This is a genomic window from Pectobacterium zantedeschiae (assembly GCF_004137795.1).
Classification (GTDB): Bacteria; Pseudomonadota; Gammaproteobacteria; order Enterobacterales; family Enterobacteriaceae; genus Pectobacterium; species Pectobacterium zantedeschiae.
The window spans coordinates 114,475-172,145 of record NZ_NWTM01000005.1 but is presented as its reverse complement, the minus strand read 5'-3'; the positions used below and the strand labels follow the sequence as shown (position 1 = coordinate 172,145).

The 57,671-nt window shown below is 51.4% G+C and carries 48 protein-coding genes (2 of these 48 only partly in view); 26 read left to right on the top strand and 22 right to left on the bottom strand.

What is annotated here, in order from left to right:
* The 4 genes from CLR69_RS20645 to CLR69_RS20630 all read left to right on the top strand — a co-directional run.
* Positions 1–724, top strand: the 3' end of a protein-coding gene (locus CLR69_RS20645) for a TonB-dependent receptor (protein ID WP_129713067.1). Its footprint begins 1,826 nt before the window's first position; only the last 724 of its 2,550 coding nucleotides appear in the window; its start codon lies off the left edge, out of view; it ends in the stop codon at positions 722–724.
* Positions 725–904: 180 nt separating this feature from the next.
* Positions 905–1,417: a sigma-70 family RNA polymerase sigma factor gene (locus CLR69_RS20640; RefSeq protein ID WP_129713068.1), complete on the top strand. Its 513-nt coding sequence runs from the start codon at positions 905–907 to the stop codon at positions 1,415–1,417.
* Positions 1,414–2,403: a FecR domain-containing protein gene (locus tag CLR69_RS20635; RefSeq protein WP_129713069.1), complete on the top strand. Its 990-nt coding sequence runs from the start codon at positions 1,414–1,416 to the stop codon at positions 2,401–2,403. Before CLR69_RS20640 ends, CLR69_RS20635 begins: the two co-directional genes overlap by 4 nt.
* Before the next feature lie 201 nt (positions 2,404–2,604).
* Positions 2,605–3,426, top strand: a complete 822-nt coding sequence (locus CLR69_RS20630; protein WP_129713070.1) for a TonB family protein — start codon at positions 2,605–2,607, stop codon at positions 3,424–3,426.
* Positions 3,427–3,436: 10 nt separating this feature from the next.
* Here CLR69_RS20630 and CLR69_RS20625 read toward each other — a convergent pair whose 3' ends face one another.
* On the bottom strand, positions 3,437–3,730 hold the full coding sequence (locus CLR69_RS20625; RefSeq protein ID WP_129709404.1) for a DUF2623 domain-containing protein: 294 nt from the start codon (positions 3,728–3,730) through the stop codon (positions 3,437–3,439).
* A gap of 206 nt (positions 3,731–3,936) precedes the next feature.
* Here CLR69_RS20625 and CLR69_RS20620 point away from each other — a divergent pair, with 206 nt between their 5' ends.
* Complete coding sequence (locus CLR69_RS20620) at positions 3,937–5,628, top strand: molecular chaperone HscC (protein WP_129713071.1); 1,692 nt, start codon at positions 3,937–3,939, stop codon at positions 5,626–5,628.
* A gap of 40 nt (positions 5,629–5,668) precedes the next feature.
* On the opposite strand, the gene CLR69_RS20615 is transcribed toward CLR69_RS20620, so the two are convergent.
* On the bottom strand, positions 5,669–8,398 hold the full coding sequence (locus tag CLR69_RS20615) for a J domain-containing protein (RefSeq protein ID WP_129713072.1): 2,730 nt from the start codon (positions 8,396–8,398) through the stop codon (positions 5,669–5,671).
* Positions 8,398–9,126, bottom strand: coding sequence for a DUF1266 domain-containing protein (locus CLR69_RS20610; protein ID WP_129709395.1), 729 nt, complete (start codon positions 9,124–9,126; stop codon positions 8,398–8,400). The genes CLR69_RS20615 and CLR69_RS20610 overlap by 1 nt, the downstream gene beginning before the upstream one ends.
* Before the next feature lie 218 nt (positions 9,127–9,344).
* Here CLR69_RS20610 and CLR69_RS20605 point away from each other — a divergent pair, with 218 nt between their 5' ends.
* From CLR69_RS20605 to CLR69_RS20595, 3 genes are all read left to right on the top strand, one after another.
* Entirely contained in the window at positions 9,345–10,187 is an 843-nt protein-coding gene (locus tag CLR69_RS20605; protein WP_129713073.1) for a 23S rRNA (adenine(2030)-N(6))-methyltransferase RlmJ, read from the top strand.
* Between the two features lie 128 nt (positions 10,188–10,315).
* Complete coding sequence (gene gorA / locus CLR69_RS20600) at positions 10,316–11,668, top strand: glutathione-disulfide reductase (RefSeq protein ID WP_039490257.1); 1,353 nt, start codon at positions 10,316–10,318, stop codon at positions 11,666–11,668.
* Positions 11,669–11,927: 259 nt separating this feature from the next.
* Positions 11,928–12,833 (top strand): siderophore-interacting protein, encoded by a 906-nt coding sequence (locus tag CLR69_RS20595; protein ID WP_129713074.1) that lies wholly within the window; start codon positions 11,928–11,930, stop codon positions 12,831–12,833.
* A 34-nt stretch (positions 12,834–12,867) separates the two neighbouring features.
* On the opposite strand, the gene dsbG is transcribed toward CLR69_RS20595, so the two are convergent.
* Positions 12,868–13,623 carry a thiol:disulfide interchange protein DsbG gene (dsbG, locus tag CLR69_RS20590; RefSeq protein WP_129709330.1) on the bottom strand — a complete coding sequence of 252 codons (756 nt, stop codon included), beginning with the start codon at positions 13,621–13,623 and terminating at the stop codon, positions 12,868–12,870.
* Positions 13,624–13,888: 265 nt separating this feature from the next.
* Between dsbG and CLR69_RS20585 the strand changes: the two genes are divergently transcribed.
* Positions 13,889–14,512, top strand: coding sequence for a LysE family translocator (locus tag CLR69_RS20585; RefSeq protein WP_129709327.1), 624 nt, complete (start codon positions 13,889–13,891; stop codon positions 14,510–14,512).
* 41 nt (positions 14,513–14,553) lie between these two features.
* Here the strand turns inward: CLR69_RS20585 and CLR69_RS20580 are convergent, their stop codons facing one another.
* The gene (locus tag CLR69_RS20580) at positions 14,554–15,426 is read right to left on the bottom strand and encodes a LysR family transcriptional regulator (RefSeq protein ID WP_129713075.1); all 873 of its coding nucleotides are present in this window, start codon (positions 15,424–15,426) and stop codon (positions 14,554–14,556) included.
* 102 nt (positions 15,427–15,528) lie between these two features.
* Here CLR69_RS20580 and CLR69_RS20575 point away from each other — a divergent pair, with 102 nt between their 5' ends.
* Positions 15,529–16,038, top strand: a complete 510-nt coding sequence (locus tag CLR69_RS20575) for a phenolic acid decarboxylase (protein WP_129713076.1) — start codon at positions 15,529–15,531, stop codon at positions 16,036–16,038.
* A gap of 56 nt (positions 16,039–16,094) precedes the next feature.
* Here the strand turns inward: CLR69_RS20575 and CLR69_RS20570 are convergent, their stop codons facing one another.
* From CLR69_RS20570 to CLR69_RS20545, 6 genes are read right to left on the bottom strand one after another with little or no spacing between them, the layout of a single operon-like run.
* A complete protein-coding gene (locus CLR69_RS20570) occupies positions 16,095–17,228 on the bottom strand; it encodes an alkylhydroperoxidase domain protein (RefSeq protein ID WP_129713077.1) in 1,134 nt (377 codons plus the stop codon).
* On the bottom strand, positions 17,225–18,259 hold the full coding sequence (locus CLR69_RS20565) for a putative FMN-dependent luciferase-like monooxygenase (RefSeq protein ID WP_129713078.1): 1,035 nt from the start codon (positions 18,257–18,259) through the stop codon (positions 17,225–17,227). Before CLR69_RS20565 ends, CLR69_RS20570 begins: the two co-directional genes overlap by 4 nt.
* 1 nt (position 18,260) lies before the next feature.
* Positions 18,261–19,958: a dipeptide ABC transporter ATP-binding protein gene (locus tag CLR69_RS20560; protein WP_129713079.1), complete on the bottom strand. Its 1,698-nt coding sequence runs from the start codon at positions 19,956–19,958 to the stop codon at positions 18,261–18,263.
* The gene (locus CLR69_RS20555; protein ID WP_129713080.1) at positions 19,955–20,815 is read right to left on the bottom strand and encodes an ABC transporter permease; all 861 of its coding nucleotides are present in this window, start codon (positions 20,813–20,815) and stop codon (positions 19,955–19,957) included. The genes CLR69_RS20560 and CLR69_RS20555 overlap by 4 nt, the downstream gene beginning before the upstream one ends.
* Positions 20,812–21,756, bottom strand: coding sequence for an ABC transporter permease (locus CLR69_RS20550; RefSeq protein WP_129713081.1), 945 nt, complete (start codon positions 21,754–21,756; stop codon positions 20,812–20,814). The genes CLR69_RS20555 and CLR69_RS20550 overlap by 4 nt, the downstream gene beginning before the upstream one ends.
* A gap of 26 nt (positions 21,757–21,782) precedes the next feature.
* Positions 21,783–23,420: a TIGR04028 family ABC transporter substrate-binding protein gene (locus CLR69_RS20545; protein ID WP_129713082.1), complete on the bottom strand. Its 1,638-nt coding sequence runs from the start codon at positions 23,418–23,420 to the stop codon at positions 21,783–21,785.
* A 322-nt stretch (positions 23,421–23,742) separates the two neighbouring features.
* Here CLR69_RS20545 and CLR69_RS20540 point away from each other — a divergent pair, with 322 nt between their 5' ends.
* Complete coding sequence (locus tag CLR69_RS20540) at positions 23,743–24,945, top strand: serine hydrolase domain-containing protein (protein ID WP_129713083.1); 1,203 nt, start codon at positions 23,743–23,745, stop codon at positions 24,943–24,945.
* A 105-nt stretch (positions 24,946–25,050) separates the two neighbouring features.
* Here the strand turns inward: CLR69_RS20540 and ghrB are convergent, their stop codons facing one another.
* Positions 25,051–26,013, bottom strand: coding sequence for a glyoxylate/hydroxypyruvate reductase GhrB (gene ghrB / locus CLR69_RS20535; protein ID WP_129713155.1), 963 nt, complete (start codon positions 26,011–26,013; stop codon positions 25,051–25,053).
* Positions 26,014–26,376: 363 nt separating this feature from the next.
* On the opposite strand from ghrB, the gene CLR69_RS20530 reads away from it, so the two are divergent.
* Positions 26,377–28,338, top strand: coding sequence for a methyl-accepting chemotaxis protein (locus CLR69_RS20530; protein ID WP_129713084.1), 1,962 nt, complete (start codon positions 26,377–26,379; stop codon positions 28,336–28,338).
* 66 nt (positions 28,339–28,404) lie between these two features.
* Here CLR69_RS20530 and CLR69_RS20525 read toward each other — a convergent pair whose 3' ends face one another.
* Positions 28,405–28,836: an N-acetyltransferase gene (locus CLR69_RS20525; protein ID WP_129713085.1), complete on the bottom strand. Its 432-nt coding sequence runs from the start codon at positions 28,834–28,836 to the stop codon at positions 28,405–28,407.
* On the bottom strand, positions 28,833–29,396 hold the full coding sequence (locus CLR69_RS20520) for a DNA-3-methyladenine glycosylase I (protein ID WP_129709506.1): 564 nt from the start codon (positions 29,394–29,396) through the stop codon (positions 28,833–28,835). The genes CLR69_RS20525 and CLR69_RS20520 overlap by 4 nt, the downstream gene beginning before the upstream one ends.
* A gap of 268 nt (positions 29,397–29,664) precedes the next feature.
* Between CLR69_RS20520 and CLR69_RS20515 the strand changes: the two genes are divergently transcribed.
* From CLR69_RS20515 to glyS, 3 genes are all read left to right on the top strand, one after another.
* A complete protein-coding gene (locus CLR69_RS20515; RefSeq protein ID WP_129713086.1) occupies positions 29,665–30,471 on the top strand; it encodes a sulfite exporter TauE/SafE family protein in 807 nt (268 codons plus the stop codon).
* Positions 30,472–30,597: 126 nt separating this feature from the next.
* The gene (gene glyQ / locus CLR69_RS20510) at positions 30,598–31,512 is read left to right on the top strand and encodes a glycine--tRNA ligase subunit alpha (protein ID WP_010296573.1); all 915 of its coding nucleotides are present in this window, start codon (positions 30,598–30,600) and stop codon (positions 31,510–31,512) included.
* 9 nt (positions 31,513–31,521) lie between these two features.
* Positions 31,522–33,591 carry a glycine--tRNA ligase subunit beta gene (glyS, locus tag CLR69_RS20505; protein ID WP_129713087.1) on the top strand — a complete coding sequence of 690 codons (2,070 nt, stop codon included), beginning with the start codon at positions 31,522–31,524 and terminating at the stop codon, positions 33,589–33,591.
* 58 nt (positions 33,592–33,649) lie between these two features.
* Here glyS and CLR69_RS20500 read toward each other — a convergent pair whose 3' ends face one another.
* Genes CLR69_RS20500 through CLR69_RS20490 form a run of 3 tightly spaced genes read right to left on the bottom strand, consistent with a single transcriptional unit; the run spans position 33,650 to position 36,639 of the window.
* On the bottom strand, positions 33,650–34,525 hold the full coding sequence (locus CLR69_RS20500) for an HNH endonuclease (protein ID WP_129713088.1): 876 nt from the start codon (positions 34,523–34,525) through the stop codon (positions 33,650–33,652).
* Positions 34,525–35,259, bottom strand: a complete 735-nt coding sequence (locus tag CLR69_RS20495) for an OmpA/MotB family protein (RefSeq protein ID WP_129713089.1) — start codon at positions 35,257–35,259, stop codon at positions 34,525–34,527. The genes CLR69_RS20500 and CLR69_RS20495 overlap by 1 nt, the downstream gene beginning before the upstream one ends.
* 3 nt (positions 35,260–35,262) lie before the next feature.
* Positions 35,263–36,639: a hypothetical protein gene (locus CLR69_RS20490; protein ID WP_129713090.1), complete on the bottom strand. Its 1,377-nt coding sequence runs from the start codon at positions 36,637–36,639 to the stop codon at positions 35,263–35,265.
* Positions 36,640–37,042: 403 nt separating this feature from the next.
* On the opposite strand from CLR69_RS20490, the gene CLR69_RS20485 reads away from it, so the two are divergent.
* The 5 genes from CLR69_RS20485 (at position 37,043) to CLR69_RS20465 (ending at position 42,435) form a co-directional block, all read left to right on the top strand.
* Complete coding sequence (locus tag CLR69_RS20485) at positions 37,043–37,759, top strand: DUF3053 domain-containing protein (RefSeq protein WP_129713091.1); 717 nt, start codon at positions 37,043–37,045, stop codon at positions 37,757–37,759.
* Positions 37,760–38,184: 425 nt separating this feature from the next.
* Positions 38,185–40,092, top strand: a complete 1,908-nt coding sequence (locus CLR69_RS20480) for a PTS mannitol transporter subunit IICBA (protein ID WP_129709292.1) — start codon at positions 38,185–38,187, stop codon at positions 40,090–40,092.
* Between the two features lie 61 nt (positions 40,093–40,153).
* Complete coding sequence (locus CLR69_RS20475; protein WP_129713092.1) at positions 40,154–41,302, top strand: mannitol-1-phosphate 5-dehydrogenase; 1,149 nt, start codon at positions 40,154–40,156, stop codon at positions 41,300–41,302.
* 99 nt (positions 41,303–41,401) lie between these two features.
* Positions 41,402–41,980 (top strand): MltR family transcriptional regulator, encoded by a 579-nt coding sequence (locus CLR69_RS20470; RefSeq protein WP_165325095.1) that lies wholly within the window; start codon positions 41,402–41,404, stop codon positions 41,978–41,980.
* A 92-nt stretch (positions 41,981–42,072) separates the two neighbouring features.
* A complete protein-coding gene (locus CLR69_RS20465; RefSeq protein WP_129709283.1) occupies positions 42,073–42,435 on the top strand; it encodes a YibL family ribosome-associated protein in 363 nt (120 codons plus the stop codon).
* A 108-nt stretch (positions 42,436–42,543) separates the two neighbouring features.
* Here the strand turns inward: CLR69_RS20465 and CLR69_RS20460 are convergent, their stop codons facing one another.
* From CLR69_RS20460 to fdhD, 3 genes are all read right to left on the bottom strand, one after another.
* Positions 42,544–44,436: a methyl-accepting chemotaxis protein gene (locus tag CLR69_RS20460; protein WP_129709280.1), complete on the bottom strand. Its 1,893-nt coding sequence runs from the start codon at positions 44,434–44,436 to the stop codon at positions 42,544–42,546.
* Positions 44,437–44,816: 380 nt separating this feature from the next.
* On the bottom strand, positions 44,817–45,443 hold the full coding sequence (gene sodA / locus CLR69_RS20455) for a superoxide dismutase [Mn] (RefSeq protein WP_129709277.1): 627 nt from the start codon (positions 45,441–45,443) through the stop codon (positions 44,817–44,819).
* 259 nt (positions 45,444–45,702) lie between these two features.
* Complete coding sequence (gene fdhD, locus CLR69_RS20450) at positions 45,703–46,536, bottom strand: formate dehydrogenase accessory sulfurtransferase FdhD (RefSeq protein ID WP_129713093.1); 834 nt, start codon at positions 46,534–46,536, stop codon at positions 45,703–45,705.
* A gap of 445 nt (positions 46,537–46,981) precedes the next feature.
* Here fdhD and exaC point away from each other — a divergent pair, with 445 nt between their 5' ends.
* Positions 46,982–48,517, top strand: coding sequence for an acetaldehyde dehydrogenase ExaC (exaC, locus tag CLR69_RS20445; protein ID WP_129709271.1), 1,536 nt, complete (start codon positions 46,982–46,984; stop codon positions 48,515–48,517).
* A 207-nt stretch (positions 48,518–48,724) separates the two neighbouring features.
* Positions 48,725–49,717 (top strand): acyltransferase, encoded by a 993-nt coding sequence (locus CLR69_RS20440; protein ID WP_129713094.1) that lies wholly within the window; start codon positions 48,725–48,727, stop codon positions 49,715–49,717.
* 30 nt (positions 49,718–49,747) lie between these two features.
* Here the strand turns inward: CLR69_RS20440 and xylB are convergent, their stop codons facing one another.
* Together xylB and xylA are read right to left on the bottom strand one after the other, a co-directional pair.
* Positions 49,748–51,205, bottom strand: coding sequence for a xylulokinase (xylB, locus tag CLR69_RS20435; RefSeq protein WP_129713095.1), 1,458 nt, complete (start codon positions 51,203–51,205; stop codon positions 49,748–49,750).
* Between the two features lie 66 nt (positions 51,206–51,271).
* Complete coding sequence (gene xylA / locus CLR69_RS20430; protein ID WP_129709262.1) at positions 51,272–52,591, bottom strand: xylose isomerase; 1,320 nt, start codon at positions 52,589–52,591, stop codon at positions 51,272–51,274.
* A gap of 358 nt (positions 52,592–52,949) precedes the next feature.
* Here xylA and xylF point away from each other — a divergent pair, with 358 nt between their 5' ends.
* The 4 genes from xylF to xylR form a co-directional block, all read left to right on the top strand.
* The gene (gene xylF / locus CLR69_RS20425; RefSeq protein WP_129713156.1) at positions 52,950–53,945 is read left to right on the top strand and encodes a D-xylose ABC transporter substrate-binding protein; all 996 of its coding nucleotides are present in this window, start codon (positions 52,950–52,952) and stop codon (positions 53,943–53,945) included.
* Positions 53,946–54,065: 120 nt separating this feature from the next.
* Positions 54,066–55,607 (top strand): xylose ABC transporter ATP-binding protein, encoded by a 1,542-nt coding sequence (locus tag CLR69_RS20420; RefSeq protein WP_129713096.1) that lies wholly within the window; start codon positions 54,066–54,068, stop codon positions 55,605–55,607.
* A complete protein-coding gene (gene xylH / locus CLR69_RS20415; RefSeq protein ID WP_129709256.1) occupies positions 55,585–56,766 on the top strand; it encodes a xylose ABC transporter permease XylH in 1,182 nt (393 codons plus the stop codon). The genes CLR69_RS20420 and xylH overlap by 23 nt, the downstream gene beginning before the upstream one ends.
* 136 nt (positions 56,767–56,902) lie before the next feature.
* A protein-coding gene (gene xylR / locus CLR69_RS20410; protein WP_129709253.1) for a D-xylose utilization transcriptional activator XylR crosses the window boundary here: on the top strand, positions 56,903–57,671 show its 5' portion. The gene runs 410 nt beyond the window's last position; 769 of the gene's 1,179 nt are visible here — the first part of the coding sequence; its start codon is at positions 56,903–56,905; its stop codon lies beyond the right edge, outside the window.

Below are 57,671 nucleotides of genomic sequence, written 5' to 3'. Positions count from 1 at the left end.
GCAGTCTGCTGCGTCCAGCGTGCCGGGAACCAGTCGTAATCTGCAAGTTGAGAGTATTAAAGCATTTCGTCTGGGGGCGATTCTGGACTTCAATGATCTGATGCTGGAAGAAGACAGTCTGCAAATTCGCACCACGCTATTCCGTAATCGCGGTAAAAACGAAATTTTCTACCGTCGCGGTATTTTGTGTGAAGCACAGACGCAGAGTGGCACTTCATCATCTTGCGGGCAGCCGCTCTCTAACTACCGTAATTTGCCAGGCTATACCATTGAAGGGGTTGAGATTGAGTCGTTCTACGACAGCCGCTGGTTGTTTGGTAGCCTGTCCTTCTCTTCCATTCGCGGCGAGCGCGATGCGTCACCGCGTAATCCGTGGGGCAACAAAACCTGGATTGCTGAAATCCCACCGACAACCGCACATGCGACGCTGGGCACCAAAATCCCGCGTCTGGATATGGCCGTAGGCTGGACGGGTGACTTCGTGCGTAAGCAGGATCGATCGCCAGAGGATGGCGATCCACTGGCCGATATCTGGGCACTACCGAAAAGCAAAGGCTACGTGCTACATGGTCTGTTTGCCAGCTGGCAGCCGCAGTCGATAAAAGGATTTGAAGCACGAGTGACGGTCGATAACCTGCTGAATACGGATTACTACCCGTATCTGGGCGAATCCGTGTCCGGCGTGGGACGTAACGTGAAAATCAGCGTGTTACAACGCTTCTGATAGTGACGCACGGGGCGGATAGGGTTTCCGCCCCGTGAGTAGGGGCATGTTGCATAGGCGTAATGCAAATTCAGCAAATTTGAATAATTTTCGTTTCGGAACTTGACAGTCAGAGGGAAAAAACATAAATAAGAACGATTATCATTCTTATATTTAAATAGCGCTCTGGGGTAAAGTTCGATGGTGAGGAAAGCGACGGCCAGCGTTAATGACTTTGCCCAACAGCTCTATTTCGATCACCACCGCTGGTTGTATAACTGGCTGCGCCATAAACTGGATTGTTCCCAGCATGCGGAAGACTTGGCACAGGATACGTTCCTTAGCGTTCTGATGAACCCGGAACTGCTCACGATTCGCCAGCCGCGACCGTTTCTGGCCACCGTGGCTCGCCGTTTAGTTGCCAATCATTATCGTCGTAAAAAAATTGAAGATGCCTATCTGGATGTGTTGAGCACGCAGCCGGATGCCTGTATACCCTCCCCTGAAACGCGTCTTCTTACTCTCGAAATTCTTGAACAGCTTGATGCCGCGCTGGATGGCCTTCCAGCCCCGGTCAGAGAGGCGTTTCTACTGGCGCACCTCCACGGTATGCGCTACAGCGATATCGCCGAGCGCTTGCGCGTTTCCAGCAGTTCAGTGAAACAATATCTGCAACGCGCCAACCTCCAGTGTTTCTTTGCCCTGCCGCTATGAACGATCGCTCTTTTTATCGTGACGGGCAAGGCCAGCCGATTCAGCCTGATAGCGCACGTGAAGCGGTGGCGTGGCTGACGCAACTGATGTCCGACAGCGTCACGGAACAGGATCGCCGCGAGTGGCAGCGTTGGCGGGACGCTTCGCCGGATAACGAGCAGGCGTGGCAGCATATTGAGTCCGTGTGTGCCAACCTGGGTCAGCTTAACGCGCGGGCCGCCCACCAGAGTCTCTCGACGCTTGGCGGTATGCAGCGCCGCAGCGTACTTAAAGCGCTCGCTATTCTCTGCCTGACCGGAGGTGCTGGTGTAGCCGGATCGCGTACGGATTTGTGGCAGTCGTTTACGGCAGATTATCAGACGCAGGTGGGCGAACAGCGCCATGTAATATTGGAAGATGGCACGACACTGCTGCTGAATACACAGACAGCGCTGAATGTGGCCTACGGTGACGATCTACGTCAGCTCATGCTGATTCGCGGTGAAGTCATGATCGAAACCGGCCAGGCGGAGAAGGCCGCACTGTATCCACGTCCTTTCGTTGTGACGACGGCACAGGGGAAAGTGCAGGCGCTGGGGACGCGTTTCAGTCTGCGGGTGCAGGACGAACATACGCAGGTAACGGTGTATGATGGCGCGGTAAGGCTTCATCCGCAGCAGAACGCTCAGGATGTACGCGTGGTAAAGAGTGGACAGGCAGCGACGTTCACCACGCAGCGCTGTGGCCAGATAGAGACAGCGAAGTCAGAACCCGCGTGGGTGAAGGGGCAACTGCTAGCGGATAATCAGCGTCTGGTGGATTTTGTTGATGAACTGAGCCGTTATCGCAGCGGCGTGATTCGTTGCCAGCCGGAGGTTGAGAGCCTACGGTTCTCCGGCGTTTTCCCGCTGTCTGATACCGATAATATTTTGGCGGCGCTGGTTGAGGCGCTTCCTGTGCAGGTGCGTTATTTCTCTCGCTACTGGATTCAGATTGCTGCGCGATAAAATATCCTGCCAAAATGGAATAACATTACATTTTATGCTGTTTTAACTTTTTTTCTGCCCGATCCCCGTAGTTGAACGACCCACTATTATCGGTTGCCTATTTTATACCTAACGATGTGATGAAGAACGTATGATGATTTCCTCGGAACCTCATTCATTGAGAATACTGCCTCTGTCTTTGCGGCGAGAGGCGGTGTGTTAATGGCTGCACAGACGCTGAAATACAATACGATTCAGCCCGCCACGACGGTTCGTTGGGGAAGTGGCTCACTGCTGGCGTTGGCGCTACACGCAGGGGTGATTGTCTGGATGAGCTACCATGTGCTCGATTCCTCAATTGAAGCACCGCCGCCCGCCATGATGTTAATGGTTGCGGATAGCGTGCAGTCCACGTCCAGTCCTCAGGATGCGCCTGTCGGCCCGCAGCAGACGCTGTCCACACCACAACAGGCTTCGACTCAACCGGAAAAAATGATGCAAGACGTGCCGCTGCTCGCACCTGCACCAAAACCGGTGATTGCGACGGCGCAAAAGGAGAAACCGCAGCCGCAGAAAAAAGTGCAGAAAAAAATGGAAAAACCGGTGCAGGAGACAACGCCACAGGAAGAGGTCGCGCCATCGGAAAAACCGCCTGCACCCGTTACCAGCGCACCGCTGCCGGGCAGCAGCCAGCAAGTCGCTGCGCCGTATAACAGCGATGCTGCGCAGATGCGTAAAGGCGTAGCGGATTGGAGTAGCAAACTGTTGGCACATCTGAGCCGCCATAAACGCTATCCCGCTCAGGCCGCACGGCAGCGGTTGCAGGGTGTCGCTCAGATTCGTGTGACGTTAGATCGAACAGGAAAGGTGCTGGCCGTTTCGTTGGCCAGCAGCAGCGGTGTGGCGCCATTGGATGTGGAGTCTGTCGCTTTGCCGCAGCGTGCTCAGCCGCTTCCGGCTCCGCCAGCAGAAGTGATTGGCGATAACGCGCAGCTCACCATCACGATCCCCATTAGCTTCGATTTACGAGAAGCACACCGCTAACTGATATCAACTAGCGCGGCGTATGCGCATCATACCCAGCATAAAAAAAGCGAATCGCGTAAGGGTTGCCTTGTTCAGTAAAGAACTCTGCGACTCTCTCCCGTTCCAGCCCGTAGCGGCGTGATAACAACCCTGCCTCGAAGGCGGCCTGCTGACGGTCGCCTTTAGTTTCCGCCAGATTATGAGCATAGCCGCAAATATAGCCGCGTCGATAGTCGTAGCAGTAAGGGCTAATATCGTTGGTGGATTTTGGATTGGCAGATCTTAGCCCCGCGAGGACGCCCCGCTCAAAATGGTTTCCCATGATAATGCTCCGTGAATGATCGTTATATAGTTAATAATATAACGCTTATTTATCGCTCACCAGATCTGTTGAAAAATATTCCTGTGTTAGCCGTGTGCGGTCTTTTCCTGACCAAGATGTATATACTATTGCCCTGCTTGCTGAACGGGCTCGTTGTCTGCGCCTGATGGCACTCTGAGAATGGAATGGTTAATAAGGAAAACCGCATGATGCACCCGCAAGACGCTTCTCTGGCGATTGGTATCGATCTGGGCACAACGAACAGCCTGATTAGCGTTTGGCAAAATGGCGAGGCACGCCTGATACCGAATGCCCTGAATGATAACTTCACGCCTTCGGCCGTCAGTATTGATGAAGATGGCAGTATCTTGGTGGGGAAACCTGCGATCTCCCGTTTGACGACGCACCCGCAGGTGTCGGCGTCACTGTTTAAGCGCTACATGGGGAGCAAGAAAACCTTCAGGCTCGGGGATAAAACGTTCTCTCCCGCTGAGCTGTCGGCCATGGTGCTGAAATCGCTTAAAGCCGATGCGGAAAGCTACCTCGGGCACCCCATCAAGGACGTGGTGATCTCTGTGCCAGCCTATTTCAGCGATGAACAGCGTAAGCAGACGCGTTTTGCGGCGGAACTGGCAGAGTTGAATGCGGTCCGTTTAATTAATGAACCCACCGCTGCCTCTATGGCCTACGGCTTACACACGCAGGAACTGGGGCGTACGCTGGTCTTTGATTTAGGCGGCGGCACCTTCGACGTCAGCGTGTTGGAATATGCCTTTCCGCTGATCGAAGTGCATAGCTCGGCGGGCGACAACTATCTGGGTGGCGAAGATTTCACACAGGCGGTGGTGAAAACCTGCCTGAAAGCGTGGAAACTGGACGATTCAACGATTCCCACGACGGATCTGGCACGTCTTTACAGTCACGCTGAAGCGCTGAAATGCCAGCCCGGTTTCCCCTCTCCATCAAATGAACTGCTATGGCACTGGCGCGAGGAAGACTGGCGCGTCGTGTTGGATAGCGAAGAGATTGAAGCGGCATGGCTACCGCTGATGAATCGCATTCGTGCGCCGATAGAGCAGGCGTTACACGATGCCCGCCTGAGGCCGGAACAGCTAGATCATGTGGTGCTGGTCGGTGGGGCATCAAAGATGTCGATTATCCAGAAGTTGGTGGTCAGGCTGTTTGGCAAATTACCTTATCAGCATCTGGATGCGGATACCGTGGTCGCCAAAGGCGCGGCGGTACAGGCCGCTTGTCGACTACGCGAGCAGGACATCGAAGAAGTGATCCTGACAGACGTTTGTCCGTACACCCTTGGAATTAAAACCGCCAACGACAAACAAAACGGCCTGTTTTCCCCGATATTGGAGCGCAATACGGTGGTGCCGACTTCGCGAGTAGAGACATTTTCCACTGGCTCACCCGGTCAGGACAACATCTGCATCGCCATCTATCAGGGTGAAAGCCCTTACGTCGATAACAACGTATTTATCGATGAGTTCACCATGCCGATAAAGGCGAAATCTTATAAGCAGTCCATTGAGGTACGTTTCAGCTATGACATCAACGGGCTGCTGGAGGTGGATGTTAACCTGCCGGATAGCGGCGATAACTTCACGAAAGTGATCGATCGCAGCCCGACGGGGTTGAGCGCCGAACAGCAGCAGAAAAGTCACCAGAAACTGCAAGCGCTGAAGATTCACCCCAGAGACAATCTCATGAACCGTAACCTGCTAGCGCGGCTGGAAAAAGCCTGGGCGCAAACGCGTCTGGAAGAACGAGAACAGATTGGCTTCTGGCTACGTGACTTTGAACAGGCGCTGGCGGGACAATACGCACCGGCGATCGACGAAACGCGGGAGCGGATTGAGCAGTATCTGGATGAAGTCTCTTACTGATATTCGGGTGGCACGTGCTGTACCACCCAAATCATTTTCGTCAGGCTGGTGTGGTATCCGTTTCGGTTTTCTTGCCGTGTGGCGGCGGCCCGAATTTATTCCAGCGGTTAAGGCTTGGTGTCAGCAAAGGGAGCAGCAGAAATAGCGGTATGAGTAGGGTGAAGAAACTCATCACCCACGGCGTATTGGATCCGATATCGTTATAACGTCGACGTGCGGCACTTAACAAATTGAGCACGATGAGCACGAGCAGCAGCCCTTCGACATACGGCGGTGGTGAGCCGATCCAGTCACTTGCGCGATAGAGAAAATAGCTTCCCAACCCAGACTGCATCAAGAAACCGAGGCGGCTAATGCGTGTGTTGGTGCGCCAAAATTGCCACCAGTAGCTTTTTCTGACCTGCGGCATACTGAACTGACGCTCGCGCCGATCGGTACATTGCAGCAGCACCTTTGCGATCAATCTCAGCGTGATGTCTTCATGCGGATAGGACAGATGTTCGGTCAAAAAGCGCTGATCGCTATTATCAAACAGGTATTCGGGATTCTTCGCACAGTTTTGAATCAATTGGCCGATGAGCGTGACGCGTTTGTCGTCGGAAAGCTGTTTTAATGACTTTTCCAGCTCATCCGACTCTTCGATAAAGGCGACACGGATGTCTTCTTCCTGCTGTGTTTCAACGGGGAGAGACGCCAGCCATTCACGATGTTGCTCGGCCTGTTCTTCTTCTCCCACAAGGATATAAAACGCGTGGAAAAAGATCTGATAGATGATGGGCGATTTCGCCAGCTCTGCCTGCCAGTGCTCATCGGTAAGATAAAAATGGCTGGCGGCGAACTCGCTGTAAACCTCTCCGCTGTTGAGATATTCCTCGATAGCGACGGGGAAGTGCATCCAACAGTGATAGTGCAGCGGGTCAGTTAGGTCGAGCTGTTTTTTCAGCGGTCTAACTGCATCGCCATCACGGCATTCTGCCTTGCGAAAGAGCTGAGAGAGTGAATGTGCCGGGTGGGTTAAGGCCAGTTCGGGCAGTACAGACTGGCGCGGTAAACCCAGACAAGATATTGGATCGGTCATCATTAATGCGATCAGTATCGCCTGCCTCAGTTCCGCTTTGGCGCTGAGTTCTTGCGGCTTATCGACCCCTTGCGGCACCAGAGATGCATCGCGCTGATAGCGCGCAGAAAGTTCGACCAGACAATCATTGATCGGGTCGATTTCTTCCGTATGGATGCCGCTGCTATACAACTTGTTAAGCTGATTCAGCGACAGTGGACGCCATTGTCGCAGCCAGGTTTGTGCTTGCAGCCAGGCGAACGATTTTTGGTTGGTGAACGCGCTGGGCAACGCATCTTCTGACGGCGAATACAGCCACTCCGTGAAGGCGTGAATCGCGCCGGAGGTATCCAGCCAGGATAAGCGTTGTGTCGCCTGAAATTGCAACCCCTGTAAGATCAACGCATACAGCGGTTCGTCGGGTAACGGCTGCGCCAGAATGTCCTGTAACAGGCGCTCATTACCCACGGTTAACATGCTGGCATGCCAGTACAGGCGATCCTGAATCGCGTCCCCGCTGTGTAGCAGCAGGTGCTGATAGATATCCTGTAAATCCTGTTTTCCCAGTTTCCAGCGGGCGTAGCTTTCCGCCATGGGCGACAGCGGCAGCTTCAGTGCTTCTCCCCAGCGAATCAGCATTTGGGTGTTGTGCTGAGAAATGAAGAACCGCTGGCGCGGATCGTCCAGCGCTAACCCTGTCAGGTCTGGCGCAGGTGTATAGTTAAATGACTGAATCAATAAGGGAAGTGCATTCGGCTGGTGTTGTTTGCACCAATCGATCAGCCATTGCTCCGCCTGTGCATGGTGAGTTTGCTGATAAAGCATCAGCCACAGCGAGAAGGCCTTCTCATCCTCTCCGGTAAGGGAACAGAGGCTAGCGCTGAGCGTGAGCCATTCTGTGTTGTCTGGTGTTGTGTCTATCTGTCGCAGACAGTAATCACGCAGTATGGCATTGGGAACGCTAGCATGGCTGTGCCAACGCGCGAGCTTTTGCATCAGTGCCGGACTGTCAGGCCAATAAATGGCCGTCGGGTTGTGCAGCAGCGTAGCTAACATAAACGCCGGACGATTCCAGTACGTGCCGTTGGCCTGCTGAAAATAGAAGATGGTTTCCAACTGTGCGGGCAGGCTTAGGTGCGATAGCAGAGAAAAATCGAACAGATCCTCATAGCCGAGAGAATCGAGAAAGTTGCGGACATCCTCGACTCCGTCACCAGACAGTTCCCCTTGACGCTGTTGCCAACGCAGGCGATCGGCCAGTGCACGAACACAGTGGATTGAGATACAGGACTCGCGCATCAGGCGCTGAAGCAGCGGCCAGCGAAGGCGATCAATCACATCGAAAGCCTGCTGATTCAGCAACTGAATGTAGCGTTCCCAATACAGTGGAACGAAGCGTTCGTTTGGGTTGCTTAACAGTTGCTCAAACGCGGCGACCAGCTCTTCTGCCTGAGGGTCGGCGTTGTCGGAGGCGGCATTCTCGGTTGTTGAGGGGGAAGCGCGCGATTCGGTATGAGCGTCTTCTTCATCACCCGATGACACAGGATTTTTCGCCAGCTTACAGGCGGTATCGTACGCCTCACGCAGCTGTTTGAAGCCATCGGGATCGGTTTCTGGGTGAAACTGCGGTACTTTCTGACGGTAAGCCTGACGAATAACATCCAGATCCTGAGTCGGCTCAATGCCTAATCGCTGCCAGCACAGTGTGTCCATTATATTTCCGCTTCTGGTAAGGACTCGGGCTTATCCATTTCTATCGGATCAACATCCCAGTCGAGGTCATGAATCGGGCAGTCCGGGTGGGTATAGAGCGTGCCGATCTGGTCAATGTAATCAGGATTTTGGCTAGCGTTGCTGAAAATGTAGCGCTGGCATTCAGGATCTTCCTCATCCAGGGAGAGCCAATAGGTGCGGCCAATCAAGAATGCGGCGTAATAATTTTCCCAACTGCGGTAATAGTAACGTGCTCTGTCGGCCAGCCGAGTGTGAATCCACAGGTTCTCGTTTTTGCTAATCCAGCCGTTGAGTAACCCGATGCGGCTCAAGAAACTCATGCGCCCCAAATCCCAGGCGCGAATCCCGCCTTCACCGCATAACGCGGCCGTTTCGGTCACCAGCGCGAGCGCTCCCTGCACGTCTTCAGATTGATTGGCGCAATGCTGTTGCCACTCGGATGCCGTCAGGTGATGCCAAAGGTGATAGTAATACGCCAAACGCTCAGCATGGCCGCCGTCTGTCATATCGTTAATCATTGAGATCAGCCCTTCACGGGACGTAATGCCCCAACTGTTGCTCAGACTGATGGTTTCGCCGGGCTCGTAGAAGGTAGGCTCGCAGAAGCGGGCATCGTACTTGATATTGAGTGCGACCATCGGGGCGGAAAGCGCCATCAGCCAGCGCTGATATTCAGGTTCCATCAGAATAACGTCCAATTCCATCATGGTTAGCGTGCGATCGTACTTTATGTACCTGAATATCGGTAGCTTTCAATCGGATGAAAAACGGCCATGTTTCACAATTTACTGATTTAAGACGATAAAAATTGTCGGTTTGCGCGGCGGTTCGCAGGCGGGACGTATTGAAGGGATATTTTCCGCCGTGGGCGGTTATACTGTCAGCTAATCGACGTTATTTATAAAAACTTCACCGGAAAGCAAGCATGCTAAGTTACCGCCACAGTTTCCATGCCGGCAATCACGCCGACGTGCTGAAACACACTGTTCAGAGCCTGATCATTACTGCCCTGAAAGAGAAAGAAAAACCTTTCCTGTATCTGGATACCCACGCGGGTGCAGGTCGCTATCAGCTCAGCGGCGAACACGCCGAGCGCACAGGCGAGTATCTGGATGGCATCGCGAAAATCTGGCAGCGTGACGATATTCCGGCTGAGCTTGAACCTTACATGCAGGCGGTGCACACCTATAACCACAATGGGCAGTTGCGCTATTACCCCGGTTCTCCGCTGATTGCGCGTCAGCTGCTGCGTGAGCAGGACAAACTCCACCTGACCGAGCTGCATCCCAGCGACTTCCCGCTGCTGCGTAATGAGTTTCAGAAAGATTCACGTACCAAAGTGTTGCGTGACGATGGCTATCAGCAACTGAAATCACAGTTGCCACCGCTTTCCCGTCGCGGTTTCATATTGATCGACCCACCTTATGAGCTGAAGACGGACTATCAGGACGTAGTTAAAGGCATCAAGGAAGGGCATAAACGCTTTGGTACTGGTGTATTTGCTCTGTGGTATCCGGTGGTGCTGCGTCAGAATATCAAGCGCATGCTGAAAGAGCTGGAAGCCACGGGTATTCGCAACATTCTGCAAATTGAACTGGCGGTGCTGCCCGACAGCGACCGCTATGGCATGACGGCGTCTGGCATGATTGTGATTAATCCGCCGTGGAAGCTGGCGGCGCAGATGAAAAGCGTGCTGCCGTGGCTGCATAACGTGCTGGTACCGGAAGGTACCGGGCATACGCTGGTGGAGCAAATCGTACCGGAGTAATGCGCATGGTTGTGGTGGGATTCGCGGTCGGTTTTTCCTATCGCAACCATAGGCATAACCTTTATTGGACGTGGGGCTCTGGCGTTACACTCTAGGCAAATTTTATTCACTTAAGCATGGATACACTGATGACCAAACACTATGACTACCTTGCTATTGGCGGCGGCAGCGGCGGTATCGCGTCTATCAACCGCGCGGCGATGTATGGACAAAAATGTGCGTTGATCGAAGCGAAATATCTGGGCGGCACCTGCGTCAACGTCGGCTGTGTGCCGAAGAAAGTGATGTGGCATGCGGCGCAGATTGCCGAAGCGATCCATCAGTACGGCCCTGATTACGGGTTCGATACCACGGTGAACCAGTTTAACTGGGGCACGCTGGTCAAGAACCGCAGTGCCTACATCGATCGTATCCACCAGTCCTACGATAACGTGCTGGGTAAGAATAAGGTTGATGTGATCCACGGTTTTGCTCGTTTTGTCGATGCGCACACGGTGGAAGTGAACGGCGAGAAAATTACGGCTGACCATATCCTGATTGCGACGGGCGGTCGTCCGGTTCACCCTAACATTCCCGGTGCGGAATACGGCATTGATTCCGACGGCTTCTTTGAGCTGGATGCGCTGCCGAAGCGTACCGCTATCGTCGGTGCAGGCTATATTGCAGTGGAGATTGCTGGCGTATTGAACGGATTGGGGTCTGAAACCCATCTTTTTGTACGCAAACACGCGCCGTTGCGCAGCTTTGATCCGCTGATTGTCGACACGCTGGTGGAAGTGATGAACACCGAAGGGCCGACGCTGCATACCGAGTCGATCCCGAAAGCGATTGTGAAAAATGCTGATGGCAGCCTGACGCTGGAGCTGGAAAACGGTCAGTCACAAACCGTCGATTGCCTGATTTGGGCGATTGGTCGTGAACCGGCGACGGATAATCTGAACCTGAGCGTCACTGGCGTGGAGCTGAACGACAAAGGCTACATCAACGTCGATAAATTCCAGAACACCAACGTTTCTGGTATTTACGCTGTCGGCGATAACACGGGAGCTGTCGAGCTCACGCCGGTTGCTGTTGCGGCAGGTCGTCGTTTATCCGAGCGTTTGTTTAACAACAAACCCGACGAGCATCTGGACTACAGCAACATCCCAACCGTCGTCTTCAGCCACCCGCCGATTGGCACCGTCGGGCTAACCGAACCACAGGCGCGTGAGCAGTACGGCGACGATCAGGTGAAAGTGTATAAATCTGCCTTCACCGCGATGTACACCGCTGTGACGCAGCACCGCCAGCCGTGCCGCATGAAGCTGGTCTGCGTGGGCAAAGAAGAAAAAATCGTCGGTATCCACGGCATCGGTTTTGGTATGGATGAAATGCTGCAAGGCTTCGCGGTCGCCGTCAAAATGGGCGCGACCAAGAAAGACTTCGACAACACTGTCGCTATCCATCCGACTGCCTCGGAAGAGTTTGTGACGATGCGGTGATGAGATAGGGAAACGGGTCCTACTGCTTTTCTGAAAGATGGAAACGTGCTGGTTGAATAGTGAACTATTTAGCCAGCATTTTTTATGCCTGCTCACAATGGTCTCTGGCCTGCGAGATAAAGAAAATGTCGCTTTTATCACGACATTTATCTGAGTGGTGATAATGATTATCGTTAGTGTTTTGTTTATGGTAAGTTGCGGTGAATGGGTTTGATCCCGCTAACTGATTTTTCCTTACAAAACATACGGCTTTATCACTATGTCTTTAGCTAACCGCACAACGTCTTCAGCCTATCGGCTGTTCAACTTACGTTTAGAGAGTAAGACGCTGCTCTCGCCTTCATTAGCGCGCTGTGTGTTCATCGGCCCGGAAGTGCGCCAGATGAAACTGGACGCGCCGGATCAGCGCATCAAGCTGCTGTTCGCCAGCGAAAGCGGGGAACTGACGCCCATGGCCGTCAGCGACACCTGGTATCAAGACTATCTGGCGCTGCCGCGTGAACGTCGTCCGATTCTGCGCACCTACACACTGCGTTCCGTCTCCCGTGAGTTACAGCAGGCAACGATCGACTTTGTGCTGCACGGTGATACTGGGCCTGCCTCAAGCTGGGCTAACCATGCTAAGCCGGGCGATGCGCTACAGATTGTTGCACCTAATGCGGAGGCTGATGGTGACAGCGGCGGCTATGAATGGGCACCGCACGATGGCGTTGAGCAGGTGTTGCTGATTGCGGATGAAACGGCGCTGCCAGCAGCAATGGGGATTCTTGAACAACTGGCGAATCAGCCTTCTCCGCCGTTGGTACAGGCCTTTTTTGAAGTGCCAAAAGCCGCGGACTGCGTGACGCCGGGCGATTTCTCTTTTGCGCAGATTCACTGGCTGCCGCGTGAGGAAACCCACAGCACAATATGGGGTGGCCGCCTGTTGGCTGCGGTACAGCAAGACGTGAAAATCCCCACTAGCGCCTGTACCAATCGTGATGAAATTGTACAGGAGACGCCGGAAGACGAGCTACTCTGGGAGCGTGCAACGGCGCACCGTCCGTTCTATGCCTGGGTCGCGGGAGAATCCTCTGCCATCAAACGACTACGACGCTATCTGCTCGACGAGCGTCACCTCGATAAAGAGACGATCAACTTTATGGCTTACTGGTCGCATCGCTAAGAGAAAACGTCAGGAGGGATATTCCCTCCTGCGTCTATTTCCCCATCATCTCCGCTAACTGCTGTTCATCCGGCAGCCCGACCACCTGCTGTAGCTCATCTTTATCGTTCAGGTAATAGATGGCTGGCGTGACATTTGCACCCAGTTCATCCATTAGCCGCTGATTAAGCTGGATTTTATTCCAGATGTCGCGTGATGAGGTTTCGGGGAACGGCGGCACCGTTTTGCCGTTCGATAGCTCATACTCATGCCAGGCTTTGGCCGGATCGCTGGCGGCAAGAATCGCCGCGGCATAACGCCCGCTTTCTGGTTTGATGACGCCGACCAGCAGCGTTTGCAGTTGTACTTTTCCTGCTTTCACCCATGGCTGTGCCTGCTGCCAGAACTGTTTGCAGTACGGGCAGAACGGATCGGCGAAGACGATGATTTTACGCGGTGCATCCTTCGAACCTTCGGTAATAAATGACGCTTGCTGTAATTTCTGCCACATCTCCCGACCCGCAGGAACATACACTTCCTGCTGAATCAGCGCTTCACTCAGATTTTTGCCATTTTCGTCATACATATAGCCCGAAATAGCATGCTTACCGTCAGGTGTTAAGTAGATGGTCACCCCCACGCCCTGATAGCTTCCCAGCCAGCCTTGCACTCCGCCGGGCGCAGTGAACGGCTTAATGATCGTAATACCCTGTTTTTCGATGCTTTTTACTGCTTCTGGCAGGACATCTTGCGCCAGTGAGGATGCAGAAAGCGTTAATAAAGTGAGTGTGAGGAAGACGCGTTTTATCATAGTGCTACACCTGTATCGTGGATCATTGCCTGCCGGATAGGGTAGCGGAAGGTAATCGGCTGAGGGAGCTTATTTACGCTTTCTGAATCAGTGCCAGATTGTGAGCTGTCGTTATGCGATCTGGCTGAAGAGAGTGGTTGGGTAGGGTCAGGCTCTGCCGTATATTATACCGAGCGTAATGAGGACTGATTGCCTGCTATCTTGCATCATTCTCGTAGAGAATGATGCTTTTTGTGTTTTTTCCCTGCTGGAGTGATGAATTACCGTGACGTTGACCGAATCGCTGATTGCTTTTACGTTTGCCGCGACGATATTAACCCTGACGCCGGGTTTGGACACGGCCTTGATTTTACGCACCGCGACCGTTGAAGGTAGTAAGAAAGCTTTCCATGCCGCGTTTGGTATTCAAGTCGGCTGCCTGATTTGGGGCGCGATGGTGGCGTTTGGTCTGGGAACGCTGATTGCGGCGTCGGAGCTGGCTTATAACATCCTGAAATGGTGCGGTGCAGCGTATCTCTGCTGGCTGGGTTTGCAAATGCTCCTGAAGCCCAGAACCGAGCTGGTGATGGCGGCGTCACAAGATGTACCGAAGCATCAGAACTGGTTTCTCCGTGGCATGTTGGGTAACGTACTCAATCCGAAAATCGGCGTGTTCTATGTTTCATTCCTGCCGCAGTTTATCCCTGCCGGCCATTCGGTCGTGCTGTGGACTTACCTGCTCGTTCTTATTCATGTCGTTATCGGCACGCTGTGGTCGTCTACGCTGATTGCTGCTACGCGCCCACTCTCGCGTTTTCTACGGCGCGGCTCGGTCGTGAAATGGATGGACCGAACGACGGGCGTTCTCTTTCTGGCATTCGCCGCGCGTCTGGCTTTGTCCCGGCGGTAGGACGGCCTTAGCATCGATATTATCGATAAACGCCCCGTACCTCAGAGCCTGCCGAACAGTAGCGAGATGAGCGTGAGGATCTCTTTACTGAGCAGTTGCCCTTTCTCTTCGGCCAACAGATAGAGCGGTGTGGTACGCCTTTCCCCTTGCTGTAACGGCAGTATTTGTAGTTCGCCCCGCGTAATGTGTTCTGCAATTCGTGCTTCCGGCAGCCAGCCGTAGCCCACTTGATGCAAAACGGCCTGTGTAGCGGCTTCAAACGTGGTGAATGTCCAACTCTCGGCAGAGGAAGGCTGCGTATGCGGCGTCGTGCGCGTCACAATCTCTACACAAGGATAGCGAGACAGAGCCTCATGGCTTAACGGTGTAGGGAGTGTGAAAAGTGGGTGGTGGCAGTGGGCAACAGCGATGAAATCAACGTTCATCAGCCATTGTCCGGCGATGTCGTCGAGTTCACGCTGTGTGATGACGTAAATATCCGCATCGCGTGCCTTCAACTGTTTCGGTGTTTCATTACGCAGCACCTCGGTCAAGTGGATACGTGTGGCAGGATGCTGTTTTTGAAAGGCGCTGAGCAGGTGAAATAGGCGATCTTTGGGGAAGGTGCTGTCAACCACCAGGTTGATGCTGGACTGTTCACCCATTTTCAGAGAATGGGCGCGGGCTTCCAGCCCATGAAAAGAACGTATTACGGGTCGCACCTGTGCTAGCAGGCTTTCACCCTCTGATGTGAGCTCGGCTTTGCGTCCGTGGATCGTGAGTAGCGTGATGCCCAATCGCTCTTGCAGCAGAGAGAGCTGGTAGCTGACCGAAGACTGGCTGCGATGAAGCGCATTTGCCGCCTGTGTATAGCCGCCCAAATCAATAACCGCCTGAAGGATTTCCCACTGTTCCAGTGTCGTCTTTGCCAGCATCTTAGATATATCTAAATATTGAATGATTTTCCCTGAAAAATAGCGTTATTCATCGAATTAATAAAGCTCTAGAGTGAATTTACACATTTCAGGAGAAATATCATGCCTTCATTCAATCAACACGATCTGAGCCATTTTGTAGGGAAACATTTGATATATACCTACGATAATGGCTGGAATTACGAACTGTATGTCAAAAATGCCAACACGATAGACTACCGTATTCATAGCGGTATCGTGGGTAACCGTTGGGTTAAGGATCAGCTGGTTTATATCGTGCAGGTTGCCCGTGAGGTGTATAAGATTTCATGGACAGAACCGACGGGAACAGACGTCAGCCTGATTGCGAATATTGCCGATAAGCTCTTCCATGGCACTATCTTCTTCCCGCGTTGGATCATCAATAATCCAGAGAAAACGGTGTGCTTCCAGAACGAACATATTGCTGAAATGGAAGCGTATCGTGAAGCAGGCCCCGCGTACCCCACCGAAGTCATCGATGAATTCGCCACTATTACGTTCATCCGCGACTGTGGCGAGAACAACAACGAGGTCATCAACTGCCCTGCCAGCGAATTGCCTGCGGATTTCCCTGCTTACCTGAAAAAATAAATACCGAAAGGCGGCACGGCACCCGTGACGCCTGATTCGCTATTGCACAACGCTGATTAATGCTCCGGCCAGAACGGTTCGCCTAGCGTAAGCATCAGTCGGTTGGCCCAGGAGAAGAAGGCGGCTGACTGCACAACATCGACAATTTCCAGCGTATCCAATCCCTGTTCTTGCAGCTGTTTCACGTCGTTCGCGTTGACCTGCGCGGGCGTGGCGGAAAGGCGTGCCGAAAAGTCGATAATCGCCTGCCAGCGTGGGCTTTGGCCTATGCTCAAATCGCCGCCAGGAACGACATCCAGAAGCCGCTGCACGTCGCGGTCCTGCTTGGAAAGTTGGCTGGCTTTACGCGCATGCACAGAAGCGCAATAGATGCAGCCGTTGACCTTGCTGGTGACGGCGGCAATCAGTTCGCGCTCTTTGCGCGGTAGACCGCCAGAGGTATAAAAAATCCCTTTATCTGTCAGTGTGCGCTGTTCCAGCACCGGCAAGTTGCGCCCTAATAGACGAAAATAGTCGGAATCGGTGTGGCCGAAGCGCGCCAGAATCGCCTGCTCGTCGGCATTGAATTCTGCCAGCGGCTTGGGGGCAACCCACGGTTCCCAGCCTAGCTCCGCCTGAGTAAACGCCTGCGGTGCGGACTTGCCGCTGTGTGTTTGCGGCTGGGTATGCCATTGACCAGCGACGGCAGCCTGTGAATGAGGCTGGCTAACGCGATGACCCGCAATAAGGCGATAGCCGCGCAGCAAACGGCTTTGAAAATTCACGAATGCGATGAGCTGTGAAAGCGTCACGATATCGCCTACCGACCAGCCTGCCTGCTCCAGCGCTTTGACGTGTGTGGGGGCCGCTTGCACGGGCGTTTTCGTCAGGCGTTCAGCGTGATCCAGCGCGAGCTGTAGCGCGGGTGTTAGCGTAGGCTCTGGGAAGTCCGCCAGTCGCTCGGTATAAAAATGCTGTAGCTGTTCATCCTGCTGCCAGCCACTGATTTTTGTCGCAAACCAGAAACGCAGTGATAACGGTAATGTCGCGTCGTCATGTACTGCGGCATTAAACAGCGCGTCATAGCTGCCCTGAGTGTGGCGGGTTGCCGCCTCACGGGTTTTTCTGGCTGCGGCCAGGGTAGAATCCGGGCTGATTTCGGCCAGTGCATCCAATACGTCATGGGTGTGTAAGGTGTTAGCGTGCGTCATGCAATCTCCTGCCCAAGTGGGCTTTTCTGTTTGACGGTGGGCTTCCAGCCCAAAGCGGGTGCAACCTGAGTGGCAATCAGCTCAAGTGAACGGAGGATCAGCACATGTGGCGGATCGATAGAATGCACCTGGAATGTCACATCGGTTGCCCGCTCCAGTGAGCTGTCTGCCCGAAGCGACGCCGTGACGTCCTGTGCGGTGCCGACATGGCTGTCGAAGGAGGCGATCAGTGCTTCTATCGAGTCGTGAGGGATCGCGCGGAATGTACCGGAACGGGCGGCTGAACGATTAAGCCCTTTTTCTGCCAGGCTCAGCGCCAGTTGACGATCGTCGGCAACGAAAACGCTACGTGAGCTCAGGATACGCGGTGCGACGCCAGCAGGCAGTGCAGCCAGATAGGCGTCGATCATCGGATTTTGCAAGTCCGCCAGCGTGGCGTCTGGGAAATGTTCCGGGCGTGGCTGGGTACGAGAGAGCATCAGGCCATCGCCCGCTTTGCCTGCTCGTTCTGCACCCTCGATGGAAAATGTGGCCTGCCAGACGCGCTTATCTAAATGCGGAGCAGCAGGATAGAGCTGATTACCGTCTTCGCTCAGTGCCTCTCCTCGCCACGCGGCGCGCAGTTTCTCCAGATAGCGCCCGAGGATTTGTCCGCGTTGCGCGCTGTCATGGCCAAACGCAGCAAATGAGGACGGCGTACCGCCGGAACCTACGCCGACTTCCAGCCTGCCGTTGCTGAGTAAATCGAGCACGGCGGTATCTTCCGCCACGCGCAGTGGCTCTTCCATCGGCAGCGTAATGACGCCAGTACCGAGTTGGATGCGCTGGGTGCGGGCGGCGACCAGCGCCAGAAACACCAGCGGTGAAGGCAGCCCGCCTTCATCAGCGTGAAAGTGGTGCTGCGCGACCCAGGCGCTGTCGAACCCTAACTGTTCTGCTTTGACGATCTGTTCCGTTGCCAGTCGGTAACGCTGCTGGGCGGAAACGTCATCCAGCAACCGTGTGAAAAATCCCAGACGTTTCGTTGCCATTTTACAGTCCTTGGTTTAGTGCGAATGTAGATTCAGCATGAATTTGAGGTTGGTGTGAACGGGCAAAAGCCGGGTGTTGCTGCCCGGGAATAGCCTCGATGAGTTCTCGGGTATAGCGATGCTCGGGATGAGCGAAGATGTGTTCCACTGGACCAGATTCGAGCTGCTTGCCGTGATACAGCACGGAAACGGTATCGGCGATCTGGCGGACTACCGCCAAATCGTGCGAGATGAACACGTACGTTAGCCCCAGAGATTCCTGTAGCTCAGTCAGCAAACGCAGAATCTGTGCCTGCACCGTGACATCCAGTGCGGAAACGGCTTCGTCCAATACCAACACCTGCGGTTCCAGCACCAATGCTCGGGCGATAGCGACGCGTTGGCGCTGGCCGCCGGATAGCTCACGCGGCTTGCGTGACAGCAGCGCAACTGGCAGGGCGACACGTTCGAACATCTCATGAATTTTTCGCTCCCGCTGTGCGGCGGTATGGCGATTAAAATTGCGTAGCGGCTCTTCGACGATGTCGTACAACCGCTGCGAGGGATCGAGTGAGCCAAAGGGGTTTTGATACACCAACTGAATTTTCTGCCGGAACTGGCGCAGCGCTTCACCTTTCAGATGAGTGATGTCCGTACCGTCGATCAGAATGCGTCCTGCGCTGGGATGATGGAACCCGAGCAGGCTGCGTGCTGTAGTAGTTTTACCTGAGCCAGATTCGCCAACAATGGCGTGCGTTGTGCCGCGAGCCACGCTGAAAGAGACGTCATCCACCGCGCGAAAATGCTCGCCTTTACGGCCAGATAGAGGAAAGGTCTGCACCAGATTTTCGACCGAGACAATAATATCGGATGTATGGCTGCGTGGTGGACGAGGCGTCGGGTTTAGCGACGGAACATTCGCCAGCAGCGTGCGAGCATAGTGGCTTGAGGGCGCGCTTAGCACGTCAAGCGTTGGACCTTGCTCTTGAATGTAGCCGTTCTGAAAGACCAGCAGACGATCGGCACGCTCTGCGGCTACGCCCAGATCGTGGGTGACAAATAGCACCGCTGTGCCATTTTCGCGCCGTAACTCATCAAGCAGGTCGAGAATACGTTTCTGCACCGTGACATCCAGCGCGCTGGTGGGCTCATCGGCAATAATCAGTGCGGGTTTTAGCGCAATGGCAATCGCTATTAACACGCGCTGTTTCATGCCGCCTGAGAGTTCGTGCGGATACTGTTTTGCCCGTAGTTCCGGCTGATTCAGGCCAACGCGCTCCAGCAGCGCCAGCGTTTTCTGGCGGGTAGTCTGGCGATCTTCCCGCTGATGAATACGCAGAATTTCATCTACCTGCTCACCAATGGTCTGTACCGGATTCAGAGAACTGGTGGGATCTTGGGGGATCAGGCTGATCTGCGCACCGCGCACGCTGTCTAGTCGCTTCTGCGACCAGCCGCTAATATCTACGCCGTTTAGCCGAATGGCGCCGCGTGTGAGTCTACCGTTCTCGGCGAGTAAGCCGATGACGGCCTGTGCAGTGGTGGTTTTACCTGAACCGGATTCCCCCACCAGCGCGACGACTTCACCGGGCTGAATATGGAAAGAGACACCTTCCACGACGGTCTGTTCGCGATCGTCGCTGCGGTAGGCAATCGTAACATTCTCCAGAGCCAGTACGGGTACCACCGCACTGGTTTGTAAGCTCGCTGACAGGCTCATCGTTCTGTTCTCCTGATTGATTGGCTGATACGGTTGGCGGACAGCACAACGAGTACGACAATCAGGCCGGGGAACGTGGTTAGCCACCAGGCGGTAGCGATGTAGTTGCGGCCTTCGGCGATGAGCAGTCCCCATTCCGGCGTGGGCGGTGGTGCGCCGTAACCGAGGAAGCTGAGCGTGGAGATCGCCAGAATCGCGCTGCCGAATTGCAGGGCGGCGAAAGCGAAAACGGTGGTTAATGAATTCGGTAAAATGTGTCGCCACAGCACGCTGAAAAAGGTGCCGCCGCTGCCATAGGCGGCTTCGACATAGTCGCTGTGGCGCACGCGCAATACCTCGGAACGCACCAGTCGGGTAAAGCTGGCGACGGAGGTGACGCCCACGGCAATCGCGGCGTTGACCGTGCCGAAGCCCAGCAGAATGATGACGCTCAGCGCCAGCAGTAGACCGGGGATGGCCAGCAATACGTCAATGCTGCGCATGACGACGCTATCCAGCCAGCCGCCAACGGCACCAGCCAAGAGACCGAACAGGCTGCCGAGCACCAAACCCAGCCCGACAGCGATAACCGCACCAGACAACGAGTGCACTGCGCCGTAAACGATGCGCGCATAGAGGTCGCGTCCTAACTGATCGGTACCGAGCCAGTAGTCTGCGTCAGGTGCCAGCCGCTGGGCACCTGCTATGCCTTCCGTTGGGCTGTAGCCGGTAAACCAGCCGGGAAACAGTGCCCAAAGTGCGACAGTCAGCATCACCAGCCAGGCCAGTAGTAGCCCTGGCTGAAAGGCGTAGCGACGCAGAAGCGGTCGCTTGCGCAGAAGAGGAAAGGTGATTTTTTCCAGTTGAACGGTAGTCATAGCGTGGCTCCTGGCGTTCTTTTCAGGCGCGGATCGAGGAGGGGATAGAGCAGGTCGACGGCCAGATTGACGACGACAAAGGCGGCGGCGGAGATCAGCACAATGGCCTGTAGCACACTGCTGTCCTGATAGTTCACGGCTTCCTGCGTTAGCTGGCCAAGTCCGTTACGGCCAAAGACGGTTTCAGTAATCAGCGCGCCTGCAATCAGTTCGCCCAACAGTAAACCGGCGATGGTCAGCGTGGGCAGCATCGCGTTGCGGGCGATATGTCGCCAGAGCACGCCGCTGCGGCTGGCACCTTTTGCGCGGGCGACGGCGACAAAAGGTTGGGTTTGCACCTGATCGATGCTGCGCATCAGCACTTGAGCTAACGGGGCAGAAATGGGTAACGCCAGTGTGAGAACCGGCAAAATCAGTCCTTCCCATTCGCCGGGGTTAATCACCGGAATCAGCCCCAGACGGAAAGAGAAGATCTGAATCAGTACGATACCCAGCCAGAATGTTGGTACAGAAATGAATAGTGACGGCAGCGATTGCAGTGTGGTTCGCAGCCACTGAAACGGCGTCAGCGTTGATAAGAACGCGAGGGCAAACGCTAATAGACCCGCTGCGATGAATCCCAGCACCGCGAGCAGCAGCGTAGGGGGAAGATTCGCCGCAATAAGCTCGGTGACTGGCACGCCCGCCTGAATAGACAGGCCAAGATCGCCATGCAGTATTTGCGTTATGGCATGAAAGTATTGCGTGAGTACTGGCGTATCGGCACCGTAGGACAAACGCAACTGCGCGATCTGCTCGGCACTTAGGCCGAGCTCTGGGTTTTGAAATTTGATCAGTACAGCATCACCCGGCATCGCCTGAAGCAGGATAAAAGACAGGGTGAATGCTGCCCACAGCACGAGCAGTGCCTGACCGATGCGCAGTGCCAGATATCGGTTCATAATGATCTCCTCCCTTCTCTTCTGTGTTACTTATCCAGCCAGGTGTTGTAAAAGCTGGGGCGACCAACGGCTTCAAACGCGATGCCTTTTGTTGTGGGGGCGCCAGCAAACACCTGCGGTTCTTCAAAAATGGGGATGACGTAGGCCTGATCGATCAGGTAGCCCTGTACTTCTCCCACCAGCGTCAGCCGCTTGCTGCGGTCGGTTTCTGCGGCGATGCCATCCAGCAGCGTATTCAGATGCGGGTCAACAAAGTCCTTCACCTTGTCGCTGGAGCCACCTTTTTGCAGCAGAACGTTGCGTACAGTCGGGTAATACTGGCTTTTCAGCACATCTGGATCGGCGCGTCCGACCATTGCTGGTGCCACACCGGTTTTTAGCGGATCGAGGCTATCCACGGTTTTACTGCCCGCATCTCCCGCTAGCACATTCAGCTTCACGCCGACTTTTGCCCATTGCTGAGAAACGAGTTGCAGAGTTTCTTTGTTCTGCGGCTGCGGCAGCGATTCATAGGCGGTCAATTCCAGCGTTTTGCCATCTTTTTGCCGTAATCCTTGTGGGCCGGTTTTCCAGCCTGCTTCATCTAGCAGCTTGTTAGCCTGTGCGGGATCAAACGTCAGCTTGTTGGAGAGGTCGACATAGCCTGCGGCAGTTTTGGCCAGCGGTGAGGTTGCCTGTGGATAGTTTTCAGAGAACAGCGTATCAATGATCTCTTTGGTGTTGGTGGCGTGTAGCAGCGCCTTACGCACGCGGATATCCGCTACCAGTGGGTTATCCGGGCGGAAAACCACGCTATTATTGACGCCGCGCGTAGGCGGTGCATAAAGGCTGAAACCCTGACTTTGTACCCGCTTTTCATCGTAGGCTTGAATCTGACGAATGAAGTCAGCCTGACCAGAGACCAACGCGCCGATACGCACGCTGTCTTCTGGGGTGACCAGATAGGTAATGCCATCCAGATAGGCACGCCCCTGATGCTTTGATTTAACCGGAGCCCAGTTGTAATCCTTACGGGCCGTCAGCTTCAGTTCGCGTCCCAGCTTCTCGCTGCTCACCACGAATGGGCCGGAGCCAATAATGTTTTTAGCATTGCCTAACTGATTGAAATTGCGTCCAAGCGTACTGAGAGAAACCAAACCAGAACCGATCGCTGAGGTGCCTTGCAAGAAGCCCGGTGAAGGCTTCTTAAAATAAAATTTCACCGTCAACGGATCGATAACTTCACTACGCAGGTAATTGTTGATGACTTCCGAAACTGGCTGGTTGAGCGCAGTGTTCCCTAGACCATAAGTATCGAAGTTTTTCGCTACCGCGTTGGCATCCAGCGGTGTGCCATCAGAGAAGCTGACGCCGGGGCGAATTTTGAAGGTGTATTCGGTGTTATCCGCGTTGATGGTCCAGGATTCTGCAACCCACGGTTCGATTTCCAGCGTTTCTGGATTTTGATACGTCAGCTTATCGGTAATTTGGTTAAGAATGCCGCCGTTCGGGTAAAAACCGCCCGCTGGCGTATAGAGATTGGTGTGCGCCTGCTGTTCCAGATAAACCAGCGTACCGCCGATTTTCGGTGCGTCGTTCGCCGCTTGTACGCTCACCGCACCGCCCAGAAGGAGCAGCGAGGCAAAAATAGTGAGTTTCTGATGAGGATGCAAAAAAGTCGCCACGATGATTGTCCCTACATGTGATGGTTTTTATTAAATTTATTGGTTTATCAGGTGAATACGCGGATCGATTACGTCCTGAAACGGGGAGGTAAAGCAGGAAACGTTAACCGTTCGTTACAGCCGATACTTCCATAGGCGGTAGGAAACAGCAAAGAACAATACCGGTATTGGTTATCCAGTTTTGGGTAGAAAGAAAGGGAATAACGTTAATGTATTGGGACATATTTATGCGGGGTAAATATATTTATAGTGCTTTTTGAGCTGACCTCTTAAGATCGAAAAAATTTAACGTTTTTCTATTCAAATTAAGAAATTTTTTATTATGCACTTATGCTTTCGACTTGTGCTGGGCACGGCAACATTATTGATGCTTTCAGGGTGTGGTGCATTATCAAATATGTCTATTGATGAATCTGATGCTGATGTGTTGCGGCTTGCTTGCTATCAAAATTTAACTGCTGAGGTCGATCGTCTGGCCGTTCCTTATCTTAAACAAAAAGCGATACCGGGTCTTGTCGTCGGGGTGTTAACTGCTGACGGAACCATGCGTAGTTGGGGATATGGTTTTACAGATAGCCATCACCGTTACCCTATTACGGGAGATACCCTTTTTGCCGTTGGGTCGGTGAGTAAAGGGTTTATGGCGGAAACCACGGGTATTCTGGTGAAGAGGGGGATATTGCGCTGGGAAAATACGCTCGAAGAACTCCTACCTACTCAGGTTGTTTTAAGTGATAGCGCAAAAAAGATCACGTTACTACAGCTGGTTACCCACACGTCGGGCTTACCTCGTCAGATGATGGATATGCAGATGCTGGGGCTTTTTGCCGAGTATCTCTTTACCGGAAATAATTTCTATACGCAATTGGATGACGATCGGGTATTGAATTATCTGGCTGACTTTACAGCGCCGCCCAATCCTACGCCCATGTATTCTAATCTTGGCTATGCCATTCTGGGGTATGTCTTACAGTTGAAAACGGGGGAATCCATTGATCAGTTGGTGAATGAAACCATTATCGAGCCGCTAAGACTGGAAAACACCAGTTTTACCCCACAGAAATTAACGCGTTTTTCTTATAGAGCGATTGGCCATGCTGGCGATCAACCTAAATTTATTATGCGTGGTAAGCCGATACCTGACTGGCACTTTTCTTCCAATATGGTAGGTGCCGCCAGTTTGTACACCAGTGCTAACGATCTGTTGAAATTTGCCCGTGCGCATATTTATCCGACAGGTTATTACGCGCTGGACGAAGCCATAAACGATTCGATGAAGACGTATTACAACCGTACCAAACAGGCTGCCAATATTGCTTGGATCACCGATGAGATAGGTACACAACATATTACCTATCAGGTGGGATACATTGGTGGTTATTCAAGTTATATCGGGTTAGATCGCCACAACCGCATTGCCGTAGTCGTACTGCAAAACAGCTTCAATTGGGACAATAACCTCGGACATACACTGATCTCGCGTATTGGTCAGGCAATGCATTATCAAGGTGTGTGTAAAGTTTAAAAAATCGCTGCCACCCGCACGTCTCCAGCAACGTAGCAAACATCGTTGCTGGAGTGTGAAGGGCGTTTTGAACGTAAACGCTTATAACAATAATAGTGTCATGGCCTACTTCAAAACCTGCGGATTCACGCAGTTTTCTTTTACCTGACCGCTCAGGGCGGCAATCAGATTATCGACGGCACAGGCGGCCATATCGTAGCGCGTTTCGTGCGTGGCAGAACCGATATGTGGCAGCGCCACGACGTTAGGTAAATCCAGCAGTGGAGAATCGACAGGCAACGGCTCTTTGACAAAAACATCCAGGCCTGCGCCCTGAATTGTCCCTTTCACTAATGCTTCCGTTAGCGCGTCTTCATCCACGACGGCACCACGACCGATATTGATCAAAATAGCGCTGGGCTTCATTTTTGCCAGCTGTTCACGGCCAATGAGATGGTGTGTTTCTGCCGTCAGCGGCAGTGTGATACAGAGGAAATCAGATTCGGCTAATAATGTATCGAGATCGCTGTAGCGGGCATTAAAGCGTTCTTCCGCTTCAGAGTGATGGCGGCGTGCGTTGTACAGTACCGGCATGCTGAAACCAAAATGGGCACGCTGTGCGACGGCCAGACCGATGCGCCCCATGCCCAGAATACCGATGGTTTTATGGTGAACATCGGTGCCAAACCAGTCGCTGCCGACACCTTCTTTCCATTCGCCTGCTTTGACCCGCTCAGCCACTTCCACGACCCGACGAGCGCTGGCGAGCATCAGTGCCAGAACCGTATCCGCCACCGTTTCCGTTAGCACGGTCGGGGTATGCATGAGAATCACCCCTTTTTCATTTAGCGCGTCGACGTTAAAGGTGTCGTAACCGACAGAAATGGTGGAAGCCGCGCGTAAACGCGGGGCGTGTTGCAGGAAATCTTTATCGACTTTGCCGCCGGAACCAATAATGCCTTCGGCGGCTGCCAGAGCGGGATGGTCGAGAGCGGGAAAGGCGTCAAGTTCAGTGACGGTGAAGTGTTGGTCTAAACGAGCACGCAGATCGTCAGCCACTTTTTTATACAGGATAACGCTAGGTTTCATCACAAACTCCAGCAGATTAAGGAAGTTAACGTAGAAATAGCTCATCAAATAATCGCGTAGCTGGCGAGAGACTGCAAGCAATACTGCCCCTGCATCTGCCCAAGGTTAACCACGATGAATAGGGAGTTTGCACGATTGTTGTGGTGAACGATCGCGACAGCCCGTTCACCTCCGCGTGCAAATGCCCCGCAACGCGACGGGAATGACATTTTTCATGATGGCTTGATTAATATATTTCCTTTGTGATTACTATCACTCATTTTTTGATAAAGCAATGACTACAAAAAACCGATAATGCTATTTACGGGGATGTTTTTTGACATGGTGATGTTTTAGACATTGGTAGTGTTAATGGGGGCAAAAATGCATTTTTTTACCAGGATTATGAGTAACTTCAAGGTTTCTCATAAGCTGTATGGCGGTTTCGGTATCGTCCTGTTGTTGGTAATGATCGCGTCTGGTGTTGGTGCTGTACGTTTTTTCATCATTCACGATCTGTATGTTAAAACGACAATTTTGAATGAAATGAATCATTATCTCGATCAGTCAAAAATGGCGAGAGTAAAGTATTCATTCACCTTTGCGGATGACAATATCAAGAACCTTAATACCTACATTAGTCAGGCAAATCAGCAAAAAGAAAAAGCGAAAGCGCTAACGTGGGAAGAAATTTATCTCTCTGATTTTAGTAATCTTGATCAGGATTTTGTGAATTATGATACCGACCTGAATAGCATGAAATCCGCCGCAAACGCGGTGATCGAGACGGCAAAGAAAATCAGCCAGATGAATGCCGCTGATGCACTAACGGCATTTATGACCAACTTCCCCATCGGCGCAGATGAAAATGCGTTGTCTATGCAGAAGGAATCCCTCTCGCTGCTGTTTCTGAAACTGGTCAACAGTACCTACACCTTACAAAGAGAGAATAGCGAAGCCGCGTTTAATGCACAGAAACAGGTCTATGCCGAATCGAAGACATCCTATGATGCGCTGGCATCGTCGGTCAGTGGCGATCGCCGTCGCGTAGTCGATTCGTTTTGGCAGGCATTTGAGAATTATCATCAAACGGCAGAACAGTATTACGGGCGGTTGGGGCAGTTAAAAACCACAGATGTGAAGTTCCGGGCAACTGGGGACAAAATGACGAGCGACATCGGCAGTATTCTGCAAAAGCTCGGCGCGAAGAATGATGACATTATCAATAGCTCTGTACTGCAAACACTGGTTTTAGGGGCGATTGCCATCGTCTTCGGTCTACTGATCGCCTGGTCTGTCACGCGACAAATTACCCGACCCATTATCACCAACCTGAAATTGGCGGAACGGATCGCTGGTGGCGATCTCTCTGCGAATATCACGGTGGAACGGCATGATGAGCTGGGGCAATTAACGGCGGCCATGATGGTGATGACGGAGAAATTACGTCATTTAATGACGGATATTCGTCAGAGCGTATATAGCGTTGAGAGTGCGTCCGCTGATATTGCATCGGGCAATAATGATTTGTCATCGCGTACCGAACAGCAATCGGCGGCGATTGTAGAAACGGCGGCCAGTATGGAAGAGTTAACGGCTACCGTGAAGAACAACGCCGAAAATGCGCGGCATGCCAGCCAGATTGCCGGAGAAGCCTCCACCAATGCCAACCGCGGCGGGGATATTATTAATCGCGTGATTAATACCATGAGCGATATTTCAGGGAGTTCGAAGAAGATCTCTGATATCACGACAGTGATTAATAGCATCGCCTTCCAGACCAATATTCTGGCATTGAATGCGGCCGTGGAAGCGGCACGAGCCGGTGAGCAAGGGCGGGGATTTGCAGTGGTCGCCAGTGAAGTTCGTAGTCTTGCTCAGCGCAGTTCTCAGGCGGCAAAAGAGATCGAAAGCCTGATCTCTGAATCGGCTTCTCGCGTGGATGCAGGGGCTGAACTGGTTTCTCGGGCGGGAACGACCATGGATGACATTGTGGCTTCCGTGAACCGTGTGAATGACATCATGGGAGAAATCTCCTCAGCATCGGATGAGCAGAGTCGCGGTATTGCACAAATTGGTAGTGCGGTGGCTGAAATGGATACGACTATCCAGCAGAACGCCTCGATGGTGAGTGAATCTTCGGCTGCGGCAAACTCGTTGCAAGAACAAGCGTCGAAGTTGGCAAAACTGATGTCGGTTTTCCGCATATCCGATAAGGATGTTGCGGGGCTGGCAAGTCTGCAAGGTTTGAACAGCAGTAATCCAAATTCGGGTAATAAGGCGACGGCTCGTCTGCCGACGCTAGCGTCGCGGGATAACGGGAACGATAACTGGACAACGTTTTGACATCCCGTTGAGCCGATAGCTCAGAGGTGATCCATTTAACCAGAGGGAGCGGTATTTACTGCTCCCTCACTCGTTAGCCCACTGCATGATCAGCGCGGTAGCTTGTGTATCCTGATTGACGTTTTCCTCAACAACGACAAAACCCTGTTTATGGTAGAACCGGCAGGCGCGCGTATTCAGTTGGTACACTTCCAGGCTGAGTAAAGGGAACTGTGCTTGAACATGTTGGATTAGCGCTGCGCCAATCTGTTTGCCGTAATAGGTTTGTTCCACAAACAGCGCACCGATAAACCGTCCTTCCAGCACGCTGATAAAGCCGATAAGACTTCCTTGCTCTTCATAAACCCAGGTTTGTGATTGAGGGATATAGACTTCACGCACCACAGTGGCACTTTCTTGCCAGTAATCTTCACGAATGAAGGGATGCGCGAGAATGGTGCTTTTTAACCAGAGCTGCATCAATGGTGCAAGATCGAGGCCGCGGTAAGGGCGGATCATGATGTGCTTTCCTGATGACAAAAACAGTCAGTGACATGGTCGTTGACCAATCCTCCTGCCTGCATGAAAGCATAACAGATGGTCGAACCGATAAATTTGAAGCCGCGTTTCTTCAGGGCTTTCGACATGGCATCTGAAACGTCCGTTTTGGCAGGGACGTCTGCAAGTGAAGCGGGGTGATTGAGACGCGGCTGGTGTTCGACAAAAGACCAAATGAAGTGCGAGAAACTCTCTCCCTGACTTTCCATCGCCACCCACACTTTTGCGTTGGTAATGATCGCCTCGATTTTCCCTCGATGGCGGATAATACCGCTGTCCTGCACTAACCGATCCACGTCATCCTGCGTCATTTTCGCCACCTGCTCAGGATGAAACTGGTGGAAGCAACGGCGATAGTTTTCGCGTTTTTTCAGGACAGTTATCCAGGAAAGGCCCGCCTGCTGGCCCTCCAGACACAGTAGCTCAAACAGTTTCTGGCTATCAGTACAGGGTTTCCCCCACTCGTTATCGTGGTAATCCTGATATAAGGTGTCTTGAGTAACCCAGCCGCAGCGTTGCATACCTTTCTCCTGATTCGGTTGTGCCGTTAGTGTTTGCGTACCGTTCATGGTAAGGCGGTCTGTCGCAATGTGGTCGATCATGGCATTTACGGTGCTGTATATGCAACCAGCATTTTGCGAACGTGCTCGCAGATATGAAAGGTCGTGTGCGGATGGGGCAGAAAGTCGTCGTGGAATCGTGAATAATGTTTTGCCAACAGCTCAAGGCTGTTTATTAGCTCAAGGCTGTTCATTGATCATAAGAAAAGCATAAACAGGGGAACAGGGAATGGCAGTGGAGTGGATAGCAGCCTATTTGGCATTAGGCGCGGTAGTGGGGTTTATGGCGGGGTTATTGGGCATCGGCGGCGGCGGCATTATGGTGCCGGTGCTGACGGCGCTGTTTGCCGCACAGGGGGTAGATAATACGCATTTGGTGCATATGGCGTTGGGAACGTCAATGGCGGCGATTGTCGTCACGGCAATTTCCAGCCTGCGTACCCACCATCAGCATCAGGCGGTGCTGTGGTCTGTGGTGGTGCGGATTACGCCTGCCATCCTGCTCGGGACATTCGCTGCTACCTGGCTGGCGACGCTGTTGCCGACGCGGACGCTGGCAATCTTTTTTTCCTGCTTTATGGCCTACGTTTCGCTGCAAATGGTGTTGAATATCAAGCCAAAACCGCAGCGCCAGTTGCCGGGCACGGCAGGCATTTCGTTCGCAGGGCTGGTGATCGGCAGTATTTCGGCGCTCGTGGCCATCGGCGGTGGATCGCTCACGGTGCCGTTCCTGACATGGTGTAACGTACGTATTCAGCAGGCGATTGGCACGTCGGCGGCAGTTGGGCTACCTATTGCCCTTTCCGGTGCGCTGGGCTACATGATCAACGGCTGGTCGACGAACGGACTGCCTGATTACAGCGTCGGCTATGTTTCTCTCCCTGCTGTTCTCTTGATTTCTGCCGTCAGCTTCTTCACTGCGCCTGTCGGTGCGCGTCTGGCGCACCGTCTGCCTGTTGCCACGCTGAAAAAGGCCTTTGCGGCATTGTTACTGCTGCTGAGCCTGAAGATGTTGCAGACCGTTTTTTCCGGATGATCTCGGAATTTGAAAGATGATGACGGGGATTTGCACTTGTTACCGCATTCTGGCTGTATATCTTGCGGTCAGAGGGTATACTGGCGCATTCCTTATAAATCCACTTGTATCGCACGCGAATCCAACATGCAAAAGTTTGATACCAAGACCTTCCAGGGCCTGATCCTGACGTTACAGGATTATTGGGCTCGCCAGGGCTGCACCATTGTTCAACCATTGGACATGGAAGTCGGCGCAGGCACTTCACATCCTATGACCTGCCTGCGGGCACTGGGGCCGGAGCCAATGGCTGCCGCCTATGTGCAGCCCTCCCGTCGTCCGACCGATGGGCGCTACGGCGAAAACCCGAACCGCTTACAGCACTATTACCAGTTTCAAGTCGTCATTAAGCCATCACCGGAGAATATTCAGGAGCTGTATCTCGGCTCTCTGAAAGAGCTGGGCATGGATCCGACCATTCACGATATTCGCTTCGTGGAAGACAACTGGGAAAACCCGACGCTGGGCGCCTGGGGTTTGGGCTGGGAAGTCTGGTTGAATGGTATGGAAGTCACGCAGTTCACCTACTTCCAGCAGGTTGGCGGTTTGGAATGTAAACCCGTAACTGGTGAGATCACCTACGGCCTGGAACGTCTGGCGATGTACATTCAGGGCGTTGATAGCGTTTACGATTTGGTCTGGAGCGATGGCCCGTTAGGTAAAACCACCTACGGTGACGTGTTCCATCAAAACGAAGTCGAGCAATCGACCTACAACTTTGAACACGCTGATGTCGATTTCCTGTTCAGCTGTTTCGAGCAATATGAGAAAGAAGCGCAGCACCTGCTGGCGCTGGAAAAACCGCTGCCTTTACCGGCTTACGAACGCATTTTGAAAGCGGCGCACAGCTTTAACCTGTTGGATGCGCGTAAAGCGATCTCGGTTACCGAGCGTCAGCGCTACATTCTGCGTATTCGTACCCTGACAAAAGCGGTTGCGGAAGCCTATTACGCCTCTCGTGAGGCTCTGGGTTTCCCGATGTGTAATAAGAAAGAGAGCTAAGAGGCAGCCATGACTGACAAGACTTTTCTGGTGGAAATTGGCACGGAAGAGCTGCCGCCGAAGGCTCTCCGTAATCTGGCAGAATCTTTTGCCGCTAATTTCACGGCGGAGCTGGATGCCGCCAATCTGGCGCACGGGGACGTAAGCTGGTTTGCCGCGCCGCGCCGTCTGGCGCTGAAAGTGGCACGCTTAAGCGCTTCTCAGCCCGATCGTGAGGTAGAAAAACGGGGTCCGGCGATTTCTCAAGCATTTGATGCCGAAGGGAAACCAACCAAAGCGGCAGAGGGCTGGGCGCGCGGCTGTGGTATTACCGTTGAGCAAGCTGAACGCCTGACAACCGACAAAGGCGAGTGGCTGCTGTATCGCGCCCACGCTAAAGGTGAACAGGCGCAGGTGCTGTTGGCTGGCATGGTAAGCACCGCACTATCAAAACTGCCTATCCCAAAACTGATGCGCTGGAGCGATAAAGAAACGCAGTTCGTTCGTCCGGTACATACCGTAACCATGTTACTGGGTGACGAATTGATCCCCGGTCAGGTATTGGGTATTCATTCTGCTCGTACTATTCGCGGTCACCGCTTTATGGGTGAAGCTGAATTCACGATCGACAACGCCGAACAGTACCCGCAAATTCTGCTGGAGCGCGGTAAAGTTGTCGCTGACTATGATGCGCGTAAAGCTAAAATCAAAGCTGATGCGGAAGAAGCTGCACGTAAGATTGGCGGCAATGCCGATCTGAGCGACAGCCTGCTGGAAGAAGTTACCTCGCTGGTGGAATGGCCGGTGGTACTGACCGCGAAGTTTGAAGAAAAATTCCTCGCTGTGCCGTCCGAAGCGCTGGTTTACACCATGAAAGGTGACCAGAAGTATTTCCCGGTTTATGACAACAGTGGCAATTTGCTGCCGAACTTCATCTTTGTCGCCAATATCGAATCCAAAGATCCACAGCAGATTATCTCCGGTAACGAAAAAGTGGTGCGCCCGCGCTTAGCTGACGCCGAGTTCTTCTTCAATACTGACCGTAAGAAGCGCCTGGAAGATCACCTGCCGCGTCTGGAAACCGTTTTGTTCCAGCAGCAGTTGGGTTCATTGCGTGATAAAACCGACCGTATTCAGGCGCTTGCAGGCTGGGTGGCTGGTCAGATTGGTGCCGATGTGAATCACGCGACGCGTGCTGGTTTGCTGTCCAAATGTGACCTGATGACCAACATGGTGTTTGAATTCACTGACACGCAGGGCGTGATGGGGATGCACTATGCACGTCACGATGGCGAGGCTGAAGATGTTGCCGTTGCGCTGAATGAGCAGTATCAGCCGCGTTTTGCAGGTGATGAACTGCCGTCTTCTGCCGTGGCTTGTGCGCTGGCGATTGCTGACAAAATGGACTCGCTGGCAGGGATTTTTGGCATCGGCCAACATCCTAAAGGCGATAAAGACCCGTTTGCACTGCGTCGTGCTGCCCTCGGTGTGCTGCGCATTATCGTCGAGAAGCGCCTGCCGCTCGATTTGCAGACGCTGACCGAAGAAGCGGTACGTCTGTATGGCTCCAAGCTGACTAACGCCAAGGTAGTGGATGACGTGATTGAGTTTATGCTCGGTCGTTTCCGCGCCTGGTATCAGGAAGAAGGTCACAGCGTGGATACCATTCAGGCGGTATTGGCGCGTCGTCCAACTCGTCCCGCTGATTTCGATGCCCGCGTGAAAGCGGTCAGCCACTTCCGTTCGCTGGATGCAGCAGCGGCGCTGGCAGCGGCTAACAAGCGTGTTTCCAACATTCTGGCGAAGTCTACTGACACGTTGAATGAGAGCGTCAATGCTGCCGTATTGAAAGACGCGGCGGAAATTACGCTGGCAACGCACCTTGTCGTGCTGCGTGACAAACTGACGCCGCTGTTTGCTGAGGGTCGTTATCAGGAAGCGTTGGTTGAACTGGCCTCACTGCGTGAACCTGTCGATGCATTCTTCGATCAGGTAATGGTCATGGCGGAAGATGAGCAGGTTCGAGTGAACCGCCTGACGCTGTTGAGCCAACTGCGTGAACTGTTCTTGCAGGTTGCGGATATTTCCGTGCTGCAATAACGACAATAGCGTTACGTAATCTTTCCCCGGGTTGGAAACGAACTCGGGGAAAGATCGTTTAGCTTGCAGCGAAGGCCATGTCACCTTTTATTTGAATGAATGATGTTAGTTGGGGATTATTTTTCATATGGCCGTGATTGTCTTGATTTGAATGACATTCAATGCAAAGTGCTTGTAAATTGTTTTTGTTATTATTATTTTTTTGTCCATCGCGGTGGTGGACATGTAAAAATTTATTTAAATCTTTACGTTCAAGAATTATTTTGCAAATTGCACATTGCCAATTAACTGACTCTCGATATTGTTTTGATATTATCTGGAAATCTTTGGAGTAATCATTAATCGGAGCGGTAACGTCATTATGCTCGGCATTGTATGTCGTTGCTGAATTTGGATAAACGCTAAAAAATTCTCTTAGATCAAAATTAGAAAAAATATTTTCTCTATCCTGATATTTTCTAGAGTAGTTTTTCCAATTTAATGTTTCGAGACAAAATTTACATACATCTAAACTTTCCTCTCTAGTGATCCACTCTGTTTTTTCAGTATTCTGTGATTTTATTGTAAAAAGACCATCACTGCGGGTGGCTGCAACGTATCTTCCACTCTTATTATTTTCCCACATTCTTTGTAATGTTTTACAGTTTGCCAAGTGATATTTTGGCAAACTCATACTCCCACCATAAGATGCAACGTCTCTTATATGAAGAATAACGCGTTTATCTTTATAATTAATAGTGTTGTCACTATTAATTTCTATTTCTAATATATCAATGTCTTTTCCTGTTGTTGAAAGTATTTTATCAAGAACAAGTGCATCCATTTTTATATTAGCGATTGGTGGGATAATCTCCGCTTTCATTTCCTTGCGTAGCTTATTGAAAATTGGCGATTCAAGAAAATCGGGAAGTTGAGAGACGAGAAACGAATCCATTATATTTTACTCCCTTTTTCTACAATATTGGCTACCTGGCGTTCAACATTCGTCCGGACACGAAATTCTACTCGTTGAGAACGCGCACTATCTTCAACCTGCTTTGGGGATGTGATCGTTTTCCCTTCTTTATCAATGGGCTTTGCTGAAGAAAACCCAATGGCGCGAACGTGATTTTTAAACCAACTTAAGGTACTTTTAGAGTCTGAAACAGCGGGCATATTCATAATATATGACAGAGTTGTCCGAGTTCTTGACTGAGATAGTTCCATGTTATGAAAATAAGCATCATTTTCACTTACACCAGTTCGCCACATCGTTGATGTATGTCCCTCAATGCGTATTTCCTCAATATTATTGATATATTTTTTATCAGTCATAATACTAAGATAGCGAGGAATAAATTCATCTAAGATACTTTTAAACTCCGGTTTTAGCTCAGAGGAACTGGTCGTAAATAAAATATTTGGCTCTTGAAACCGCACTGTTAGATCTTCGTCGATTGTCGCGTGCCAACGTTTTAGATCGTCCTTGAATTCATGCTGTAAGGCTTGGCCGAGCCCTTGTAGGGTATTTTTATATACTGATGGGATTTTAACCATCTCCTGTACTTTTATCATATAGACAACGGAGATAAGTAAAAATATCATCATCAGGGAGGTCATTAAATCACTCAGGCTAATCCAAAAATCCTCTTTATCTGCTTTTGGGCGAACCAGTAATGGGTTACTCATCTGTTATCCTCTTAAATTCTCTGATAGACGTACGACATCTCTTAGTTTTTCTGTTAGAGGATCGTAATCTTGTACAAATTTAGAGGATAGCGCTCCTAATTGTTGCCCGAGGCTATCGAGAGATTTTTTCAACGCAGCAGCTAAAGCTGCATCTAATGTTTGAACTTGTTGTTCCGTTTTCTTACTCAGCTCGACAATATTATTCGTAACATCTTCATTGTGTCGCTGCATATATTTAGTGAGATCTTGAGAAAGACGTACTACTTGTTCTTGTAGCTCTTTTCCTGTTTGCTGAAAAGATTTTTGCATTTCCTGATTTTGATTTTTTATCGCATCGGACATAGCTTTCGAGCTACCTATCATCTGGTTGCTAAAGTCTGCTGCTGAGGATTCCAATGTTTGCGTTACAGTATAAATACTATCTCCAATGACTGTGGCAGAGGCTGTAGCCCCGTTTCTCACATCCTCTATAATAGCCATGATTCCTTTTTCTATTTCGGGGATGCCTGTTTTTGATGATTCAATTAATTCTGCTAATTGTTTTAGATTTTCTTCTATACCTTTTTCTAAACTGGAGGCTGTCCCAATCGTTTGATGAATATCTCTTGCAACTTGAGTAAACGATTCGGATTGTGTCATTATTTCAGTAAAGGATTGGGTCGCTTGCTGCATATTCGTAGTTGTTTGAGTTTGTTGCTCAATCATCTCTCGCATTTGCAGACTGTATTGTTGTTGCCATTCATTTATTTTACCGACAGCTTCATTTAACTGTTTGAAGTTATCGCCAAATTGCTCACCAATTTTCTCATTAAAATCATGAATAACTTCTTTTAACGCTTCAATTAATGCTTTTGAGTTGTTTTCAGTTTGATTTTTTGCAAACTCAGTAAATGCGTTATGTATATTGGTCAGTTGAGTACTTTGATTGCTGCTCATTTTTTGTAGCTCTGCTAGCAGAGAAATACTATTTTTCTCTGTAGTAGAGTGTAATAGTTTAATCGATTCTGTAGAAAACTGTAGGTGTTGAACAATATCGTCAATTGTTGAATCAGTGGGTATCAGTTGGTTGTTTTTTGTCCTTACACCACGAAACGCATAGCGCCATTTTATAATTAATGCGCAAGCAACACCCACAAAAGAGGCCCAAAATGCAGTTTTGATGCCATTAATCAGCGTAGGTAAGCTATTTTCCACATCATTCATATCGAATGATGCCAAGCCTAACGCAATCCCAAGGAAGGTTGCCAATATTCCTATAGTAATGAGGATCCCTGGTGACTCATGGGCTTTCTTCTCGGTAAAATTCCAGTTGCTATAAATGAAGTAGGCAAGGATTACAGCAATAAAAAACCATGTGTCAAGGGGTAATATACTAAGCATAGAGTAGTCAAATTGTCCGTTTGTTAAAAATAAAGCTATCGTGCTAAAAGAGTCACTTTTTATTTATTTAAGGTAGTAAATTGTATATTCGTTACCTTGTTAATAGTTTCATTTTGCAATCTATTTTTTCATATTGTCGAGTAACCTCATATTTTGGCGATTTTTATTATTCGGATGAAAAATGCGAGATGAAACGCAATTTTAATAATATGTGTTCGATTAAACAATAACCATACTGGTTTTTATTTCTCTTGAACGCCAGGCTTGGCCTTTTTCTGCATAGCCAGACTGATTCGACTATGCTTATGTCGTAGAAAATCTTGTCATGGAAAATCCGTCGCTAGCGTGTTCCTGTCCGTATAAAGCACGGCTGGTGGGGCAGTAAGCATAACAGGAGTAGGGAATGAGAAGGCTGATAACGTATCGTTCACGCTGGCTGCTGCCAGTTCTGGTTATTCTGGCGGCATTGCAGCTTGCTGCCTGTGGTGACAGCGAAGCTGAGCAGCGGAAGGCATTTATTGCGTTCCTGCAAAGTGTGCAGTCGCAGCAGGATGGAAGACTGCCAGCATTGACGGAAGAGCAAAAGAAGAATTTTGGCAATTTCACCAACGATTACGCAATTTTAACCACCTTTTCTCAGCAGTTTGATCAGGCCGTGTCCGGCAGTTTGACACCGATGCTGGGGCAAATTTCCCGTATTCGCGTCCCTAAGGACTATCTGACACAGCGTGATGCACTAAGGCAATCTGTCGGAACCATGAGCCTGTTGACGCAGCATGTTCAGGCGGCAAAAGCGCAGGCTGACAATGCCCACCGCACATTAAAGCAGCCTGAAGAGGTGCAAATTCCTTATGAGCGCTTGTATGCGCGCACGGTAATACAGCCTACTAATGCGTTGTTGCCGGCTATTCCGAATGCTACGTCGTTTGCACAAAGCCTGATTCAGATTGGGGATTTCCTTCAGGCTCAGGGCGATCAGGCCGTATTTAACGGTGCGTCTGTGCAATTTCGTACGCCACAGCAAGTGGCGCAATATAACGGTATGGTGGCAGCATTACCCGTTCAGCAGCAAAATTTAATGAATGCGCTCAGAGGGGTAAATGGCGTGAATTATCCCTAATAGCCTCTTTTAGTGAGCCGATCTTAGTGGGTAGGTTTTCTGGATAAGATGAGTTTGGCTGGCGAGAGGGAAAAATAAATTGTGATTAACATCACATAAACAAAACAAACAAGGGTCTTTAAAGTGTGATGTAAATCACATATAAGACGCCGTGTTTGTCTACAAATCTGTTTAGTTTTTCATTTTTAACGGTTTTTTGTGAAGTAAATCACCTATTTGTATCGTTGATGTAGGGTGGTTGTGTGATTTTTGTCACGTTGCTGCCATGAGGTTGCGGTATGAAAACAGCGTGTTAGAGTCCGCGCTGCATACAGTAATAATGACGGAAATTTTCTTGTGGCAATCAGTGTTTTTATAGCCACGCCGTCTCACGATAATTACCACGCGCTCTTATTGTCAGCGCGTTTCAATAGGGGTGTGTTTTTATGCTTTCACCAGATATTAAGATCAAAGTGCAAAACTTTGGCCGCTTCCTCAGCAATATGGTGATGCCCAATATTGGCGCATTTATCGCCTGGGGTATTATTACCGCACTGTTTATCCCAACTGGCTGGATTCCCAATGAAACGTTGGCGAAGCTTGTCGGTCCAATGATTACGTATTTGCTGCCATTGCTGATTGGTTATACCGGCGGACGCTTGGTATTTGGTGAGCGTGGTGGTGTGGTGGGTGCAATTACGACGATGGGTGTGATCGTCGGAACCGATATCCCGATGTTCCTCGGCGCAATGATCGTAGGTCCGTTGGGCGGCTGGGCGATCAAACGTTTTGACCGCATGGTCGATGGTAAAATCAAGAGCGGCTTTGAAATGCTGGTCAACAACTTCTCTGCCGGTATTATCGGTATGTTGTTGGCAATTCTGTCGTTCTTAGCAATTGGCCCGCTGGTTGAAGTCTTCTCTCAGGTGCTGGCTTCCGGCGTTAACCTGATGGTACAGAACAACCTGCTGCCGTTTACGTCCATCTTTGTTGAACCTGCAAAAATTCTGTTCCTGAACAACGCTATTAACCACGGTATCTTCTCACCGCTGGGCATTCAGCAGGCGACGGAAACCGGCAAATCTATTTTCTTCCTGATCGAAGCGAACCCAGGCCCAGGTATGGGCGTGCTGATGGCTTATATGTTCTTCGGTCGTGGTAACGCGAAAGAGTCAGCACCGGGTGCGGCGATTATCCACTTCCTGGGTGGTATTCACGAAATTTACTTCCCTTACGTGCTGATGAATCCACGTCTGATTATTGCGGTGATCCTGGGCGGGATGACTGGCGTGTTTACGCTGAGCGTGTTGGGTGGTGGTTTGGTTTCACCTGCGTCCCCAGGTTCAATTCTGGCAGTGTTAGCGATGACGCCAAAAGGTGCTTATTTCGCTAACCTCGCAGCCATTGCTGCGGCTTTCGCGGTGTCCTTTATCGTGTCAGCGATTCTGTTGAAAAGCACCAAGCAAAAAGAAGAAGATCTGGGCGACGCGACGCGCCGCGTGCAGGAAATGAAAGCCTCTTCCAAAGGTGCAGCAGCGAGCACTGGTGTCAGCGGCGACATGAGCACCGTGCGTAAAATCATCGTAGCGTGCGACGCCGGTATGGGTTCCAGCGCGATGGGCGCAGGTGTGCTGCGCAAGAAAGTGCAGGATGCCGGGCTGACCAATATTTCGGTGACTAACAGCGCGATCAATAGTCTTCCAGACGATGTTGATTTGGTTATTACCCACCGCGATCTGACCGAGCGTGCGATGCGTCATGCGCCGCAGGCACAGCATATTTCGCTGACCAACTTCCTTGATAGTGGTCTGTATAGCGATCTGGCCGCCCGTCTTGTGGCAGCGCAAGGGGTCTCGAAGCCTGAAACTGTCGCGGCACCAGCACCAGCGGTAGCCGATGTACAAACGAACCTGTTCCAACTGGGGGCGGGTAATGTGTTCCTGAATCAGCATGCGACACACAAAGAGCAGGCAATCCGCTTTGCTGGTGAGCAACTGGTAAAAGGCGGCTATGTCGAACCTGAGTATGTTGAAGCCATGCTGGAACGCGAAAAACTGACTTCCACCTATCTGGGTGAATCGATTGCCGTGCCACACGGCACGATTGAAGCGAAAGACCGCGTGCTGAAAACGGGCGTTGTCTTCTGCCAATACCCTGAAGGCGTTCGTTTTGGCGATGAAGAAGATGAAGTCGCTCGCCTGGTTATCGGTATTGCTGCCCGCAATAACGAACATATTCAAGTCATTACCAGCCTGACCAACGCGCTGGATGATGATGCCGTCATTGAACGTCTAGCACATACCCAGGATGTTCAGGAAGTACTCGACTTACTCTCTGGTAAAAAGAGTGCCTAATTGACGTGGCTAGTGCCGCCTTCGGGCGGCCTCTTTTTATGTTTTTTTAAGGTTATGTCTCATGAAAGCATTACATTTTGGCGCAGGTAATATCGGCCGTGGGTTTATTGGTAAACTGTTGGCGGATGCCAACGTCGAACTGACATTCGCTGACGTCAATCAGCTGCTGCTGGATGCGCTCAACAGTCGTAAAAGCTATGCGGTGCGTATTGTTGGCGATAACACACAGGTTGATACCGTCAGCAACGTCAGTGCTGTTCACAGCGGTGGTCAGGATGCTGTCGCATTAATTGCTGTGGCCGATCTGGTGACAACCGCAGTAGGGCCGCAGATTCTGGAAAAAATCGCCGGAACTATCGCTCAGGGGCTGGTTAAACGTCATGACGACGCCAACACCCGGCCGTTGAACATTATCGCCTGTGAAAATATGGTGCGTGGCACCAGCCAGTTAAAACAGCATGTTCTGAAACTGCTGCCGGAAGCCCATCAGGAATGGGTTGTCGAGCATGTGGGATTCGTGGATTCCGCTGTGGACCGCATTGTGCCTCCTTCTGAAGCGGGCAGCGATGATGTATTGGCGGTGACGGTAGAAACCTTCAGCGAATGGATCGTTGATAAAACGCAGTTCTGCGGTGAACCGCCAGCGATTCCCGGTATGGAGCTGACCGACAATCTGATGGCGTTTGTTGAACGTAAACTGTTCACGCTTAATACTGGCCATGCGATTACGGCCTACCTCGGCCAGCAGGCACGTCATCAAACAATCCGTGATGCGATCCTTGACCCGAAAGTTAGAGCCGTGGTCAAAGGCGCAATGGAAGAGAGCGGGGCGGTACTTATCAACCGTTACGGTTTTGATGCGGATAAGCATGCTGCCTATATCAACAAAATTCTCAGCCGCTTTGAAAATCCTCATCTACATGATGATGTGGATCGCGTTGGTCGCCAGCCGCTGCGTAAGCTGAGCGCCGGTGACCGTCTGATCAAGCCGTTGCTCGGAACGCTGGAATACCATTTACCACATGACAACCTGATTACCGGTATTGCTGCCGCGATGCATTATCGTAGCGAACAGGATCCACAGGCGCTGGAACTGGCCGAGTTAATTCGTACACAAGGGCCGCAGGCGGCGCTTGTGCAGATTTCTGGTCTGGATGCGAATAGCGAGGTTGTCGCGCAAGCAGTGAATGTGTATAACGCCATGCAGTAATCGGCGCGTCTCGGCACAAGGCAAGTGTGGTCTTTTCGACACGGTGAAATGTATACGGGCGACGTCGGGGATTGGATGTCGCCACACCTGCCGGTAAGCATGCTACCGAGATGGGTATGCTGTGCGGGTTTAAAGGGTCGAGAAGTGACGATGGAAGAAACACAGGCGTTTGAAAACCGGGTTCTGGAAGCGCTGAACTCAGGGAAGACTGTGCGCGATTTTATGCTCTGCGCCGTTGAACTGCTGGCTGAGGCGGCCAGTATCCTGATGTTGCAGGTATTCCGTAAAGACGACTATGCGGTGAAGTATGCCGTTGAACCCCTGATGACGGGAACGGGCCCGCTGGGCGATCTTTCCGTGCGCCTGAAATTGATTTATGGCCTGGGGATGATCAGCCGTAAAGAGTATGAAGATGCGGAACTGTTAATGGCGCTGGGCGACGAGCTAGCACATGACGATCGGCATTATCGTTTTACCGATGATGAAATTTTAGGGCCCATTGGCGAGCTGCACTGCGTTGTGGCGTTGCCCGCAGAACCCGCGTTACCGCCGGGGGCGGACGCCGATCCCCTTCTGGTGAATATGCAACAGCAGCGTTATCAGCAGATGGTACGTTCCACGCTGGTTTTATCCCTGACTACATTGATTGCGCAAATTAGTCTGAAAAAAGCGTTTTAACCCTATTTCCTCGGTATCACGTCACTGCGTCAGCCAAGAGTATAGTGTATGCTGTGCCCCGCATTATTCTCCCGTTATATAGGTTATCTTTTATGAAAGAGCAGGAAAAAGCAGAGATCAAACGGCTCAGCGACCAATTGGATAAGCTGACGCATAAGCAGACCACGCTGCTGGCACAAGGTGACGCCGAAGCCATCGCCCTCAATCTGGAGGCCTGCGAGAAGCTAACGGCTGAAATTGAGCGCCTGCGTAACGTGAGAGAACAGAAACTCAGCAAAGAAGCACAGAAATTGGCGAACTTACCTTTCAACCGTGCGATTACTAAAAAAGAGCAGGCTGATATGGGAACGTTGAAGAAAAACGTTCGCGGTTTGGTGATTGTGCATCCGATGACGGCACTCGGTCGCGAGATGGGTTTAAAAGAGATGACAGGCTACGCGCCGAAATCGTTCTGAGGTTTTTTCTCTGCACTGGTGGAGGAGAGTGATGGACGCGTTATCGTGATTTATTGATGAAGCCCCTGTTGAACAGGGGCTTTGTTTTTTGCGGCTTCTTATAATAGATCAGCGCGGTGCGTGCAGACGATGCGTTTGGTTGTTAAACGCGATACCTGCGGGGGTATCGTCATGCTGTGCGTTGGCCAGACGGAAGACGGAAACCGCCTGTTTCAGCAGTCTTGCCTGCTCTTCCAGCGAGTCGGCGGCGGCAGAGGATTGTTCAACCAACGCGGCGTTCTGCTGCGTGGTGCTATCCATTTCAACAATTGCCTGATTAACCTGGGTAATTCCCCGACTTTGCTCATCCGATGCGGTGGCAATTTCGCCCATGATGTCATGCACCTGCGTGATAGACGTAACGATATCATTCATCGTTTTGCCAGCATTGCCGACCAGTGTCGCACCGCGTGATACCTGATTAACCGATTCAGAGATCAGGCCTTCAATTTCCTTCGCCGCCTGCGAACTACGCTGGGCAAGGCTACGGACTTCGCTAGCGACAACGGCGAAGCCACGACCTTGTTCACCGGCGCGAGCGGCTTCCACCGCAGCGTTCAATGCCAGAATGTTAGTCTGGAAGGCGATGCTATTGATGACGGACGTGATTTCCGCAATACGTTTAGAGCTGCTCTCAATCGCGGTCATGGTTTGCACCACGTTATTCACCTGCTCACCACCTTGTCTGGCGGTTTGGGACGCGCTGATTGCCAGTTTGTTGGCCTGGTGTGCGTTATCTGCGTTTTGCTTAACTGTCGCGGTGAGCTGTTCCATGCTGGCGGCGGTTTGCTCAACGGCAGCAGCCTGCTGTTCGGTCCGTGACGACAAATCTGTATTGCCCGCAACGATCTCGCTGGATGCGTTAGAAATCTGACTGACGCCAACGCGAATGTCGTCGATCATATTGTGCAGGTTGTCGTTCATCTTCGACATCGCACTCATCAACTGACCCAGCTCATCTTTACGAGTCGTGTTGATGGACATAGTAAGATCGCCTGTCGCGATTTTTTCAGCCATGCTCAATGTGTTGCCAAGCGGTGTCGTGATCTGACGTGAAATAAACCAGGAAATCAGCAGACCAAGCAGTAGTGTAATCAGTGCTGCGATGCTCATTTGCAGCGTGGCATTGTGAATATCTGCCTGTGAGGCCGCTAACTGATCGCTAAGCAGAGATTTAATGACGACATTCAACTGATCGGCGACAGCCTGCATTTGCCCTGCCTGCGCCATTTCGTCCTGATAGGCTGGCATATATGCCAACACTTGTTCTTCATAATTGTTCATGATCGTCAGAACTGGCGCCAGTGTGTCACGCTGTTCGGCAGACAGGCTCTGATATAGGAAGGTTAATGATGTTTGTGCTGCGTTGATGGAATCCGTCAGTTTTTCTTCGGATTCTTTATTGGTTGAAAGTAATAAGCCACGAACGTGGTAGCGAACGGCAATCAGTTTTTGGTTCAGGTCAGAAAGTAATAATTGAAGCGTAGTGCTGTTATTGTCTGTCTTTAATTGGTCATTCAGCTGTTGCAGTGGTTTTTCTGTCGTTGAGATATTCCAGCTTTTTCTGACGGCGTCTTTGGTGCTTACTGCATTAATATAACCTTTTTGTTTTTCCTGGTAGCTGGTAATTAATGTAGGGATGCTGGCTATTTTCTTGGCGTCGCTTTCCGGCCAGGTAAATTCTTTTGCTTTTTCAGCGAGTTTACTAACATTAGAAATGTGCTCAATGTTCTTTTTTATATCATCAGGATTATAGGTGGTGCCGTATAATGCACGGTAATATTTAGCCTGGTTAATTTCATCATTGATATTGTTGCTTAAATTAACTTTATCAATACTGTCTTTCAGCGAGCTTATATGCATAATACCCGCGCCGGCAATCACCATGGTCATCAGCAGAATCAGGAAAAAGCCTAATCCTAATTTTTTACCGACTTTTAGATTGTCAAAATTCATAGCCATCACATTTCACCACTATATCGTATTGAGCCAAATTCACTATCCTGATGCACACTTGGTTAGCGGTGTTAGCATCTCGGATTACCGCATGCCAAGCTTATCTCTGCAAAACAACATGATAAAAACCCGCAGTAGATATCGGCACTCTACTCTGAAACTTTACGCGCCGCCTGCTTTTCGGGTTTGAAGCCTGCGTACTAGCAGAAATGAGTAAACCGCGTGAGATCGCGGCTAGTCGATCGTGTGTGCTGATGGGGGAATAGCGAGAGAAGAGAAACAGAACATACGAGGTGAGGCATAATAAAAAACTGGAATAACAAGCGATTATTCCAGTCTCTATTCAAACACGGAAGGAGCCTGATGGTATCAGGTATCCAACGGTTTTATTTTTTCGCGCTAGCGAAACGAGCTGAGGCTTCGTCCCAGTTCAGCACGTTCCAGAATGCTTTAGCATAATCTGGGCGACGGTTTTGGAATTTCAGGTAGTAAGCGTGTTCCCATACGTCCAGACCGACGATTGGGTAGCCAGAGGTACCAGAAATAGCTTCACCCATCAGCGGGCTGTCTTGGTTTGCAGTAGAGACTACAGCCAGTTTGCCGTCGTCTTTCAGAACCAGCCAAGCCCAGCCTGAACCGAAGCGGGTTGCTGCTGCTTGCTCAAATTTTTCTTTAAACGCATCGACGCTGCCGAAATCGCGTTCGATTGCTGCTTTCAGATCGCCAGTCAGCGTAGTACCTACTTTCAGGCCTTTCCAGAACAGGCTGTGATTAGCGTGGCCGCCAGCGTTGTTACGCAGTGCTGCTTTTTTCTCAGCAGGGACTTTATCCAGTTGAGCAATCAGCTCTTCAACAGACAATTTAGCCAGCTCAGGCAGAGATTCCAGCGCGGCATTAGCATTATTGACGTAAGCCTGATGGTGTTTGGAATGGTGAATTTCCATCGTTTCTTTGTCGAAATGCGGTTCCAGTGCGTCATAAGCATAAGGCAGCGATGGCAGTGAATAACTCATGTTTAGCATCTCCATGGTAAAAAAAATGTTACGGCACTGTTCTATGAGTACCGCGTAAGCAATACGTTCATTATAGTTAATTAAATGATATTGAAAATGATTATTCTCGATCTGATGTCGTGAGTTAGATTGCTTTACTTCATGATAACAAACGCTTATGTCGTTATCGCACTATGTAAAAACAAATTAATCTATACCCGCTATACCTCAAATTGCTTGTGTGTTGGCTGCGAGCCACCGCTATCCTGACAACAATGGTTTATTCACTTAGACGCTGTGGATGTGTGTAAATGGTCGCTTGCCCTGGTCGACAAAAACCCACCAAAGTCAGGTTGCAGCGTTGTGCGACGTCAACGGCGAGCGAGGTTGCCGCAGAGACAGCAAACAAGATTTCTACGCCACACATGGCGGATTTTTGGACCATTTCATAACTGGCTCGGCTGGAAACCAGTGCGGCACCCTGTTGCCACCCTTGTTTGGCTCGGGCACCAAGCAGTTTATCCAGCGCCACATGACGGCCGACATCTTCGCTTCCCCCTGATAGCGTGCCGTCTGGTGCTACCCAACTTGCAGCGTGAGTACAGCCTGTCATCTGGCCGATCTTCTGCACATCACGTAGCCGCATCAGCGCGTTTTCAAGTTTGCTGAGGGAAAATGTCTGTGTGAAGGGTAGAGGTGCAATCGGCTTGCCGATTTCTGCTAGCTGCTCTACGCCACATACGCCACAGCCTGTGCGGCCATCCATCGATCTGCGTCGTTCTTTTAGACCGGCAAAGCGTCGACTCGAAAGCTCAATGTGAACTTCAATACCGTTACAGACGGGCTGTACATCAATGCCGTAAATATCTGCCGGTGATTGAATAATGCCTTCAGATAGGGAGAACCCGAGAGCGAATTGTTCTAACTCCTTCGGTGATGCCATCATAACGACATGCGAGATACCGTTATAAACCAGCGCCACGGGCACTTCTTCCGCCAGCCAATCGGGCTGTGGCTGATGAAGCGAATCGGGATGATAGACCGAATGTTGCGTTGCGCCTTTGAGGGCGGCGTCCGCTTGTGAATGAACCCCTTTCACCTGAAATACCTGCATGTTAGTAACCATGGAAATTGAAAGTATTATACCCGTCATACTTTAAGTTGCATGTGCGTTGGCTGGTCAAATTCGTTCCCGACGAACTTGTCCTTCCCCTGCCGCGTTACGATGCTCATGGCTGAGCACAGCCTAAAGAGTTAACGCTTCGCGTTATTCAAAACGAATACATTTTGTCCCGACATTCGAACTATTTAGCGTATATCTCGCCGCGCCAGAAGAGGTGCGAATTTTTCTCCAGGAACATCGAGCGTGCTCGCATAGCAATATGTATTTTTCCTGTAATAGGAAAGAAACTGTGCGTTAACTCGAAGAGTTGCTTTCTTCTTTGGCTGACCCCTGTCGCTAACGTCATACCCCGTATAGGCTTCATATAACTGCTTACTGCTTGCCTCTTTTTTCACTGCGGCATGGCCGCTCACCCGGAAATGAAAAGGAGACTGAAATGGCACACGATAATCTCGAAGGTCGATCAGAGTTTGGCGAAGTCGGTTCTCTCAATCTGAAAAAACGCTATGACAATTTTATCGGTGGAGCTTGGGTTCCGCCTGATGCTGGTCAGTATTTTGTCAATTTGACGCCAGTGACGGGCCAACCGATGTGTGAAGTAGCCAGTTCGTCAACGCGAGATATTGACCACGCGCTGGATGCCGCTCACAAGGCAAAAGCGGAATGGGGTGGCCTGTCGGTGCAGGAACGGGCGCTGGTGCTTAACCGAATCGCTGACCGGATGGAGCAAAATCTTGAGCTGCTGGCGCAGGTAGAAACCTGGGATAACGGTAAGCCGATACGCGAAACCAGCGGGGCGGATGTGCCGTTGGCGATTGACCACTTCCGCTATTTCGCGGCCTGTATCCGGGCACAAGAGGGGGCGATCAGCGAAATTGATGGTGATACCGTGGCTTATCATTTTCATGAGCCTCTCGGTGTTGTCGGGCAAATCATTCCCTGGAATTTCCCGCTGCTGATGGCCTGTTGGAAGATGGCGCCTGCGCTGGCCGCCGGTAACTGCATTGTGCTGAAGCCTGCCAAACTGACGCCGATGTCGGTGCTGATTTTGATGGAGCTGATTCAGGATCTGCTGCCTGCGGGGGTCATTAATGTCGTCAATGGCTCGGGAAGTGAAATTGGTGAATATCTGGCGACGTCAAAACGCGTCGCGAAAGTTGCGTTCACCGGGTCAACCGAGGTGGGCCAGCAGATCATGAGCTATGCGGCGCAGAACGTGACGCCAGTAACGCTGGAGCTGGGCGGTAAATCGCCGAACATCTTCTTTGCCGATGTGATGGATAAGGAAGATAGCTTCTTTGACAAAGCGCTCGAAGGTTTCACACTGTTTGCCTTCAATCAGGGAGAGGTTTGTACCTGCCCAAGCCGTGCGCTGGTGCAGGAATCTATCTATGAGCGTTTTATGGAGCGTGCAATCAAGCGCGTTGAGGCTATCCGCATCGGTAACCCGCTGGACAGCAAAACCATGATGGGCGCACAGGTGTCAGCAGGCCAGCTCGACACCATCCTTAACTATATTGATATCGGTAAGAAAGAGGGCGCACGGGTGCTTACGGGCGGCCAACGCAAGGCGATGCCGGGTGGACTAGCGGAAGGCTATTATCTGGAGCCGACGATATTGTTTGGTAAAAACAGTATGCGCGTCTTTCAGGAGGAGATTTTCGGTCCAGTGCTGGCGGTAACAACGTTTAAAACGATGGAAGAAGCACTGGAGATAGCCAACGATACGGAATACGGTTTGGGTGCAGGCGTATGGAGCCGTAACGGTAATATTGCTTACCGAATGGGGCGCGGTATTCAGGCTGGTCGAGTTTGGACCAACTGTTATCACGCTTATCCGGCACATGCAGCCTTTGGGGGCTATAAGCAGTCCGGTATTGGGCGTGAGAACCATAAAATGATGCTGGAACACTATCAGCAAACCAAGTGCCTATTGGTGAGTTACTCTGACAAGCCGATGGGGTTGTTCTAACAGCATACGTCCTTAAAACCCTGCGCGCCTACCACTGTGGGTGGGTGCGCATCCATAGCGTAAATCGATACGCGTTTTCCGTGTTAATTCGTCCTGAGCACTCAGATTTGCCCGATTGTTAGTTGCTGATTATGGATAGTTGATTGTGTCGGCGCCTAACAACGGCTACGCTATTTTGAATAGCGCTTTGCTTTCAAGAGGTTGTGCATGACGGATAAGATCGGCTGGATTGATAACCTACGGGCGTTAGCCTGTATGATGGTCGTTCTGATTCATAGTACAACTTACTATATTACTGCGGGTGGCACGCCGGGTGACGGGCATTGGGATGTGGCGAATGTCCTGAACTCTGCTTCGCGCGTCTGCGTCCCGTTGTTTTTCATGATCTCGGGCTATTTATTCTTTGGTGAGCGTAGTGCGGGGAAAAAACACTTCCTGCGTATCGGCTTATGCCTGCTTTTTTACAGTACAGTCGCGCTGATCTATATCGCGACACTCACGCCGATTAATGGTCTGAATTCATTGCACCATGCGCTGCAAAAACCGATCTTTTATCACTTATGGTTTTTCTACGCCATTGTCGTGATTTATCTGCTCTCCCCACTGATTAACATCAAGCCAGTATCGGGCAAATATTTAGCGGTCTTGATTATCTTATTGGCTGTTGTCGCCAACCCCAATACGGGGCGGGTGGGGTTTGAAGGTTTTAAATTACTGCCTGTTAATCTCTATATTTACGGCGATACGTTTTACTACGTGCTGTATGCCGCATTGGGGCGTGCGTTGGGCATGTTGGACGTGCCAAAGAAAGTCGCGCTTGCCGCTATCCCATTCTTCATCGTGTGTGTCGCATTGATTGCGATGGGGACGAAGCACCACACATTATTGAATGATACGTTCACCCAGACGTTTTATATCTACTGTGGCCCGTTAGTTTTTCTGGCTGCGGTCAGCCTGTGGGTGGTGTTTAAGCAGTATTTTAGCCAGCGTGTTTTACCGGGTTTTGCCATCATTTCGCGCCATTCGCTGGCTATTTACGGTTTCCACGCGTTGATCATTCACTACCTGCGTACGCATGATGTGACACTGCCTGATCATCCAGTTCTCGATATCTTCTCTGTGTTTGCCATCGCGCTGGTGGCCAGCCTGCTGCTTTCGATGGCGCTACAGAAGATTGATTTGCGGCGCTGGGTGAGTTAACGAACTGTCCAGTACATTGGACGAACAGTGTTACATCAACGGACTAAGCTGTTGGTAGAGCGTTTTAAATGTGCGTCTCCGCTCGGCATAGTCGGCGTGGCGCTGGGTATTTGGCTGATGCACCTGCTCCAGTGGTAGCGGTGGCAAGAGTTCTGCCAGTGGCGTATGGGGATGCATAGCAATTTGCGCCAGACGGGCAGCCCCTAGCGCTGGCCCGACATCGCCTCCCGTGCGGTATTCCAGCGTTTGACCACTAATATCCGCCAACATTTGCCGCCAATAGACGCTACGCGCACCACCACCAATCAGCGTGATGCTATCGGGTCTTAGCCCGGTCATATGTAGTGCATCCATCCCGTCAGCAAGCGCAAATCCCACGCCTTCCAGTACCGCTTTTGCCAGCTCTACGCGACCATGCTGGTGGGTTAGCCCCCAGAATGCGCCTTTGGCATCGGGGTTATTATGTGGCGTACGCTCGCCGGAAAGATAGGGCAAGAACCACACCGGCGTTATCGTGTCATCGGTGGGTGACGAGGTGATTTCCTGCAAGAGTGCGGGTACGCTCTCAGCCTGTGTCAGGCGGGCGACCCAATCCAGGCAAGACGCCGCGCTTAACATCACCGACATCAGGTGCCAGGTATTCGGCAGTGCATGACAGAAGCTATGGACGGCATGCTGAGGATTGCTGAGAAAACCGTCGCTGACGGCGAAGTAAACGCCGGATGTGCCGAGAGACAGCATCGCCTGACCGGTTTGATACAGCCCGACGCCAATCGCGCCTGCTGCGTTATCTCCACCGCCAGCAATGACGGGGACGGGCTCCATACCCCAGCGGCTGGCGATATCAGGTCGCAGATAACCGGTAATTTGGCTGCTTTCATACAGCGTGGGCATATGCTCGCGGCTCAGTGAGCAGGCTTCCAGTAGAGCATCGCTCCAGTCTCGTTTGGCGACGTCCAACCAAAGGGTTCCTGCCGCATCGGACATATCGCTGGCAAACTCCCCTGTCAGACGCCAGCGGAGATAGTCTTTTGGTAGCAGGACCTTGTCGATTTGGCGAAAGATATCGCTTTCGTTTTCCTGCACCCATTTTAGTTTGGGGGCAGTAAAGCCCGGCATCATCAGGTTGCCAGTAATTTGGCGCGATGTCGGCACCTGCTGTTCTAGCGTTTTGCATTGAGCTGCGCTACGTCCGTCATTCCAGAGAATCGCAGGTCGCAACACGTTCTGGCGGGCGTCCAGCAAGGTCGCCCCGTGCATCTGCCCGGTCAAGCCCAGCGCTTTCACGGCGCGAAGGTTGTGCTTTGCTGCCAAGGCTTGTAGCGCTTGCTCTGTCGCCAGCCACCAGTCTTCAGGCGCTTGCTCCGACCAAAGCGGATGTGGACGAGAAATGTCCAGCGCAGCGCTATGGCTGGCGATCACCTTTCCTGTTTCATCCAGCAGGATGGCTTTAACACCGGACGTGCCCAGATCAATACCGATATACATAGTGGCTCCTGATAACCTCGTTCTACGGCAGTTTTTTAACCTGCCGTAGCAGGTAGGCGTACCGTTTTAACCAAACAGGTGGCGGTTAACCAGGTTTTCCAGCAATTCTTGCTGGCCACTCTGGTGCTGTGGTGCCAGTTGATGGCTTTCCGCATACTGAGCAAGCGATTCCAGCGACGCGTTGCCTTGCAGAATCTGCTGACCCAGTTCTCCGTTCCAGCCCGCGTAGCGCTTAGCAACAAGCTGATTGAGCTTATCATCTTCAATCATTCTGGCTGCGGCCTTGAGCGCCAGTGCCATCGTATCCATCGCGCCGATATGAGCATGGAAAAGGTCATAGCGATCGGTGCTCTGGCGGCGAACTTTGGCATCAAAGTTCAGTCCGCCCGTTGTGAAGCCGCCCGCTTTAAGAATTTCATACATGATCAGCGCGTTCTCTTCCACGCTGTTAGGGAACTGATCGGTGTCCCAGCCGAGCTGTGGATCGCCGCGATTCGCATCGACAGATCCGAAGACGCCCAGCGCGACAGCCGTGGCGATTTCATGGTGGAATGAATGGCCAGCCAGCGTCGCATGGTTGGCTTCCACGTTGACTTTAATCTCTTTTTCCAGCCCAAACTGTTTCAGGAAGCCATAAACGGTGGCGACATCGTAATCGTACTGGTGTTTGGTCGGTTCCTGTGGCTTTGGTTCAATCAGCAGCGTGCCCTGAAAACCGATTTTGTGTTTATGTTCGACAACCATTTGCATGAAGCGGCCAATCTGCTCGCGCTCCTGACGTAAGTCGGTATTGAGCAGGGTTTCATACCCTTCGCGCCCGCCCCATAACACATAGTTTTCACCGCCCAGCTTTTTAGTCGCGTTCATTGCCGTGAACACTTGTGTGGCCGCCCAAGCAAACACATCTGGGTCAGGACTGGTGGCCGCGCCTGCGCCATAGCGAGGATTGGTGAAACAGTTGGCGGTGCCCCATAGCAGCTTCACGCCGCTATCTTGCTGCTTTTCTGCTAGCACATCGGTGATTACCGCAAAGTTATGCAGATACTCTTTCAGCGAGTTCCCTTCCGGTGCGACATCGACATCATGAAAGCAGTAGTAAGGCACGCTTAGCTTTTGAAAAAATTCGAAGGCGATATCCGCTTTGCGCTTTGCCAGCTCCAGTGCATCACCGGACTGCTGCCACGGCCGGGCAAAGGATCCGACGCCGAACATATCCGAGCCGTTCCAGCAGAACGTGTGCCAATAAGCGACGGCAAAACGCAAATGATCCGCCATACGTTTACCGAGAATTTCCTGCTCGGGATTGTAGTGACGAAAGGCGAAGGGATTGTTGCTTTGGCTACCTTCATAACGGACTTTTTCGATCTGTTCAAAATAGGCTTGCATCGTTAACTCCTTAGAAACCACCCAGACGGAAGAGACGGGAATGTGAGTAATTTTCGGAGTGGATGAACGTTTCCTCAATTACGTTATTTCACACTGAAATTCAGAGAATTATTAAATGTGCGCTGTGTCGCAAAAATAACGGTGTTTTAATCTGAATACGCTTCGCAATGTGTAACAACGTAAAAATATGACTCGACAATAAAATATGACCCGTATCAAAAAACGGAAATTAAACCAAAAAACATAATTGAAGGATAAAAATCTGTAATTGATGGGGGAATGTTTAGCGACAATACTCATCTGGCTATTGCTATTGGAGTCTTATGCCCTGCATTTTAAATAAAAAAGGTACGCTATGATGAAAGTTAAACATTTTTTACTCTCAGCTTGTGCCGTATTCACTTTAGCTTGTCAGCCCGGATTCGCGAAAGATGTGAAAATAGGTATGGCGATTGATGATTTGCGCCTTGAACGCTGGCAGAAAGATCGCGATCTTTTTGTTGAGCAAGCCAAAAAGCAGGGCGCGGATGTTTTTGTTCAATCAGCAAACGGCAATGAAGCTACGCAAATTTCTCAAATAGAAAACATGATCAATCGCGGTGTCGATGTATTGGTTATTATTCCTTATAACGGTCAGGTACTTGGTAATGTTATTGCGGAAGCAAAACGTGAAGGAATAAAAGTTCTTGCTTACGATCGCATGATTAATAATGCAGACGTAGATTTTTATATTTCATTTGATAATGAAAAGGTTGGGGAGTTACAGGCGAAATATCTCGTCGATAAGGTTCCCGGCGGTAACTATTTCTTAATGGGTGGCTCACCCGTCGATAATAATGCGAAGCTGTTTCGTCAGGGGCAAATGAAAGTGCTCACGCCGTTGATCGAGAGCGGGAAGATCAAGGTGGTGGGCGATCAGTGGGTTGATGCCTGGCTACCAGAGAACGCGCTAAAAATTATGGAAAATGCGCTAACGGCGAACAGCAATAAGATTGATGCTGTCGTTGCGTCGAACGATGCCACGGCAGGCGGGGCGATTCAGGCGCTAGCCGCACAGGGATTAGCAGGGAAAGTGGCTATTTCTGGTCAGGATGCCGATTTGGCAGCAATCAAACGCATTGTGGCTGGGACGCAAACCATGACGGTCTATAAACCGATTAGCAAGCTGGCGAAAGATGCTGCAGATATTGCTGTGGCGCTTGGATCAGGTAAAACGCCAGAGTCTAACGCTAAACTAAACAATGGGTTGAAAGACATCCCTTCCTTCTTATTAACGCCAATTCCCGTCGATAAATCCAATATCGATTCCACCGTCATTGCTGATGGCTTCCACAAAAAAGCGGATGTGTATTAACGCGCTCCACAACCAATAGATTTCAGGATGCAGTAAAGAGAGTTACTGAGCCACGACATGACGTTGTGGCTCCCCACTGTCGCTGATGATGTCTGAGACACCTGAATCACGGAGGCCACGATGCCGCATCTGTTGGAAATGAAAAACATTACGAAGGCGTTTGGTGCGGTGAAAGCCGTCGATAACGTCAGCCTGATGCTGGAGGCGGGTCAGGTCTTGTCGCTGTGCGGTGAGAATGGATCAGGGAAATCCACACTGATGAAGGTGCTGTGCGCCATCTACCCATATGGCAGCTACGACGGACAGATTGTCTTCTCAGGTGATGAACTGCGTGCCAACCATATCCGTGAGACGGAGCAAAAAGGCATCGCGATTATTCATCAGGAATTGGCGCTGGTGAAAGAGATGACGGTGCTGGAGAACATGTTCCTGGGCAATGAGTGGACGCGTTTTGGCGTGATGGATTACGACAATATGTATCTACGCTGCCAGCGTATGTTGGAACAGGTCAAGCTGGCCGTCGATCCGAATACCAAAGTGGGGGAGCTTGGATTGGGTCAGCAGCAACTGGTGGAAATCGCCAAGGCGCTGAACAAGCAGGTGCGTCTACTGGTGCTGGATGAGCCAACTGCCTCATTGACCGAACGGGAAACGGGCATCCTGCTGGAGATCATTCAGGATCTACGCGATCACGGTATCGCCTGTATCTATATTTCGCACAAACTCAACGAAGTTAAAGCTATCTCCGATGTGATTTGCGTGATTCGCGACGGGAAGCATATTGGTACGCGTCGGGCGGCTGAGCTGAGTGAGGATCAGATTATTGCCATGATGGTAGGGCGGGAACTGACAGAGCTTTATCCCAATGAACCGCATGTCATTGGTGAAGAGGTGCTGCGCGTAGAGCACCTTACCGCCTGGCACCCCGTAAACCGCCACATTCGTCGGGTGGATGATGTCTCGTTTGCTCTGCACCGAGGCGAGATTCTCGGTATTGCTGGGCTGGTGGGATCAGGGCGTACGGAGACGGTGCAGTGTCTGTTTGGTGCCTATCACGGTCGCTGGCAGGGCGACATATTTATTGATGGTAAGCAGGTGACCATCAGCAACTGCCAGCAGGCTATGGTGCAGGGAATTGCGATGGTGCCGGAGGATCGTAAGAAGGACGGTATCGTCCCAGTGATGAGCGTGGCGCAGAATATGACGCTGGCAGCGCTCGATCAATTCACAGGAGCGTTTTCCATGCTGGATGATGCCCGTGAGCAGGACATCATCCGGCAATCGCTAGCGAATCTAAAAGTGAAAACCTCCAGCCCGGAACTGGCGATCGCCCGGTTAAGCGGCGGTAACCAGCAAAAAGCGGTGCTGGCGAAATGCTTGCTGCTGAACCCTCGTATTCTCATCCTTGATGAGCCCACGCGCGGCATTGATATCGGTGCCAAATATGAAATCTATAAGCTTATTAATGCGTTGGTAAAACAGCATATTGCCGTCATCGTTATTTCTTCCGAATTGCCCGAAGTACTGGGATTGAGCGATCGGGTGTTGGTGATGCATCAGGGGCGTATCAAAGCGGACTTGGTCAATCGCGATTTAACCCAGGAACAGGTTATGGAAGCTGCATTGAGGAGTGAACATCGTGCTGAAAACATCGCAGTCTGAACAACAACATGTCGCTGGCTCTGTCTCGCTGCTGCAACGGCTGAAAAGCATCAATCTTCAGGTCTACGTGATGATTGCTGCTATCATCGCCATCATGCTCTTTTTCACCTACATGACCGATGGGGCGTACCTCAGCGCGCGTAATCTCTCCAACCTACTGAGGCAAACGGCCATTACTGGCATTTTGGCGGTCGGTATGGTGTTCGTCATTATCTCCGCCGAGATCGATCTGTCGGTCGGTTCGATGATGGGGTTATTGGGCGGTGCGGCGGCTATTTTTGATGTCTGGTTTGGCTGGCCTTTGCCGCTGACCATTGTTGTGACGCTCGCACTGGGATTGTTGCTTGGCGCGTGGAACGGCTGGTGGGTCGCCTACCGGAAAGTCCCTTCTTTTATCGTGACACTGGCGGGGATGTTGGCTTTTCGCGGCATTCTGATCGGCATTACCAATGGGACAACGGTTTCCCCGACCAGCGAGGCGATGTCGCAGATTGGGCAGAGCTATCTGCCTTCTGGTATTGGTTTTATGTTCGGTGCTATCGGGCTGATGGTGTTTATTGCCTGGCAGTGGCGTCGGCGCAGTAGCCGTGCCCGGTTAGGGTTGCCGATAAATCCACCCACTGGTGACATCGGTCGACAGACATTGACCGCACTCGTTGTATTGGGCGCGATCTATCTGCTGAATGATTATCGCGGTGTGCCAACGCCAGTTCTGGTGCTGACGCTATTGATGCTGGGCGGTATTTTTTTGGCGACGAGGACCGCATTTGGTCGCCGTATCTATGCGGTGGGTGGGAACATCGATGCTGCACGCTTATCGGGAGTGAATGTCGAACGCACCAAAATGGCGGTGTTCGCCATTAATGGCCTGATGGTCGCGGTCGCCGGGCTGATTCTCAGCTCACGATTGGGAGCTGGGTCGCCATCTGCCGGGAATATTGCCGAGCTGGATGCGATTGCGGCCTGCGTGATTGGCGGAACCAGTCTGGCGGGTGGTATTGGTAGCGTGGCAGGTGCGGTGATGGGGGCATTCATCATGGCGTCGCTGGATAATGGGATGAGCATGTTGGATGTGCCGACGTTCTGGCAGTACGTCGTGAAAGGCGGAATTCTGCTATTGGCGGTGTGGATGGATACTGCCACAAAGCGGCGGGTATGACGTGACGTCGGCTCTGTGGAGGAAATACGTGGCGGCTCGCAATAATCAGCAAATTATTTTGGCCTCTGGGGACGCTGTGCTATTCAAGAAAGAGGATTTTATTCAGGGAACGTGTGATTAATGAGCGCCGACTACCATGTTTGAAAAACGTTATCGCATCACGCTGCTGTTCAACGCCAACAAAGTGTATGACCGTCAGGTGGTTGAAGGGGTAGGCGAATATTTGCAGGCTTCTCAGTGTGACTGGGACATCTTCATCGAAGAGGATTTCCGTTGCCGGATTGATAACATCAAAGAGTGGCTGGGTGATGGTGTGATTGCCGATTTTGACGACGGTGAGATCAAACGGCTACTACAGGATGTGAACGTTCCGCTGGTGGGGGTTGGCGGTTCCTACCATCAGCCTGAGGATTACCCGCCTGTGCATTATATCGCGACGGATAATTATGCATTGGTGGAAAGCGCGTTTATGCATCTTAAGGAGAAGGGGCTGAACCGCTTTGCTTTTTATGGTCTGCCAGCATCGGGTGGGAAAGGCTGGGCGCAGGAACGGGAGCACGCTTTCCGACAGCTGGTTGCGGCAGAAAAGTATCAGGGCGTGGTGTATCAGGGAATGGAAACTTCGCCGGATAACTGGCAATACGCGCAAAATCGGTTGGCCGATTGGGTACAGGGGCTGCCGCCGCAGACGGGAATTATCGCGGTAACGGATTCCCGTGCGCGTCATCTGTTGCAGGTCTGCGAACATCTGAATATTGCCGTACCGGAAAAGCTGTGCGTGATTGGGATCGATAACGAAGATCTGATTCGCTACCTGTCACGCGTCGCGCTTTCGTCGGTAGCGCAAGGCACGCGCCAAATGGGATACCGTGCAGCAAAACTGCTACACCAACTGTTGCTAAATC

What these genes read in the sequence shown, in the direction of transcription:
- CLR69_RS20640 (WP_129713068.1), top strand. Translation starts at nt 905, where the DNA reads ATGGTGAGGAAAGCGACGGCCAGCGTTAATGACTTTGCCCAACAGCTC.
- CLR69_RS20635 (WP_129713069.1), top strand. Translation starts at nt 1,414, where the DNA reads ATGAACGATCGCTCTTTTTATCGTGACGGGCAAGGCCAGCCGATTCAG.
- CLR69_RS20630 (WP_129713070.1), top strand. Translation starts at nt 2,605, where the DNA reads ATGGCTGCACAGACGCTGAAATACAATACGATTCAGCCCGCCACGACG.
- CLR69_RS20625 (WP_129709404.1), bottom strand. Translation starts at nt 3,730, where the DNA reads ATGGGAAACCATTTTGAGCGGGGCGTCCTCGCGGGGCTAAGATCTGCC.
- CLR69_RS20620 (WP_129713071.1), top strand. Translation starts at nt 3,937, where the DNA reads ATGATGCACCCGCAAGACGCTTCTCTGGCGATTGGTATCGATCTGGGC.
- CLR69_RS20615 (WP_129713072.1), bottom strand. Translation starts at nt 8,398, where the DNA reads ATGGACACACTGTGCTGGCAGCGATTAGGCATTGAGCCGACTCAGGAT.
- CLR69_RS20610 (WP_129709395.1), bottom strand. Translation starts at nt 9,126, where the DNA reads ATGATGGAATTGGACGTTATTCTGATGGAACCTGAATATCAGCGCTGG.
- CLR69_RS20605 (WP_129713073.1), top strand. Translation starts at nt 9,345, where the DNA reads ATGCTAAGTTACCGCCACAGTTTCCATGCCGGCAATCACGCCGACGTG.
- gorA (WP_039490257.1), top strand. Translation starts at nt 10,316, where the DNA reads ATGACCAAACACTATGACTACCTTGCTATTGGCGGCGGCAGCGGCGGT.
- CLR69_RS20595 (WP_129713074.1), top strand. Translation starts at nt 11,928, where the DNA reads ATGTCTTTAGCTAACCGCACAACGTCTTCAGCCTATCGGCTGTTCAAC.
- dsbG (WP_129709330.1), bottom strand. Translation starts at nt 13,623, where the DNA reads ATGATAAAACGCGTCTTCCTCACACTCACTTTATTAACGCTTTCTGCA.
- CLR69_RS20580 (WP_129713075.1), bottom strand. Translation starts at nt 15,426, where the DNA reads ATGCTGGCAAAGACGACACTGGAACAGTGGGAAATCCTTCAGGCGGTT.
- CLR69_RS20575 (WP_129713076.1), top strand. Translation starts at nt 15,529, where the DNA reads ATGCCTTCATTCAATCAACACGATCTGAGCCATTTTGTAGGGAAACAT.
- CLR69_RS20570 (WP_129713077.1), bottom strand. Translation starts at nt 17,228, where the DNA reads ATGACGCACGCTAACACCTTACACACCCATGACGTATTGGATGCACTG.
- CLR69_RS20565 (WP_129713078.1), bottom strand. Translation starts at nt 18,259, where the DNA reads ATGGCAACGAAACGTCTGGGATTTTTCACACGGTTGCTGGATGACGTT.
- CLR69_RS20560 (WP_129713079.1), bottom strand. Translation starts at nt 19,958, where the DNA reads ATGAGCCTGTCAGCGAGCTTACAAACCAGTGCGGTGGTACCCGTACTG.
- CLR69_RS20555 (WP_129713080.1), bottom strand. Translation starts at nt 20,815, where the DNA reads ATGACTACCGTTCAACTGGAAAAAATCACCTTTCCTCTTCTGCGCAAG.
- CLR69_RS20550 (WP_129713081.1), bottom strand. Translation starts at nt 21,756, where the DNA reads ATGAACCGATATCTGGCACTGCGCATCGGTCAGGCACTGCTCGTGCTG.
- CLR69_RS20540 (WP_129713083.1), top strand. Translation starts at nt 23,743, where the DNA reads ATGCACTTATGCTTTCGACTTGTGCTGGGCACGGCAACATTATTGATG.
- ghrB (WP_129713155.1), bottom strand. Translation starts at nt 26,013, where the DNA reads ATGAAACCTAGCGTTATCCTGTATAAAAAAGTGGCTGACGATCTGCGT.
- CLR69_RS20530 (WP_129713084.1), top strand. Translation starts at nt 26,377, where the DNA reads ATGCATTTTTTTACCAGGATTATGAGTAACTTCAAGGTTTCTCATAAG.
- CLR69_RS20525 (WP_129713085.1), bottom strand. Translation starts at nt 28,836, where the DNA reads ATGATCCGCCCTTACCGCGGCCTCGATCTTGCACCATTGATGCAGCTC.
- CLR69_RS20520 (WP_129709506.1), bottom strand. Translation starts at nt 29,396, where the DNA reads ATGCAACGCTGCGGCTGGGTTACTCAAGACACCTTATATCAGGATTAC.
- CLR69_RS20515 (WP_129713086.1), top strand. Translation starts at nt 29,665, where the DNA reads ATGGCAGTGGAGTGGATAGCAGCCTATTTGGCATTAGGCGCGGTAGTG.
- glyQ (WP_010296573.1), top strand. Translation starts at nt 30,598, where the DNA reads ATGCAAAAGTTTGATACCAAGACCTTCCAGGGCCTGATCCTGACGTTA.
- glyS (WP_129713087.1), top strand. Translation starts at nt 31,522, where the DNA reads ATGACTGACAAGACTTTTCTGGTGGAAATTGGCACGGAAGAGCTGCCG.
- CLR69_RS20500 (WP_129713088.1), bottom strand. Translation starts at nt 34,525, where the DNA reads ATGGATTCGTTTCTCGTCTCTCAACTTCCCGATTTTCTTGAATCGCCA.
- CLR69_RS20495 (WP_129713089.1), bottom strand. Translation starts at nt 35,259, where the DNA reads ATGAGTAACCCATTACTGGTTCGCCCAAAAGCAGATAAAGAGGATTTT.
- CLR69_RS20490 (WP_129713090.1), bottom strand. Translation starts at nt 36,639, where the DNA reads ATGCTTAGTATATTACCCCTTGACACATGGTTTTTTATTGCTGTAATC.
- CLR69_RS20485 (WP_129713091.1), top strand. Translation starts at nt 37,043, where the DNA reads ATGAGAAGGCTGATAACGTATCGTTCACGCTGGCTGCTGCCAGTTCTG.
- CLR69_RS20480 (WP_129709292.1), top strand. Translation starts at nt 38,185, where the DNA reads ATGCTTTCACCAGATATTAAGATCAAAGTGCAAAACTTTGGCCGCTTC.
- CLR69_RS20475 (WP_129713092.1), top strand. Translation starts at nt 40,154, where the DNA reads ATGAAAGCATTACATTTTGGCGCAGGTAATATCGGCCGTGGGTTTATT.
- CLR69_RS20470 (WP_165325095.1), top strand. Translation starts at nt 41,402, where the DNA reads ATGCTACCGAGATGGGTATGCTGTGCGGGTTTAAAGGGTCGAGAAGTG.
- CLR69_RS20465 (WP_129709283.1), top strand. Translation starts at nt 42,073, where the DNA reads ATGAAAGAGCAGGAAAAAGCAGAGATCAAACGGCTCAGCGACCAATTG.
- CLR69_RS20460 (WP_129709280.1), bottom strand. Translation starts at nt 44,436, where the DNA reads ATGGCTATGAATTTTGACAATCTAAAAGTCGGTAAAAAATTAGGATTA.
- sodA (WP_129709277.1), bottom strand. Translation starts at nt 45,443, where the DNA reads ATGAGTTATTCACTGCCATCGCTGCCTTATGCTTATGACGCACTGGAA.
- fdhD (WP_129713093.1), bottom strand. Translation starts at nt 46,536, where the DNA reads ATGCAGGTATTTCAGGTGAAAGGGGTTCATTCACAAGCGGACGCCGCC.
- exaC (WP_129709271.1), top strand. Translation starts at nt 46,982, where the DNA reads ATGGCACACGATAATCTCGAAGGTCGATCAGAGTTTGGCGAAGTCGGT.
- CLR69_RS20440 (WP_129713094.1), top strand. Translation starts at nt 48,725, where the DNA reads ATGACGGATAAGATCGGCTGGATTGATAACCTACGGGCGTTAGCCTGT.
- xylB (WP_129713095.1), bottom strand. Translation starts at nt 51,205, where the DNA reads ATGTATATCGGTATTGATCTGGGCACGTCCGGTGTTAAAGCCATCCTG.
- xylA (WP_129709262.1), bottom strand. Translation starts at nt 52,591, where the DNA reads ATGCAAGCCTATTTTGAACAGATCGAAAAAGTCCGTTATGAAGGTAGC.
- xylF (WP_129713156.1), top strand. Translation starts at nt 52,950, where the DNA reads ATGAAAGTTAAACATTTTTTACTCTCAGCTTGTGCCGTATTCACTTTA.
- CLR69_RS20420 (WP_129713096.1), top strand. Translation starts at nt 54,066, where the DNA reads ATGCCGCATCTGTTGGAAATGAAAAACATTACGAAGGCGTTTGGTGCG.